This window comes from Actinocatenispora comari, from assembly GCF_017312725.1.
GTDB classification, from domain to species: Bacteria; Actinomycetota; Actinomycetes; order Mycobacteriales; family Micromonosporaceae; genus Actinocatenispora; species Actinocatenispora comari.
In genome coordinates this window covers 1-41,420 of sequence record NZ_BOPO01000013.1, presented here as the reverse complement: position 1 = coordinate 41,420, position 41,420 = coordinate 1, and the positions used below count along the sequence as shown (strand labels likewise).

Sequence of the window (41,420 nt, the reverse complement as noted above, 5' to 3'; positions counted from 1 at the left end):
GGCGGGCACTGGCCGCCCGGCTCGATGCCCCCGCCCGGTGCGGTGCCGCCCGGTGCGGTGCCACCCGGGAACTGGGCGGCGACGCCACCGCCCCGGCCGCCGCGGCGCTGGCGGCGGGGCGCGGCGGCCGGGGTCGCGGCGCTGGTCCTGGTCGTCGGCGGCGGCGTGGGCGGCGCGTACACGGTGCGGGCGCTCACCGGGCCCGGGCACGCGTCGAGCAGCATCGCCGCGAGTACCGCAGCCAGCCGGACCTCGGCGGCCGACCTCGTCTCGAACGTGCAGCGCACCGTGGTGGACATCCAGGTCAGCGGCGCCGACGGCAGCGGCAGCGAGGGCTCCGGTGTGGTGATCCGCTCGGACGGGATGATCCTCACCAACGCGCACGTGCTGGGGCAGAACGCCGGCACGGTGACCGTGACGTTCTCCGACGGCAGCCGGCACCGCGCCACCGTGATCGGCACCGACACCGCGCACGACCTCGCCGTCGTCCAGGTGTCCAGCGACTCGCCGCTGCCCGTCGCCACCTTCGCGAGCTCGTCCACCGTGTGGGTCGGCGACACCGTGTACGCGCTGGGCAGCCCGCTGGGCCTGACCGGCACGGTGACCGAGGGCATCGTGAGCGCGCTGCACCGGTCCATCTCGGCCGGTGAGAGCGACGGCAGCCAGACCACGCGGTACACGGACATGATCCAGACCGACGCCGCCCTCAACTCCGGCAACTCGGGCGGCCCGCTGGTCAACACGGCCGGTCAGGTCGTCGGGATCAACACCGCCAACGAGGGAAGCTCCGGCAGCATCGGGCTGGGTTTCGCCATCCCGTCCAGTACCGCCCATTCGGTCGCCGACCAGCTGATCGCGGCGCACTGAGCCCTTCCGCACGGCACCGGCCCCTCCCGCGACCGGTGCCGTGCGCCACATCGCACCCCGGTCCGGCGCAGGATTGAACCATCGACCGCCACGCATCCGTGCCTGTCGGGCGGGAGGTGGTGACGATGGTCGACCGGACCGGGTGGCAGGACGCGAGGCGCACCGTCGGGGCGGCGGTGCTGCGTGCCGTGACCGCGGCGGCGGTGCTGCTGTCCGCCGACATCCACCTGGAGATGTGGGCCACCGGGTTTCGCAACATCCCGGTGATCGGCCCGCTGTTCCTGCTCAACACGGCGGGCGGCCTGGTGCTGGGCGTCGCGCTGCTCGTCGGCCGGTACCGGCTGGTCGCGCTCGCCGCCGCCGGCTTCGGCGCGCTGACCCTGGCCGCGTTCGCCGTGTCGGCCACGGTCGGGCTGTTCGGCGTCCAGGAGAGCCTGTCCGGCGTGCCGGAGCGGCTGTCGGTGCTCGCCGAGTCGGTCGCGGTCGTCGGCGGCGTCGTCCTGGCGGTACTGCCGGCCCGCACCGGCCAGGGCGGGCCGCCGGCCGGCGCGGGCACCGACACGTCCCACGCGCACCCGGGCGGGCGCCGGGCGGCCGCCGACAGCGGGCCGGCCCCGACGCCGGCCGACGTCGGTACGGCCGAAGGCGACGCCGCGCGGTCCGGCGCGGCGGCGCGGGACGGTGCCCGGTCGACCCATGGGTGGAGGCACGGTGCCCGCCTCGGCCGATGACGAACTGCTGCGCTCGCTCTACGAGGAGCACGCCGGCCCGCTGTACGGGTACGTGCTGAGCCTCACCGGTGACCGGGGCTGGGCCCAGGACATCGTGCAGGAGGTCCTGCTGCGGGCCTGGCAGCACCCGCTCGCCGCGGACGGCCGGCCGGTCCGCGGCTGGCTGCACACCGTCGCCCGGCACCTGGTGATCGACCAGTGGCGGGCCCGCAAGGTACGCCCGGAGGTGTCGTTCGCCGAGCCGCCGGAGCGCGGCGTGGCCGACGGTACCGACGAGGCGATGCAGTCCTGGCTGGTCGCCGAGGCGCTGCAGCGGCTGTCGGCGGCGCACCGGGAGGTGCTGGTGGAGTGCTACTACCAGGGACGATCGGTACCGGAGGCGGCGCAACGCATCGGGGTCCCGGCCGGCACGGTCAAGTCCCGGCTGCACTACGCGCTGCGCGCGCTGCGGCTGGCGTTGCAGGAGATGGGGGTGGTGTGAGATGACAACGCCGTTCGACAGCGGGCCGTTCGGGAACGAGCCGTTCGGCGACGGGCGGTTCGACGCCGGTCCCCGCCACGGCGACGCGGACGCCGACATCCACCGCGACGACGCCGCGTACGTGCTGGGCGCCCTCTCCCCCGCCGACCGCCACCGGTACGAGGAGCATCTCGCCGGCTGCGCCCGGTGCCAGGAGTCGGTGCAGGCGTTCGCCGGGCTGCCGGGCCTGCTGTCCCGGGTACCGGTCGAGCAGGTCACCGCCGAGCCGGTGGCGCCGCCGCCGGAGTTGGCCGGCAACCTGTTCGCCGCGGCCCGCCGGGTGCGCCGGCGGCGCCGGCTCGTCGTGGTCGCCGGCGGCGCGGTGGCCGCGGTGGTCTGCCTGGTCCTCGCGCTGCTGCTGGCGTTCGGCCCCGGCCAGGGACCCACGGGTACCCAGCCGCCGCCGGCCCGGGCGATGACCGCGGTGGTGCCCGCCCCGGTCACCGCGACCGCGGCACTCGCCGCCCGGCCCTGGGGTACCGACGTGACGGTGCGCTGCCGCTACCACGGCTCGGTGAGCTACCCGGTGGGCTACACGCTGGTGGTGGTCGACGCCGGTGGCCACAGCGAGCAGATCTCCAGCTGGTCGGCGGTGCCGGGCAAGACGATGGTGCTGACCGGTACCACCGCGAGCCGGCCGGAGCAGATCCGCTCGATCCAGGTACGCACCAGCGACGGCACCCCGGTGCTGTCGCTCACCCCGTGAACGATCCGGTGCCGGCGGCCGTGTCCGACAACGAGACACCCGACCAACAGGGGGTAGCCACGATGTCCTGGCTTTCGTTGTCCCAGCACCGATCCCGCCGGCTGTGGTGGCTGGCGCCGGCGGCCGCCGCGCCGTTGATCGCGGCCGGCTGCGGCGGCATGTCGTCCAGCTCGACCGGTTCGTCCGGGGGGTCGGCGAACCACTCGACCGGCTCGTCCGCGCCGGTCAGCGCGCGCAGCACCGGGCAGGGCACGGTACTGGTCGACTCGGCCGGCCGCGCGCTGTACAGCCCGGCGGGCGAGACCACGATGCATCTGATGTGCAACTCGGCGGCGTGCACGGCGATCTGGCCGGTGGCCACCGCGTCCGGCTCGGTGCCCAGCTCGGTGCCGGGCGCGAGCGGCAAGCTCGGCACCCTGCACCGGCCCGACGGCAAGACCCAGCTGACCTACGACGGGCATCCGCTGTACCGGTTCTCGTCCGACCCGGGCGCCGGCAAGGTCACCGGGGACGGCACCCAGGACAGCTTCGGTGGCACGAAGCTGACCTGGCACGTGATCCGGCTGTCCGGCAAGCCGGCGAGCAGCCCGTCGTCGCCCAGCAGCGGCGGCAACGGCTACAACTACTGAGCTGACGGCCAGAGGGTGACCGCGTCGGGCGCGATCGCCAGCCGCACCGGAGTGCCCGGCTTCGGGGCCGGGCCGGTACGGGTGGCGGTCAGCCGGTCGCCGGTGGGCAGCTCGACCACCGTCTCGGTGAACGCGGCGAGCCGGACCACGTCGACCACCCGGCCGGCCAGCCCATCACTCTTGTCCACAGTGGACAGTACGATCTGGTCCGGTCGCACGCACCAGGTCACGTCGGTGCCGGCGGGCAGGTCGGTGTCGCACACCGCCGCCGCGCCGCAGCGCAGCACTCCGCCGGCGCCGACCGTACCGGCGGTCAGGTTGCGGATGCCCAGCAGCCGGGCCGCCCGCGGGTCACGCGGGTGCGCGTACACCTGCTCCTGCCGGCCCTGCTGGCGCACCGTACCGGCGGACAGCAGCAGCACCTCGTCGGCCAGCAGCGCCGCCTCGTCCGGGTCGTGCGTGACCAGTACGGTGGCCATCCCGGTGTCGCGCTGCAGCGCCCGCAGCTCGTGTCGCAGCTCGTCGCGTACCGGCGTGTCGAGGCCGGCGAACGGCTCGTCGAGCAGCAGCAGCCGGGGCCGGCGGGCGAGCGCCCGGGCCAGCGCGACCCGGCGACGCTGACCACCGGACAGCTGGTCCGGCCGCCGGTCGGCGAGTTCGGTCAACCCGAGCCGGTCCAGCCAGTACGCCGCCACGGCCGGATCGGCGCCGACCCCGAACAGCACCTGGCGCCACACCGTCAGCTGCGGCAGCAGCGCCGGATCCTGCGGCAGGTACCCGATCCCGCGGTGTTCCGGGGCGAGGCCGGCGAGCCGCTCCCGGCCGCCGTCGCCGGTCAGCGTCACGTCACCGCGCGCCGGCAGCAGCCCGGCCAGCGCCCGCAGCGTCATCGACTTGCCGGCCCCGGACGGGCCGAGGATCGCGATGGTCCGGGCGCCGGGCGGGTGCGCCACCGACAGCACGAACCCGCCGACCCTCGCCGCCAGGTCGAAGCCGACCAGCGGACCGGGCCGACCGTTGGGCCGTACCGGCCCGGGCAGCACGGCCCGGCCGCGGCGCCGGGGCAGCCGCGGGTGATCGGCGGCCCCCAGGATCAGCAGCGCGGCGAGCAGCGCCACCGCGACCGGCAGTACGGTCGCCGGCAACCCGGTCGAGCCGAACTGGACGTAGGTGAACACCGGCAGCGTGTACGGGTGGTAGGCGAGGATCACGGTGGCCCCGAACTCGCCGAACGCGCGCAGCCAGGACAGCAGCAGCCCGGCCCGGATCCCGCCGCCGGCCGCCGGCAGCGCCACCCGGACGAACCGGGAGAGCCGGCCGTGCCCGAGGGTCGCCGCCACGTCGAGCAGCGCCGGGTCCACCGCCGCGAACGCCGAACGCGCCGCCACCACCAGGAACGGCGCGGCGACGAACACCTGCGCGAGCACGATGCCGATCCGGGTGTCGGTGAGTTGGCCCCCGGTCAGCTCGCCCAGCGGCGCGTACGGCCCGACCAGGTAGACCAGCAGCACGCCGGAGATCAGCGGCGGCAACGCCAGCGGCAGCTGCACCAGTACGCCCAGCGCCGCGGCGACGCGACCTCGCCGCCGCGCGAGCAGGTAGCCCAGCGGGATGCCGAGCACCCCGATCACCGCGGTCGAGATGGTGGCGGTGACCAGCGAGGTGGCCAGCGCCGCCCCGACGCCCGGCGCCGCCGGGGCACCGCCGGCGCCGGCCAGCCGTACCGCGAACGCGACGATCGGCACCAGCAGGTAGGCCAGCAGCAGGCCGGCCAGCACCGGCAGCACGGGTACCCGGTTCATCGGTCACCGCCCGCGGCGCTACGAACCGCCCACCGCCGAGCGCAGCGCGGCCGGCACCGCGGACCTGTCCCCGGTCAGCGTCACCGTCGCGGCCGGGTGCAGGCCGTGCTTGCGCATCAGCGCGACGCCCTTCGGACCGAGCAGGTACGTCACGAACGCCGCCGCGGCGGCCGGCTGCGGCGCCCGGTTGAGCACGGTCACGGTGTACGTCGCGCCGAGCTCCACCGGCGCCAGCGAGATCGTCGGTACCTTCGCCTCGGTCGCCTCGGAGGTGTAGAAGAAGCCGGCGTCGAGCTGGCCGGCCTGCAGCCGGCCGAGCAGCGTCTCCTCCGGGAACACGCCCGCGTCGGTGTCGGCGAACTTGCCCAGCCCCACCTTGGTCAGCGCCTGCGCGCTCAGCCGGCCCTTCGGGTCGAGCTTCGGGTCGGTGCGGCCGAGCCGGAACCCGGGCTCGACGACCACCTGCTGCCACGGCTTGCTCTTCAGCTGCGCGGCGAACTTGCTCTTCGGGTTGTAGCCGAGCACCAGCGGCGCGGTGGCGAACGTGGCGTACCAGGACTCCCAGTCGCCGTTGCCGCCGCCCCGCAGCTTGCCGTTGCTGGCGGTACTCGCGGACACGAACACGTCCGCCCTGGTCACCTTGCCCTTGATCTCGTTGACCAGCGCGTCGGATCCCTTGCCCTCGCCCCGGAACGTGTCCCCGCTGGCCGCCTCGAACCCCGGCTTGACGTCGTGTTCCATCAGGTTGACCAGCGATCCCGCGTACAGCACGCTGACCGTGGCGCCGCCGGGGTCCTTCCCCCCGCCCGACGAGCCGCCCGTACCCGAACCGGACGACCCGCAGCCGGCCAGCAACGCGACGATCGCCAGCGCCGAGGCCGCCAGCACCGCCCCGGCCCGTACCCGAGGTGTCATCCCCCGCACTCCCGTCGTCGTCATGCCGTGGTCCGGGCCGGCACCGGCAGCTCCACCACGACCTGCGTCGACTTGACCGAGGCGGTGGCGACCGCGCCCACCACCAGCCCCAGCTCGTCGACCGAGTCGCGGGTCATCAGCGACACCACCCGGTGCGGCCCGGCCTGGATCTCCACCTGCGCCATCACCTCGTCGACCCGGATCGAGGTGACGATGCCGGTGAACCGGTTGCGGGCCGACGACCAGGTGCCGCCGGGCTCGTCGGTGGCCAGCGACCGGGCGAAACGGGCGAGCTCGGCGCCCGCCACCACGCGGTGACCCTGCTGGTCCCGCCCGGCCGGCAGCCGGCCGGCGTCGACCCACCGGCGCAGCGTGTCGGCGCTGACGCCGAGCAGCTGCGCGGCGCGCCCCATCCGATAGTTCGCCACCAGACCCACCATACGGGCCGCACGAGCAAGCGCAACCCACTCATCACACTGGCAAATGCGCCTCGTGATCGTAGGTTGCCGCGCAGCTGCGGTTGCCGGCCCGGTGCCGAGGCGCGCCTCATAGGGTGGAGCCACCTGCGCACACCCTGGAGGTGCTCGATGTCCCAGCCGGCCGGCCGGATCCTCGCCCTGGATCTCGGGTCCAGTTCGGTACGAGCGGTCGTCCTCGACGGCGACGGTGACCGGTTGACCCCGCTGCCCGGCGCGGCGGTGCGCGAGCAGGCCCGCATCAACCAGAGCGCCGACGGGGCGGCCGAACTCGACCTGGCCGCCTACCTCGGCGCCACCGTGTCGTGCCTGGACGAGCTGTCCGCCGACGGGCACCTGCGCGGCGTGCACACCGTCGGCATCTCCACCCAGTGGCACTCGCTGCTCGGACTGGACGAACACGACGAACCGGCCGGACCGTGCCTGTCCTGGATGGACCTGCGACCGAGCCTGCCGGAGCAGCGGGCACCGGCCGACGCCGCCGCGTTCCACGCCCGTACCGGCGCGTGGTGGCACCCGTTCTACTGGCCGGCCCGGATCGGCTGGCTGCGCTCGACGGTCGGGCCGGCGCGACGCTACGTCGGCCTGCCCGAGTACCTGGGCCTGGTGCTGTGGGGCGAGCCGACCGCGTCGGTGTCCTCGGCGTCGGGCACCGGTGCGCTGGACACCCGTACCTGCCGGTGGGACGACGAGGCGCTGTCGCTCGCCGGCGTGACCGCCGAGGCGGTACCGCCGCTCGCCGACGACGACTGGCGCGGCCGGTTCACCGACGAGTACCGCAAGCGGTGGCCGGACCTCGCCGACGCCGAGATCGCGCCGCCGCTGGGCGACGGGGCGGCGAGCGCCCTCGGCTCCGGCTGCTTCGACGCCGGCCACCTGTCCGTCACCGTCGGCACCTCCGCCGCGGTACGGCTGGTCACCCCCGACGCCGCGGACCCGGCGCCGGCGGTCTGGCGGTACCGGGTGGACCACCGCCGCGCCGTCTTCGGCGTCGCGTACTCCGGCGGCGGGGTGCTCGACGAGTGGGTCACCGGGCTGCTCGACATCGACCCGGCGGCGCAGGGCCCGGCGCTCGCCGGCCTCGCCCCCGGCGCGCACCGACTGGTCTGCCTGCCCTACCACGCCGGCCACCGGCCACCGGCCGCCGACCCGGCCGGCGCCGGCGGCACCCTGCACGGGCTGCGGCTGACCACCACCGGTACCCACGTGCTCGCCGCGACGCTGGAGGGTCTCTGCCACGAGATCACCGACGGCGCGCGGGCGGTCGACCCGGCCGGTACCGCGATGCCGATGCTCGGCGGTGGCGCGATCGCCGCCTCGGAATGGCTGACCGGGCGGTTGACCGCGGCGCTCGGCGGCCGGGCGCAGCGGGTCACCGACCCGGAGGTGGGCGCGCTCGGCGCCGCCGCCGGCGCGCTGGGCATCGACGTGGCGCCGGCCACCGAACCGGTCACCGCGAGCGAGTCGGACGTCGCGGCGATGGCCGCCGCCGCCGACCGCCACCGCGCCCTGCGCGACCGGCTGTCCTGACCGGCCGCCGCCGCGCGCCGGCCGCCGCCGGGCGCGCTGCCGGCGTGGGGCGGCGGGTCAGGACAGGTCGTAGAGCGTCACACCGGCCACGGTGCGCGCGGGGTAGTGCTGCTGCACCCAGTGCTGGATGCGTTGCGGCGACTGGCTTCCGCTGCCGGAGCCGGTCAGCGCACCGGCGATGAACCAGTGGATGCGCCCGGCCGCCACCAGCTTCTCGAACGCGGCCAGGCTCGGGTAGGCGTCGGTGCCGTTGAACCCACCCACCGCCATCACCGGGTACCGCGACGCGAGCTGGTAGCTCGCCGCGTTGTTCGAGCCGATCGTCGCCGCCACCCAGGTGTACCGGGAATGGTGGGCGCGCAGCAGCCTCGTCACCGCCGCGTCCGGCGTACCGGCATCGAGCAGGCCGCCCATCGACCCGCCCATCCGGCCGCCACCCGTCGGTGCCTGCCCGCCGCGCCGGACGAAACCCTGACCGCCGGGACCGTTGACGTTGCCGCCGCCGGAGCCCCGGGCGTTGGGGTTGCGGGCGTTCCCGTTGGCGTGGGGATTCTGGGCGTTGGAGTGGGAGCCGGCGGGGTTCTGGCCGGGCCTGCCGCCGGCACCGGCCCCGCCGTTCCCGAAGCCGCCACGCCCGCCACCGGGACCCGTGCCGAGGCCGAAGCCGGCCGGGCCGGCGGACGGCAGCGCGCCGGTGTGCGGGGTCGCGGCGGTGGCCAGCGAGAAGGCGAACGGGCCGGCGAGGCCGCTGGCCAGCGCCACCATGGCGACCAGCTCCACCAGCCGTTTCGACAGCCGGTCCGCTGCGGCGAGCAGCAGTGCGGCGACCAGCCCGACCCCGACGATGCTCCAGCGCAACCAGGGCTGCCAGCCCGACACCCGGTCGAGCAGCACGTACGCCCAGACCGCGGTCACCGCGACGGTGGCGGCGAGGACCACCCGGGCCCGGCGGGCGCAGACCACGGTGCCGATGGCCACCAGCGCCGCGATCGCCGGCGCCAGCGCGACCGTGTAGTACGGGTGGATGATGCCCGACGACAGGCTGAACACCGCGCCGGTGAGCACCAGAGCGCCGCCCCACAGCAGTACCATCGCGCGGGTCCGGTCGGTGCGCGGGGCCCGGCCGGCCAGCCACACCACCGCCACCAGCAGGATCAGCGCGGCCGGCAGCAGCCAGCCGATCTGGCCGCCCATCTCGCTGCCGAACAGCCGCCACGGACCGGCGTCGGCGTTGGTGTTGCCCAGCCCGCCGGTCTCGTCGCCGGTCAGCCGCCCGAACCCGTTGTAGCCGAAGGTCAGCTCCAGGACGGAGTTGTGCTGGGTGCCGCCGACGTACGGCCGGTGCGCCGCCGGCACCAGCTCGACGACCGCCACCCACCAGCCGCCGGCGACCAGCAACGCCAGGCCGCCGAGCAGCAGGTCCCGGATCCGGCGCCACGGCCGGCCGGCGCCGGCGAGTAGGTGGACCGCGACGACGACCGGGACCAGGATCAGCGCCTGCAGCATCTTCGTCAGGAAACCGAACCCGAGCAGCGCGCCGGCCAGCGCGAGCCACCGGCCACCGTTGCCCTCCAGCGCCCGCAGGCTCGCGTAGCCGGCGCCGGTGAGCAGCAGGACCAGCAGCGCGTCCGGGTTGTCGAACCGGAACATCAGCGTCGCGACCGGGGTCAGCGCGAGCACCACGCCGGCGAGCAGCCCGGCCGCTACCCCGAACCAGCGGCGCACCGCCGCGTACAGCACCGCGACCGAGGCCACGCCCGCCAACGCCTGCGGTACCAGCAGGCTCCAGGTGTCGAGCCCGAACAGCCGCACGGACAGGCTCATCACCCACAGGAACGCGGGCGTCTTGTCCACCGTGATCGCGTTCGCGGCGTCCGACGAGCCGTAGAGGAACGCCTCCCAGCTGCTCGCGCCGGCCTGCGCGCTGGCCGCGTAGTACGCGTTCGCCCAGCCGGAGGCGCCCAGCCCGACGAGGTAGAGCGCCGCGGTGCCGGCCAGCAGCGCGGCGAGGCCGACCCGCCCCGGCGTGACCCGCCGGTACCGGCGGTGCGCGGGCAGGGCGGCGGTCTCGGCGGCGATCGCGGTCATCGGTCGATCGTGGCCACGGCCGCTGTGCCGGGCGGAAGGCGCACCTGTGCGTGCGCTGTTCGTCCGCGCGGCACCGCGGTCACCCGGTCGCGCGCTCCCGGTCCGCCGCCGGTTCCAAGCCCGCCGCCGGTTCCAGGTAGTTGGCGAAGACGGTCGCGGTGCGGCGCACCGACATGCCGACCTTGAGGTACACGTCGAGCGCGCCGGTGTCCGAGTGCGTCCACAGGGTGACGCCGCGCCGGCCGAGCCGGTGGAACCGGTCGAACGCGGTCGCGAGCAGCAGCCGGGCGACACCCCGGCCGCGCTGGTCGGCGCGGACCGCGACGCGCTCGACGTACCCCTCGTCCCGGCCCGGCTCGTCGGTGGAGATGACCACCCCGACCAGGTCGTCGCCGGCGAACGCCAGCGGCGAGCAGCCCGGCGCGAACGAGGCGCGCGCCACCGTCGTCCGGGACCACTCGTCGTAGTCGCGCCGGCGTTCCTGCCACTCGTCGAAGGCGTCCTCGCTGACCCGGTGCGCGTCCCGCTCGTCCCCGGCCGCGAAGGTACGCACGGTGATCCCGGCCGGTGGCTCGGCGGGCGGTGCCGCCGGCAGCTCGATCCCGAGCAGCCAGGAACTCACCATCGGCTCGTACCCGCGGGAGCGCAGCAGCGCCACCGCCGCCTCGTCCGACTCCTCGACGGTCTGCACGACCCGGTCGGTACCCACCTCGGCGGCCCGGGCGCCGACCCAGTCCAGCAAGGCCGCGCCCAGGCCGCGGCCGCGGTGCCCGGGATGCACGTCGACCACCGACCGGCGGTCCACCCAGGCCCAGGCGGCGAGGTCACCGGCGGGGTCGTACACCAGAGTGGTGTCGGTCGCCGGGTCCAGCCGGGGCCGGGCCAGGTCCGCGGCGATGGTGTCCCGGTCGGTCTCGACCGCGCCGTACAGCGCGCGTTCGCTCGCCGCCACCAGCCGCTGGATCTGCGCCACGTCGGCCGGCGTCGCCGGCCGCATCCGGTAGCCTTCCGGCAGTTTCGTCCGCATGTCGTTCCTCCACCGTTCGCTCGCGTCGCACCGCCCGACCGGCGGTCGCCCTGGCCGCGACGCGGCCGACCACCCTACCCCCCGCTCGGCCCGGCCGGATCGGTCGGCCCGGTCGGCCCGCTCGACCCGGTCGGCCCGCTCGACCCGGTCGGCCCGCTCGGATCGGTCGGATCGGTGGCGAAGGCGGCGATCTGCGCCAGGCCCGGGTGGTACCCGTCGGTGGTGTCCACGTCCAGCGTCGGCACCGGCATCGACACCGGGACGAACCAGCCGAACGGGTCGGGGCCGGCGAGCCGCTCCAGCGCTCCCGGTACGGTGTGCGCCCGGCGGGTGGCGCTGGTCCGCGCGCGCCGCCGGATCCGTTCCGCGGCAACCTGTCCGTCCAGTACGCAGCGCACGATGCGCAGCCGGGTGTGCGCGGCGAGCGGCGCCAGGTTGGGCCGCCAGCGGCGGTCCTGGAAGGCCGCCTCGGCGACCAGGCTGACCCCGTTGCGGCTCAACAGGTCCAGCGTGGCGAAGAAGACCTCGAAGGTGCGCCGGGTGTACGGGTCGCCCTCGGCGGCGGTGTAGTCCGGCAGGCCGAGGACCATGCCCTCCTTGATCTCGTCCCGGCAGATCGCCGGGCAGCCGAGCCGCGCGGCGAGCCGGTGCGCGAGCGTGGTCTTGCCGCTGCCCGGATGCCCGCTGACCACCAGCAACAGGGGGAATGCCATGCCCCTTCCTACCAACCGGCGCGCCAGCGGCCAGCGCCTCCCACCGCGCGGTGCGGCATCCCCGCACCGGCATACTGGGTGGAGCGAGGCGGACCGGTGCCGGTGCACTCAGCCGGCGGCGAGGATCTCCTCGACCACCTCGACCGTGGTCGGCGCCCGGTCGGCGCCGAGCGCCCGCACCACCGGCCCGGCGATCGCGTCCAGCTCCAACGCCCGGCCGGACCGCCGGTCCTTGAGCATCGACGACTGCATGCTGGCCGGCAGCGTCGCCAGTCGCGAGCCGACCAGCTCCGGGTCGATCCGTACGCCGGCGGCGCCGGCCGCCGCGGCGGTCTCGGCCACCAGCGCCCGCAGCCGCTCCGGGGCCCCGTCGCGGGCCGCGCCGATCGGTGCGTCGGCGGCGGTGGTGGCCAGGGCGAGCGGGGCGAGGAAGCCGAGCTTGCGCCACAGCACGGTGGCCTCGTCGGGCTGGGTGGTGACGGCCAGGCCGGCCGCGCGGAACAGGTCGGCCGCGGCGATGCCGGCCGGGGTGTCGTCGGGGAGCACCAGATCGGCCATCGAGGTCAGCTGCTCGACCACGCCCGGCCGGTGCCGGGTCGCCTCGATCGAGATGCTCGCCGGCACCACCGTCGCCGCCGGGTACGCGGCGCGCAGCAGCGCCGGGTGGTCGATCCCGTTGAGGAACGGGACGATCGTCGCGGCGCCGAGCAGCGCCGCCGGCACCCGGACCAGCGCGGGCAGCAGGTCGGTCGCCTTCACCGCGACGATCAGCAGGTCCACCGGCTCCGTCAGCCAGGGCCGGGCCACCGGTGCGGTGACGGTCTCGCCGTCCGGCGCGGTGAGCCGCAGCCCGCGCACGGTGATGGCGGCGGCGGTGCGCTCGGTGGCGAGCACGCTCACCTGGTGGCCCGCGGCGCCCAGCCGGGCCGCCAGCACGCCACCGACCCCGCCCGGTCCGAGCACGCCGATCCTGGTCATCGCCACTCCTCGTCAGTTGCTTCCACTGTGGAAGTGACAGTAGTCTGGTTGCTTCCATGGTGGAAGCGGCGGAGGGCGAGTCGTGCGACACAAGAGCTTCGAGGGCATGGACTGCCCGATCGCGCTGACCCTGGACGCGGTGGGCGAATGGTGGAGCCTGCTGATCGTGCGGGACGCGCTGCACGGGCTGACCCGGTTCGACGAGTTCCAGCGCAGCCTCGGCATCTCGTCGAACTCGCTGACCCGGCGCCTCGCCGCGCTGTGCGACGCGGGCCTGCTCGCCCGGCACCGCTACCAGCAGCGACCGCCCCGCGACGAGTACCTGCTGACGGCACGCGGGCGTGACCTGCAGCCGGTGATCGAGGCGCTCGGCGGCTGGGGTCGCCGGCACGTCACCCGGGGCCGCGGCGGAGTACGGCTGGTGGACGTCGAGACGGGCGCCGCCGCCGAGCCGGTGCTGGTCGACCGCGAGACCGGGAAACCGGTCAACACCACCGACTTCCGGTACGTGGCACAGCGCAACGCGCCGGCGGTCAAGCGAGCCAGGCTGCCGACGTCCTGACCGGTGCACAGCCGCGTCGGCGGCGCCGGCACTCGCCGGCCGACCGTCGCACTCGACCGTCCACGACGGCCGGGCGGGCGGCGGTCAGGTCGGCAGCAGGTCGCCGGTTTCGTTGTCGTACAGCAGGACCCGGCCGGGGCGGGGCACCGCCCAGCCGGTACTGCCGGCGGCCGGCTCCGCCTCCTCCGGCACGACCACGCCGATCGGTCCGCCGTCCGTCTCCAGCGTGACCAGCGACGAGGTACCGAGATGCTCCACGATGCCGACCGTGCCGGACAGCGCGTCCGGCACCGCGGTGGCGGAGAAGTCCAGGTACTCCGGCCGGATCCCGACGGTGACCTCGCGCCGCGCGCCGAGCCCGGACGGCGCCGGAAGCGAACCGGCGGCGAGCAGCAGCCGGTGGTCGGTCACGGTGGCGGGCAGCAGGTTCATCGGGGTGGACCCGATGAAGTTCGCGACGAACGTGTTGGCCGGGCGGCCGAACACCTCCCGCGGAGTACCGACCTGGCGGATCCGGCCGGCCTCCATCACCGCGATCCGGTCCGCCATCGCGAGCGCCTCGGCCTGGTCGTGCGTGACGAAGATGGTGGTGACGCCGAGTTCGCGCTGCAGCCGCTTGAGGAAGGTACGGGCGGACAGCCGCAGCCGGGCGTCCAGGTTGGACAGCGGCTCGTCGAACAGGAACGCCGACGGGTGCGCGACCACCGCCCGGGCCAGCGCCACCCGCTGCTGCTGGCCGCCGGACAGCTCGGCCGGCCGGCGCGCCATCAGCTCCGCCAGCTCCAGCCCGTCGCCGGTCTGCCGGGCCTTCTCGTGCCGGGCGGCGCGCGCCACCCGCTTGATCCGCAGCGGGTAGGCGATGTTGTCCAGCACCGTCATGTGCGGGAACAGCGCGTAGTCCTGGAACACCATCGCCACGTCGCGCTGCCCCGGGGCGAGCCGGGTGACCTCGCGCTCGCCGATCGACAGCGACCCACCGGTCGCCTCCTCCAGCCCCGCGATCGTACGCAGCAGCGTCGTCTTGCCGCACCCGGACGGGCCGAGCAGGGCGAAGAACTCACCGTCGCCGATGGTCAGCGACAGCCCGTCCACCGCGCGTACCCCGCCCGGGTAGGTCTTCTCCAGCGCAGCCAGCTCGATCGTGGCCATCAGCCCTTGATCCCTCCCTGGAACCGGAACCCGTACCGCCGGTTGACGATCAGGTAGGCCACCACCACCGGCACCGAGTACAGCAACGAGAACGTGGAGATCAGCGCGAAGTTCGGCGTCCCACCCTCGTCGTAGAAGGTGTACATGATCACCGCGGCCGGCTGCTTGTTCTGGTCGTGCAGCAGGATGTACGGCAGCAGGAAGTTGCCCCACACCTGCACGATCGCCCACACCGCGATGGTCGCGAGGCCCGGCCGCACCACCGGCGCGACCACGTGCCGCAGGATCTGCAGCGGGCTCGCGCCGAACACCCGCGCCGACTCCTCGTAGCTCTTGGGTACCGAGTCCATGAAGTCCTTGAGGATGAACATCGCCGAGGGCAGCAGCCCACCGGTGAGCACCAGGACCAGCGCCAGCCGGTTGTCGATCATGTTGAGCTGAAACAGCATCAGGAAGATCGGCACCATCGCCGCGGTGCCGGTCACGATCGAGGACAGCAGCAGGATCGCGTACAGCAGGGCGTCGCGGCCGGGCAGCCGCACCCGGCTCAGCGCGTACGCGGCGGTGCCGGCGAACACGACCGCGAGCACCGCGGTGCCGCCGGCGAGGATCAGCGAGTTGCCGATCGAGCGCAGCGCGAACGGGTTGTCCAGCAGCACCCGGAAGTTGTGCAGGGTGAAGCTCGGCGCGGTGATCTGGTAGGCCGGCGTACGGGAGAACGGCGTCAGCACCAGCCACAGCAACGGCAGCGCGAAGAACACCAGCATCACGCCGGCGAACACGTAGAGCCCGATGCGCGACAGCGCGTGCCGCACCACCGCGTCGCCGAGGATCCGCCGGACGGCGCGATTTCCCGGATCCACTCGCTGAGGCTCGCTCATGTCAGCCTCCCCGGCGGCGCAGCAGGCGCAGGTAGAACAGCGCGATGACCAGGTTGATCACCAGCATGATCAGCGAGATCGCCGAGCCGAAGCCGAGCTGGCCGCCCTCGATGGACATCCGGTACACGTACACCGGCAGCGTCTCGGACCGGTGCTCCGGCCCGCCGCCGGTGAGCATGTACGGGGTGAAGTCGTTGAACGTCCACAGCGTGATCAGCAGCGTGTTGGTGAGGATGTGGCCGCGGATGCGCGGCAGCACCACGTCGCGGAAGGTGCGCAGCGGCCCCGATCCGTACAGCCGGGCGGTCTCCAGGTGCGAGGTCGGCACCGCGTCCAGCGCGGCGGAGTAGAGCAGCATCGAGAACGCGGTGCCGCGCCAGATGTTGAACACCACGATGGTGGCGAGCGGGTGGTCCAGCGTCCAGGCCGCGCCGGGGGTGTCCAGCAGCGCGTTGAGCGTGCCGCCGTTGCGGTCCAGCAGCGCCTGCCACAGGAACACCACCACCGTGCCGGGCAGGATCCAGGACAGCAGCACCAGCCCGTTGACCAGCATCCGTACCCAGCCGACGGCCCGGCGCAGCGTCGCGGCGAGCAGGAAGCCCAGCCCGTTCTGCCCGAGCACCGCGGACAGGCCCACGAACGCCAGCGTCAGCAGGACCGAGTTGGCGAACCGCGGGTCGGTCAGCGCGTCGGTGTAGTTGCCCAGCCCGACGAACTGCGGCGCCGCCGCGTTGCTGCCCGCCAGGTCGTACTTGAGCACGCCGAGATACAGCGTCCACAGCGCCGGGAACACCAGGAACGCGGCGATCAGCGCCAGCGCCGGGACGACGAACAGCACCGCCCGGCCGGTACCGAGCCCGGCCACGTCGCTCGCCGCGGCGCGACCGGCACGGCGCGGCCGGGAGTTGTCGGCCGCGCCGCTGCCGTCAGTCCGAGGCGACGTGGTCTGCGCCGACAAGCTTCACCACACCCTGCTGGTACTCCTTGGCGATCTGGTCGATCGGTTTGCCCGCGGCGGCCTGCCCGCTCGCCTCCTCCAGCAGCGCACCGACCGAGGAGTAGTGCTCCTCCGACGGGCGGAACCGGGTGATCGGCAGCACCTTCTCGGCGATGAACGACAGTGCCGGGTCCTTCTTCAGGATCTCGCTGTTGACCTGCTTGTTCGCCGTGATCTGCACGGTGTCGCCGAGCTGCGCCTTGATCTGGGTCGGCGAGCGCATGAAGGTCAGCAGATCCCACGCCTGCTGCGGGTACTTGGTGTTCGGGTTGATGGTGTAGCCACCGCCGCCGGACATCGACACGAAGTCCTGCCCGTCCACCCCGGCGCCGGGCTTCTCGGCCGGGATCAGCGCGTACCCGACGGTGGAGTTGCGGTCGGCCATCGCGGTGGCGTTGCAGATCGACTTGTCCGGGCACACGATCGAGCGCCACAGGTAGTCGCTCTCGCCGATGATGCCGAGCTTGCCCTTGGAGAACTCGCTGAACGACTCGTCCCGCCCGTTCGGGTCCTGCTGCAGCTTCGGGTCACCGAGCTTGCCGGTGACGTACAGGCTGCGGTAGAAGCTCAGCACGTCCCGGATCGCCTTGGTGTCGCCCTGGTACTTGCCGGTCTTCGGGTCGTAGATCTGTTGACCGGCACCGGCCAGCAGCGGCAGGAAGCCCTGCATCGTGGTCGCCTCGCCCATCGGGGTGCCGGCGTCGAGCTGGATCGGCGTCACCCCGGACAGCGTCTTCAGCTTCCGGCCGGCGGCGAGGATGTCCGCCCAGCTGGTCGGCTGCCAGTTCGCCGGCAGCCCAGCACGGGCGAACAGCTTCTTGTTGTAGAACAGCACCCGGCCGTCCACGCCGTTCGGCACGCCGTAGTACTTGCCGTCCATCGACACGTTCTGCTGCACCGACTTGTCGACCTGCTGCCAGCCCGACCAGCTGTCGACCTTGCTGCCGACGACCTTCTCCAGCGGCTCGACGTACCCGGCCTTGGCGTACCGGCTGATCGAGTCGCCGCCGATGATGTAGATGTCCGGACCGCCACCGGCCTTGAGCGACAGCTCCAGCTTCTCGCCGTACTTGGCGTCGTCGATGCCGTTCTGCTGGTACTTGACGGTGACGTCGCGGCCCTTGGCCTTCTCCGCCTTCTCGAACGCCGGGATCAGCGTCTCGGAGATCCAGGTGGCCTCCTGCGCGTTCTTGCCTCCGACGATGGCGTTGGTGGAGATGGTCAGCGTCGCGTGCTTGGCGTTGGCGTTGCGCTGCGGGTCGCCGCCGCCGCTGTGGTGCTTGGCGCTGACGCAGCCGGTGGCGGTCAGGCCGACGGTGACCAGCACGGCCACCACCGCCGCCGACCGGGCCGCGATTGGTCCAGAACGCATGCTGTGTCGCCCCTTCCACGGACTGACGACGAGTCGTCCCCCACGTCCGACGTGGTGATCACGACAGGCACACGATGCCATGATTGTTGCGAAGGCGACAGATCCACCGGCAGAACTTTTCAACAAGCCCGGGCGATCCGGCCATGCCGCACGAGTGGCGGGCAGCGGGCACGCTCCGGCATCATTGCCGCGTGACCCGATGGGAATACGCGCGGCTCGAGTACTCCTCGACCGGCACGTTCGGCAACGACCGGTTCATGGACTGGTCGGCGAGCTTCTACTACTTCGGTGGGGTGTCCCGGTGGGGCACCGACGAACGCTTCGACGACCTGCGCCACCTCAACCGGGCCGGCAACGCCGGCTGGCAGGCGTACGACCGGGACCCGGTCTACGTGGGCACGCCACGCCGGTTGCACTCGGTGACCTACTCGCTGCGCCGCATCGGGCCCGAGGAGCCACCCGCCCAGTAGGCCGCGCGCCCCGTCCCGGGTCGTAGCCGGCACGACCGGCGTGCCGCGGTCTCGGCAGCGCGCGGGTTGACTTCGATCTCGGTTGAAGTTCGATGATCACGCGGTGACGACGACGGTATCCCGGCGGCGCAGCGCGCTGTTCGCCACCGACCGGCGCGGCCCGACCATCGGGATCGTGGCGCTCGTGACCTTCGCCACCTTCGAGGATCTGGGCGTCAACACCGCCATGCCGCAGATCGCGGCCGACCTGCACGGCGGCGCCGACTACTCGTGGCCGTTCCTCGCGTTTCTCGCCGCCAGCGTGGTGGCGAGCGTCTTCGCCGGCCGGCTGTGCGACAGGTACGGCCCGGCGCCGGCGATGCTCGTCGGCCCGGCCGTGTTCGTGATCGGGCTGATGGTGTCGGGCACGGCGGGTTCGATGTCGGCGCTGCTCGCCGGTCGCACCCTGCAGGGCCTCGGCGCCGGTACCCAGATCGTCGGCGTCACCGTACTCATCGCCGCGGTGTACCCGGCCACCGACCGGCCGGCCGCCTACGCCGCGCTGTCCGCCGCCTGCGTGTTGCCGGCGCTGCTCGGGCCGATGGCGTCCGGGCTGGTGGTGCAGTACGCCGGCTGGCGATACGTGTTTCTCGGCCTGGTTCCGCTGGTGCTGGCCGGCATCGCGGTGCTGGTGCCCGCGTTACGGCGGCTGCCGAAGCACCTGCCGGACGACCCGGTGCCGGTACGGCGCTGGCTTCCGCTCGCCGCGCTCGGCACCGCGGCCGGCCTCGCCGTACTGGAGTTCGCCGCGCAGCATCCGTCGCCACTCACCGTGGCCGCCGGCCTTGCCGCGCTGGCGTTCCTGGCGCCGTCGGTGCGCCGGCTGCTGCCCACCGGTACGCTCACCGCCCGTGCCGGCCTGCCCACCGCGGTGCTGTCCCGCGGCCTGCTGTCCGGCGCCTACTTCGCCGTCAGCGCGTACGTTCCGCTGACCCTCACCGCGGTGCACGGGTACTCACCGGCCGCCGCCGGGCTCCCGCTGACCGTTGGCGCGCTCGGCTGGTGTGCCGCCGCGGCCTGGCAGGGGCGGCGCCGCGAGGCATCCCGGCGGGTGCTGCTGCGCGTCGGCTTCGTGCTGGTCACCGCGGGCCTCGCCGGCACCGCGCTGGCGGCACCCGGTTGGGGACCGCCCTGGCTCGTCTTCGGCACCCTGGCGGTGGCCGGCGCCGGCCTGGGGCTCGGCGCCTCGGCCGCGAGCGTACTGACGCTTGGCTACTCCAGCATCACCGACCGCGGCTTCAACTCCGCCGCGATGCAGATCAGCGACCTGCTCGGGCAGGTCGTGATGATCGGTGTCGGCGGCGCGCTGATCACCGCGCTGGCCTCGGCGGCGCACCCGAGCGCCGCGGTGGCGACGCTGGATCTGATCATGGCCGCGATCGCGCTGCTCGGTGCGCTCGCCACCGGTCGCCGCAACGACCCCGGCTGAGCCCCGGTACCGCACGACCCGCCCCGCCAGCGCGACCGGGGCCGACTCCGCCCGGGCCGACCGGGTCGGGGCGACCGAGCCGGGGAGACCGAGCCGGGGAGACCGAGCCGGGGCGGCCGTAGCGGCGGGTGCCGACGCTGGCCAGGGGTCGCGGGGGGCCGGCGCTCGGCGAGGCGGCGCACGGTCGCCCGAGAGGTCGGCCGTACTGTCACAGCCGGCGCCTACGGTGCCGGTATGGATCTTCGACTGGCCGGGCGACCGGCACTGGTGACCGCGTCCAGCAGTGGCCTGGGCGCGGCGATCGCGTTGCGACTGGCCGCCGAGGGCTGCCCGGTGCTGGTGCATGGCCGGGACCGGGCCAGGGCGGAGGCGGCCGCCGACGAGCTGCGGTCCGCCGGCGGGGTGGCCGAGACGGTCCTCGGTGACGTCACCGACCGCGACGACCTGGATCGGATCGCCGCGGCGGCCTCCGCGTTCGGGGTGTCGATCCTGGTCAACAACGCCGGGCCGGTCGCCCAGCACGACTGGGGCGGCGCCGACGAGCGGGTGTGGCGGGACAGCTGGGCGGGCAACGTGCTGTCCGCGGTGGCGCTGATCCGCGCGCTGACGCCGGCGATGCGCTCGGCCGGCTGGGGTCGGGTGATCAACTTGGGCAGCCGCACCGCCACCAGCCCGGTGCCGAACCTGGTCGACTACGGCGCGGCGAAGGCGGCGGTGGTCAACCTGACCACCGCGCTGGCCAAGGACCTCGCCGGCACCGGCGTGACGGCGAACTCGGTCAGCCCGGGTGTGATCGTCACCGAGGCGATGCGGGCGATGTTCCTCGCCGACGACCCGCAGGGCCGCGACTGGGCCGAGCTCGAACCCGAGCTGGCCCGACGGTACGCGCCGAATCCGGCCGGCCGTCTCGGCACCCCGGACGACGTCGCGGCGACCGTCACGTTCCTGGCCAGCCCGCTCGCCGGCTACCTCAACGGCATCGACGTGCGGGTGGACGGCGGCCTCGTCGGCACCCCGTGACGACCGACCAGCACAGCGGCACCCCGTGCCGGCCGGCGGCGTCGGCGGCCGTCGGTCAGTCGGCGGGGGTCAGGGCGGTGTCGAAGCTGACCGCGACGTCGTCGGCGAGCTTCAGCGCACCGAGGAAGGCGGAGTAGGGCTTCACTCCCCACCTGGTCTGCTTAACCGTGGCAGTGCCGCGGACCCGGTCGTCGGTGCCGACCGCGCCGGCCACGGTGACCGTCTCGGTGCTGCCGGCGATCGTCAGTTCGCCGGTCAGCTCGAACCCCTCGGCGCCGCCGCTGAACTCCGTCGAGGTGAAGGTGATCGTCGGGTGCCGCCCGGCGTCGAGCAACTTGCTGCTGCGCAGCTGGTGCACGATGTCCTCGCGGTCGTGGTCGGTGAGCGGTTTGATCCCGCCGCTGCCCTCCCGTACCACCAGGGAGGCGACCTCGATCTGCACGGTGACCGCGCCCGCGGGCAGCTGGTCCGAGTCTCCGATCGTCGCGGTGCCCGACCAGCGGGTCGCCTCCAACAGCAGGTCGTGCCCGGCGCGGCGGCCCAACCCGGTGCGTTCGGTGCGCAGCCGGAGCCAGCCCTCGTCGTTGCCGAACCGGTACTTTCCGGTCGATACGGCCATGACGGCCTCCCTTCCCGGCGTCCTGCCCTTCCAGGTACCCGGTGGGCGCCGGTTCAAAGCTGGAACGCGGCTCGCCGCTTCGCCGGGACCAGGTCGACGTAGTCGGGATGGCGGGCGATCCAGCCGCGGATGAACGGGCAGTACGGCAGCACCGCGAGCCCCTGCTCGCGGGCGGCGTCGAGCACCCGGCGGGCCAGCACGCTGCCCAGCCCCTTGCCCTCGTACGCGGGGTCGATCTCGGTGTGCAGGAGCGCGATCTCGCCCGGCGCTCGCCGGTAGGTGACGAAGCCGGCGACGCCGTCGCCGTCGACGTGCAGTTCGTACCGGTCGACGTCGGGTCGCTCCACCACGCTGGTGGTCATCGGGTCCTCCCCCGTGGCTTCAGCGGCACCGCGGGCAGCGCCGGTGCGATCAGCCGATCGCCCTGGTAACCGTGTACGACGCCGAACCGGTCGCCGGTGTTCCACTCCTCGCGGTAGGCCACGATCTCGTCACCGCTGCGGCCGACGAAGTTCCACCACATCACGATCTGCTCGTCGAACGGTTCGCCGCCGAGCAGCAACAGCCGGGCGCCGGCGTCGGTGCGCAGCCGCACCTCGCCGCGGTCGGTACCCAGGTACATCAGGGCGCCGGGTGCCAGCGCGGTGGCGTCGATCTCGGCGGACCCGGACGCGGACAGCACCGCGTACTCGAAGTCCGGTTCCAGCGGCAGCCGCACGTCGGCGCCGGCGTCGAGGGTGAGGTCCGCGCCGACCAGCGGCGAGTAGGTGGTGCCCGGCGAGGTGGCCCCGGCCAGCGTGCCGAGCAGTACGGTCGCGGCCAGGCCGCGGTCGGTGACCACCGGCAGGTCCGGGTGATGGTCGAACGCCGGCGCGACCTCCCGGTACCGCTCGGGCAGCGCCACCCACAGCTGCGCGCCGTGCAGCAGCGCCGGGTGCGACACCGGGGACTGCTCGGAGTGGGCGATGCCGTGCCCGGCGGTCATCAGGCCGAGCTCGCCGGGGGCGAGCACCTGCTCGTTGCCCAGGCTGTCCCGGTGCGCGACGGTGCCGGCCAGCAGCCAGCTGACGGTCTGCAGCCCGGTGTGCGGGTGTGGCGCGACCTGCATGCCGGGCCGGTCGGCGATGTCGTCCGGGCCGTAGTGGTCCAGGAAGCACCAGGCGCCGACCAGCCGCCGGCCCAGCGTCGGCAGCAGCCGCCGCACCATCGTGCTCTCGCCCAGCGGCACCATCCTGCCGGGCAGCACCTCGTGCGCCGGCTCGGCCGGCACGTCCCGGCGGCCGCCGCAGACCACCACGTCCGGCCGCGTGTCCAGGTTGCTCACGAACGCTCCTCCCCCACCGCGACGCGCCCGAGGCACCGGCTCGCACGACCTCATGCCGCGCCTGCCCGGTCCTGCGCGGACCGTGCGGCGGGCGTCGGCGCACGGTGCCGGTGACTCGCTCGCTCCTGCACCGATGCTAGGCCGGTGCCGGGCGCGATCGGCCGGTTCGGGTGGTACCGGCGGTCCAGCCTCGCCGGGGCGACGCCGGCCGGGGGAACCCGGCCGCAGGACGTCCCGCTGCCGCCCCGGGTCGGCCGCGGAGCCGCGGCCCGGAAGCGTCCGGGGTGCGCCCGAGGCGGGCGGTGTTCCGGCACGGTCGGGCAGCAAACGGGCCGGTTCGATGCCCGAACGGGCAGCAGTTGCGGGCCAATTACGCCCGAATGATGCGGTCCGCGGCGCCCGATCGGGCCGCTCGATCGGGCACAATCGGGCACAGATCGTGGAGGCCGAGCGGTGTCCGGCAGATGCCGGCGATGTTAGACATACGTCACAACGCCGTTGCCGACACGCAGAGGGAGGCGGGAGCCGATGCAGGCCGACGAACGACAGCACCGGATCCTGTCGCTGGCACGCAACAACGGCGGGGTCGAGGTCACCCGGCTGGCCGAGGAGCTCGCGGTCGCGCCGGAGACGGTCCGCCGGGACCTCAAACTGCTGGAACAGCACGGGCTGATCCGCCGTACCCACGGCGGCGCGTACCCGGTCGAGACGGCGACGTTCGAGACCACTCTCGCGATGCGCACCACCCGGCGGGTACCGGAGAAGCGGCGGATCGCCGCGGCGGCGGTCGAGCAGCTCGGCGACGCGGCCACCGTGTTCGTCGACGAGGGGTTCACCCCGCAACTGGTCGCCGAGGCGCTGCCCACCGACCGGGAGCTGACCGTACTGACCGCCTCGCTGTCCACCGCCGCCGCGGTCGCCGAGGCCGGCGCGGCGAACGTGCTGATGCTCGGCGGGCGGGTCCGCGGCCGGACGCTGGCCACCGTGGACCACTGGGTGACGAACATGCTGTCCGGGTTCGTCATCGACCTGGCGTTCATCGGCGCCAACGGCATCTCCCGGCAGCACGGCCTGACCACGCCGGATCCCGCGGTCGCGGCGGTCAAGTCGTGCGCGGTACGGGCGGCGCGCCGGCGGATCTTCGTCGGCATCCACAGCAAGTTCGGCGTCTCCAGCTTCTGCCGGTTCGCCGACATCGGCCAGTTCGAGGCGCTGATCACCGACACCGGGCTGCCGGCCACCGAGGCGCGGCGGCTGTCCATGCTCGGGCCGCAGGTGATGCGGGTCTGAGCCGCTAACACGGTTCCGTTGTCCGACAGAGCATCCGGGACAACCTCCGGATGCCGACACAGCGTCCGGGGGCGACCCCGGAGGCGCGGGCGAGGCTGCCCGCAGACGAGGTGGAGGAGTCACACCATGTCCAGGTTTCTGCCGCGCCGTACCCGCCTGCTGGGTGCCGCGCTGGCGTTGGGGGTCACCGCGGCCGCACTGACCGCGTGTGGTGGTGCCGGCGGCGGCACCTCCGCCTCCGGCCACAGCATCAACGTGCTGATGGTCAACAACCCGCAGATGGTCGATCTGCAGAAGCTGACCGCGGCGAACTTCACCAAGCAGACCGGGATCAAGGTCAACTTCACCGTGCTGCCGGAGAACGACGCCCGGGACAAGTTCACCCAGGACTTCTCCAGCCAGGCCGGCCGGTACGACGTCGCCACGATCAGCAACTACGAGGTGCCGTTCTACGCGAAGAACAACTGGATCGCCCCGCTGGACTCGTACGCGGCGAAGGACACCGCGTTCGACCAGTCGGACATCCTCAAGCCGATCCAGTCGTCGCTGTCGTCCGGCGGCAAGGTGTACGCCGAGCCGTTCTACGGCGAGTCGTCGTTCCTGATGTACCGCAAGGACGTGTTCGCGGCCAAGCACCTGACGATGCCCGCGCACCCGACCTGGCAGCAGGTCGCCGATCTCGCCGCGAAGGCGGACGGCGCCAAGCCCGGCCTCAAGGGCATCTGCCTGCGCGGCCAGCCCGGCTGGGGCGAGGTGATCGCGCCGCTGACCACCGTGGTCAACACCATGGGCGGTACCTGGTTCACCAAGGACTGGAAGGCGCAGGTCGACACCGGTGGGTTCAAGAAGGCGACGCAGTTCTACGTCGACCTGGTACGCAAGCACGGTGAGGCGGGGGCCGCGCAGGCCGGCTTCACCGAGTGCCTGAACGACTTCGAGCAGGGCAAGGTCGCCATGTGGTACGACGCCACGTCGGCGGCGGGCAGTCTGGAGGGCAGCGACTCCAAGGTCGCCGGCAAGGTCGGCTACGTGCCGGCGCCGGTGGACAAGACCAGCTCGTCCGGCTGGCTGTACTCGTGGGCGTTCGCGATCCAGAAGGCGTCGAAGCACACCGACGACGCGTGGAAGTTCATCTCCTGGGCCTCCGGCAAGGACTACCTGAAGCTCGTCGGCAACAAGCTCGGCTGGGCGCAGGTGCCGCCCGGTACGCGCACCTCCACGTTCGCCAACCCGGAGTACCAGAAGGCGGCGAAGGCGTTCTACCCGGCGATGCAGACCGCGATCGACACCGCGAAGCCGACCGACCCCGGGGTGCAGCCGCGGCCGACGGTGGGCATCCAGTTCGTCGACATCCCGGAGTTCACCGACCTGGGTACCCAGGTGTCGCAACAGGTCTCGTCCGCGATCGCCGGCAAGACGTCGGTGTCGGCGGCGCTGTCCCGCAGCCAGCAGCTGGCGACCGCGGTGGCCAAGAAGTACCAGTAGCCCGCCCGGTGCCGCCCGGCGGGTCCGGGCGGCACCGCACCGAGGAGGATCCCGCATGACGACCGTGTCGCTGCCGGCCCCCGCCGGTGTACGACCGCGCCGAGCGGCAGGTCGGTGGGCCCGTCGCGGGCCGCTGCTGCCGGCGCTGCTGTTCACGATCGTGGTCACCCAGCTGCCCTTCCTGGCCACGCTGGTCATCTCGTTCACCGACTGGAACGCGCTCTACCCGGACCGGCGGGGCTTCGCCGCGTTCGGCAACTACACCGCGGTGCTGGGCGACCCGCAGCTGCGCTCGTCGATCCTGACCACCGTCGTCCTCACCGTCTCGGTGGTACTGGTCAGCCTGGTACTGGGGCTCGCGATCGCGCTGCTGCTGGACCGGAGGTTCCACGGCCGGGCGATCGTGCGCACCATGCTGATCGCACCGTTCCTGGTGGTACCGGTGGCCGCGGCGCTGCTGTGGAAGCACGCCCTCTACAACCCCGAGTACGGGCTGTTCAACGGGATCCTGACCGGCGTCTTCGGCCAGGGCGCCGCGCAGCCGGACTGGATCTCCGACGCGCCGATGTTCTCGGTGGTGTCCAGCCTGGTCTGGCAGTGGACCCCGTTCATGATGCTGATCCTGCTGGCCGGGCTGCAGTCCCGCTCGCCGGAGGTGCTGGAGGCGGCGCGGGTCGACGGCGCCGGCGCGTTCGCGGTGTTCCGGCACATCACGCTGCCGCACCTGCGGCAGTACCTGGAGCTCGGCGCGCTGCTGGGCTGCATCTACATCGTGCAGAACTTCGACGCGGTGTTCACCATCACCGCGGGCGGGCTGGGCACCGCGAACCTGCCGTACACCATCTACCAGACCTTCTACCAGGCACACGACTACGGACGCGCGTCGGCGGCCGGGGTGATCGTGGTGATCGGTTCGATGATCGTCGCCACCTTCGCGCTGCGGGTCGTGTCGTCGCTGTTGAAGCAGGAGGCGGACCGATGACGCAGACGCTTTCGGCCCCGGCCGGCACCACCGCGCCGCCGCCGGCCCGGCCCCGAAAGGTACGACGGGGTCGGGGTGGCGCGATCCTGGGCGTGGTGGCCTGGATCGTCGGGATCGCGTTCTTCTTCCCGGTGGCCTGGATGGTGTTCACCTCGCTGCACTCCGAGCAGGCCGCCGCCACCAACCCGCCGGACCTGACCGCGCCGCTGACCACCGACGGCTACCGCGAGTTCTTCGCCACCAACCCGTGGCCGTACCTGATCAACTCGGCCACCGCGTCCATCGTGTCCACCGCGCTGGTGGTGGTGCTCGCCCTCTTCGCCGGCTACGCCCTCGCGATCCGGCCGGTACGCAAGTGGTCCGACGTGCTGTTCTTCTTCCTGACCACGAAGATGCTGCCGGCCGTCGCCGGGCTGCTGCCGGTGTACCTGATCGCGCAGCACATCGGGCTGCTGGACAACATCTGGCTGATGGTCATCCTGTACACGGCGATGAACCTGCCGATCGCGGTGTGGATGATGCACTCGTTCCTGGCCGAGGTGCCGGTCGCGATCCTGGAGGCCGCCGCGCTGGACGGCGCCCGGCTGCCGACGGTGATGCGGCGGGTGATCCTGCCGATCGCCTCCCCCGGCATCGCCGCGACCGCGCTGATCTGCTTCATCTTCGCCTGGAACGAGATGTTGTTCGCCCGGGTGCTCACCGGGGTGGTGGCCGGTACCGCGCCGGTGTTCCTGACCAGCTTCGTCACCACCCAGGGGCTGTTCCTGGCGAAGGTGTGCGCGGCCGCCACCGCGATCTCGATCCCGGTCCTGGTCGCCGGGTTCGCCGCGCAGAACAAGCTGGTCCAGGGGTTGTCGCTGGGCGCGGTCAAGTGAGCGGACGTTACGGCGGGGCCGGCCGGCGGCTGTCGGCCTCCCGGGTGTCGGGGTGCGGGGCGGCGAGGGGTGCCCCGCACCGGGCCGGCGGCTCGCGCCGGCACACCGGTCAGCGCTGCCAGCGGGGTCGGGCCGCGTCCTGGTTGGCCAGGTAGCGGCGGTAGCCGGCCTCGTAGTACGGCACGGCGGCCGGGTCCGGGTCGATGATCCGGTCCGGCCGGGTCCACGCCGCCTGGTCGACCGGCTCGCCGAGCGCGGCGAGGCCGGCGAGCACCGCGCCGCGGGCGCCGACCTCGGGGCTGCGGGCCAGCTCCAGCGGCCGGCCCAGGACCGAGGCGAAGATCGAAAGCCACGGCAGCGACCTGGTCCCGCCGCCGCACACCACCAGCCGGCCGGACAGCCCGGCCGCCTCCAGGCACTGCCGCGCCGCGTACCCGAGCCCCTCGCACAGCGCGCGCACCAGCTGCGCGCCCGTGGTGGTCAGCTCGATGCCGGTGAACTGGCCGCGGGCGGCCGGATCGACGAACGGCGCCCGCTCCCCCGACGGTGCCAGGTAGGGCAGCACCTCCACCCCGCCGGCGCCGGGTGCGGTCTCCCGCAGCATGTCGTCGAGCTGGTCGTGCCGGCGGCCGAGCAGGGCGAGCAGCCAGTCCAGCGAGGCGGTACCGACCATCGCCGGCATCGCCCGCAGCCACCGCCCCGGGGTCCCGGTGGCCAGGTGCATCCCGGCCCGGGTACCCGATCTGTCCACAGTGGACACCAATACCTGGCAGGCCAGCGTGGTACCGAGGGTGAGCAGCCCGGCGCCGAACTCGGTGACGCCGCCACCGGCTGCGCAGGCGGGCAGGTCGTACGGTCCGCCGGTCACCGGCACGCCCGCCGGCAGCCCGGTCGCCGCCGCGGCACCGCCGGTCACCGTACCGGTCGGCAGCGGCGCCACGACCGGCGCGAGCAACCCGGCCCGGTGCGCCAGCCCGCAGGCGTCGAGCACATCGTCGTCGTACCCGCTGCCGGTCGCGTCGCCGAACGGCATCGAGGCGTCCGAGGCGTCCGTGGCGCGCACCCCGGTCAACCGGCCGAACACCATGTCCTTGCAGTACCCCGCGGTGGCGGCGCGGGCCAGCCGGTCCGGCTGGTGCTTGTCCAGCCAGGCCAGCAGCGGCGCCTGGGCGCCGGGAAACAGCGAGTTGCCGGTGCGCCGGTAGATCGCCTCGGTCACCCCGGCCCGGTCCCAGTCGGCCAGCACGTCCGCGGCCCGCGCGTCCAGCCAGGACAGCGCCGGGCCGACCGGCCGCGCGTCGTCGTCGGTCAACCAGCAGCCGTCGCCCTGCCCGGTCACCGCGACCAGCCGCGGCGCGTCGGCAGGCGTCGGGCAGACCTCCCGAGCCAGCTCGCCGGCCGCCGCGAACACCGCCGCGGCGTCCTGCTCCACCTGGCCGGGCGCCGGATGCCGCAGCGGCACGGTGCGCCCGGCGGTGCGCAGCACCGTGCCGTCCTCGTCGAACAACGCCAGCTTCGCCACCGACGTACCGATGTCGACGCCCAGAAAGCGCGCCGGGCCCGCACCGTCCACTGCTCACCCACTCGGTTTGACACATCACGTGGTACACGATTGTCCGGGACGCACGGCCGGCCACGCAATGCCGTCGCCCCGCCTGCAACCGCCCGCCGACGTGCCGGTACGCCGGTCAGCCGGTGAAGTCCGCGCGGTGTGCTTCCACCCAGTCCCGGTACGAGTGGGCCGGCCGCCCGGTCAGCGCGGCGACGGTGCCGAGCACCGGCTCGGGGTTGTCCAGCTGCGCGCCCTGGCCGGCGAGCACGCTGTCGGCGAAGTGCTCGGGCAGCCCGGCGGCGACCAGGTCGCGCCGCGCCTGTGCCCGGTCGATCTCGACGAACCGCAGCGGCCGGCCGAGCACCTCGCCGATCGTGGCGACCTGCTCGACCTGGCTCAGCGCCGCCGGACCGGTGAGCGGGTGCCGGGCCCCGTCGTGGCCGCCGGTGGTGAGCGCCTCGACCGCGACCGCGGCGATGTCCCGCTCGTCGATCAGCGGCCGGACCAGGCCCGGGTACGGGGCCCGTACTTCGTCGCCGCGGCGGATCTGCGCGGCCCAGCCGAGCGTGTTCACCGCGAAACCGGAGGGCCGCAGCAGCGTCCAGGCCGGCCCGGCCGACTCCACCAGCTGCTCCAGCCGGCCGTGCATGCCGACGATGCCGTCGCCGGTTGCCGCGCCGAGCGTGGACAGGTACACGATCCGCTCGGCCCGTTCGGCGATCGCGGCGACGGCGGCCTCGGCGCCGCCCGGGTGCCCGAACGGCCAGATCAGGAACACCGCGCCCACCCCGTCCAGCGCGGCGGTCAGGCTCGCCGGGTCGGCCAGGTCGCCGGCCACCGTCTCGACCGGCGCCGGCAGCGCCGCGGTCGCGGGGCTGCGGGTCATCGCCCGGACCGGGTGTCCGGCGGCCACCAACTGTTCGACCACCTGCCGACCGACGTGCCCGGTGGCGCCGGTGACCAGGATCTGTTCCATCGTCGTCCCCCTCTTCGTGCGAGTACGCCGACGACGGTAAAAGTTGAAGGGCAGTTGAAGTCAACCCCGTACCCCGGCTTGCACCATCCGCACCGCCCACGGCACGATCGGTACCACCAGGTCGAAGCTAAGGGGCGGTGCGGTGATCTCCACGGCGGGTGCGATCGTCGGGGTGCTGATTCTCGTCGGCGCGATCGGCCTGATCCTGTTCCGCGGCGAGAAGCAGGCGAAGATCCGCCGTCAGCTGTGGAAGCTGATCGGCATCTCGGTGCTGGTGCTGCTGATCATCGGCTACCTGCGGGCCCACGCGCCGAAGTGACCCGATCCGCCGGCGAGGACCCGCGTGCCGCGGAGACCAGCCCGGCGAACCGCACCACGAGCACCGCCTGGCCCAGCAGGTAGGTGAGCATCACCGCGAGATCGTGCGCCGGCAGCCGCAACCCGCCGGTGTTCAGCGCGATCATCGTGTCGGACACCGCGAACAGCAGCCCGCCGACGCCGATCACCGCGTCCAGGCAGGCCGCGCCGGACGCCATCGCGTACAGCACGATGCCGTAGATGCAGAGGGCGACCAGCAGCGGCACCGACACCCGGTCGTGCATCACGACCAGCAGCGCCAGCCAACCCAGCGCGTACAGCACCGGGACCCAGGCGCGGCGGCGCAGCCCGGCGAGCGCGCCGGAGCGCAGGAACGCCACCAGGTAGCACACGTGGGTCACCGCGAACAGCCCCATGCCCAGCGCGAAGAACGCCATGCCGGACACCAGCAGCGCGATGTCGCCGCCGCAGGCGAACGCGAGGCCGACCACCACCGGCAGCACCCGGCCCCGGGCGCCGACCCGGACCAGCAGGTACGCCGCGAGCAGCGGCATCAGCAACGGTTTGCTCGCCCGGTCGACGAGCGTCCACTGCTGCGCCACCGCGGTCAGCTCGACCACGCTTCCCACCACGTACGCCGCGAGCAGCACCCACGCCGCCGCCCCGGACCCACCCGACCGCGTCATGGCTCGCACCCTAACCACGCGACACCACCCGTACCGGTCGATCGGACGGGTCTGCTCAGCCCGGCGCGCCGAACCGGGCGAGCGGCTGCCAGACCCGCGGGTCGTACCTGCCGGTGGCGGCCGCGGCGGCGAGCACCGCGGGATCGAGCGCGCCGTCGACCCGCGAGCGCGGCGCCCGGCTCGACGATCTCGGCACCTCGGTAGTCGGGGTGCCGGCGCGGTTCCTCGACGCCGAGCCGGAAACCGGGATGCCACCCGACCGGGCAGGGCGGCGTCGCGGCCAACCGGACCAGCGCGGTGTCCCGGCAGCAGCGGTCGTCGAACAGCCGGCTCTGCCAGTCCCCGCGCGCACCACCCCGGTACGCGGTCAGCCCGCCGTTGCCGACCCCGGTGACGAACTGCGAGAGATACGGGCCAGCACGGTCGAGCCGCCGACGCGCCGGCCGCGGTGCAAGTGCACCGTCACCGCCACGCCGGCGGCCGGCGGCGGGCCGACCGGCCGCGCCGCCACCTGCCGCAACGCCCTGCGCGCGACGTCGAGCGCCACGTCCGGGATCACCTCAGGCGACGCCTTCGGGGCTCGCTCCGATGAACTGGACGGCCCCCGCGGTGATCTCGTCGATCCGCGCCAGCTCGTCCGCGGACAGGGTCAGCTCGGCGGCGGCCAGGCTGTCGGCGATGTTGCGGGGCCGGCGGGCACCCACGATCGCCACGTCCACCCCGGGCCGGGCGAGCGTCCAGGCGATCGACAGCTGCGCGACCGAGACGCCCTTGTCCGCGGCGAACCGCTTCAGCTCGTCGACGATCGCGAGGTTGCCCCGCAGCGCGTCGCCGTGGAACGCGGTGGCCTTGGACCGCCAGTCGGTGTCGTCGAAGCTCACCTCGGCCGTCCAGGTGCCGGTGAGCAGCCCGGAGGCGAGCGGGCTGTAGACCAGCACACCGATGTCGTGCGCCTGGCAGTACGGCAGGACCTCGGCCTCGATGCCGCGCTGGAACAGGTGGTACGGCGGTTGCAGCGTCTCGGCCGGCCGCACCGCGTCGAACGCCGCCAGCTGCGTCACGTCGTAGTTGGACACGCCGACGTGCCGGATCTTGCCCTCGTCGACCATCTCCTGCAACTCGCCGGCGGTCTCCTCGGCCGGCGTCGCGTCGTCCGGCCAGTGCACCTGGTACAGGTCGATGTACTCGACGCCCAGCGCGCGCAGGCTCGACTCGACGCCGGCGCGCAGGTACTCGCGGCTGGCGTTGCGGGGCCGCGGGCCGCCCGGGTCGATGCCGCCCTTGGTGGCGATGACAACGCTGTCGCGGTCGCCGGTCAGCTCCGGTCGCAGCCCGCGGGCGAGCAGCTCCTCCGAGGCGCCGAAGCCGTAACCCTGCGCGGTGTCGAAGAACGTCACGCCGAGCTCCCGGGCGCGCCGGATCGCCGCGACCGCGTCGTCGGCATCGAACGTGCCCCACTCCCCGCCGAGTTGCCAGGTGCCGAACGCGATCCGGGAAACCTCCAGCCCGGTCCGGCCCAGGGTCGTGTACCGCATGACGCTCCCTCCACGATCATCGATCTTTTCCGGAACTTTATCGGTACTTGTCGGCGACGGCGCGCGACTCGGTGGCGATCCGCTCGCGCAGCGACGCCGGCGCGAGCACCTCGATCCCGGCGCCGAGACCGAGCAGCGCGGTGGCCGCCCAGGCCAGGCCCTCGAACGGCACCTCCAGCCGGACCTGTTCGGTGGCGGCCACGTCGACCAGGTGTTGCCCGGCCACCGCGACCACCCGGCGCAGGCCCGGCAGTACCGCCGGGTCGGCGAGCAGCGTGACGGTGACCAGCTCGTGCCGGGACTCCAGCTGGCTGCGCGCGTCGGCCCAGTCGGTGGCGAGGTCGTACCCGACCGGGCGGTCGACCGGCTCGTCCAGCGGCTGCGCGGACAGCACCCGCGAGATCCGGTACGTGCGACGTGCGCCGTCCCGGCGGGCCACGAGGTACCAGTCGCCGGCGGCGAGCACCAGCCCGAGCGGATCGACGACGCGGTCGGCGACCTTGCCGCCGCGCGCCGCGTACCGCAGCCGCAGCCGGCGGTCCAGCCACACCGTCTCGGCGACCGCGGCCAGCGCGGGCGTCGGCTCGGCGCTGCCGTACCAGCGGACCGGGTCGAGGTGGAAGCGCTGCGCGGAGCGGTCGGCGTGCTCCCGGGCGTCGCCGGACAGCGCCGCCCACAGCTTGTGCTGCGCCGTGTCCAGCTGGTCTGCGAGCCCCAGCGCCTCGGCCGCACCGGACAGCCCGAGGAACGCGAGCGCCTGCGCCTCGGCCGCACCCAGCCCGGTCAGCCGGGTGCGGTAGCCGCCCGGCAGCGAGTAGCCGCCGGCCGGGCCGCGCACCGACCGGATCGGGATCCCGGCCGCGGTGAGGGCCTCCACGTCGCGCTGCACGGTGCGCTCGCTGACCGCGAGCCGCGCGGCCAGCTCCGGACCGGTGACCTGACCCCGGACCTGGAGGTGGAGCAGCAGCGACAGCAGTCGGGAGGCGCGCACGACCAACTTTCTCACGTACCCGACACGAACTGACGGGTACTGCCGGCATCATGGTCGGCATGACAACGAACACCCAGCTCAACGACACTTCGTCGGACGCCGTGGCCAACCTGATCATGGTCAACCTGGACTGCGCCGACCCCGCCCGACTCGCCGAGTTCTACCACGGCGTGCTCGGCTGGGAGATCACGTTCAACGAGGGCGACTACGCGATGATCTCGGACGGGCACAGCTCGATCGGTTTCGGCCGGGTGCCGGACTACCAGCCGCCGGCCTGGCCGGACACCACCGGCACCAAGCGCTTCCACCTGGACCTGTCCGTACCGGACGTGTCCGCCGCCGAGCGCGCCTGCGTGCAGCTCGGCGCGACGGTACCGGAGTTCCAGCCGGGCAGCACCTGGCAGGTGCTGCTGGACCCGGCCGGTCACCCGTTCTGCCTCTGCAAGGCGTCCTGACCGGGCGCACCGTCAGGTCGGGGGGTCAGGCCGCCGCCGGCTCCTCGACCTGTTCGGTGGCGTCGGCGCGAGTGCTCCAGCGTTGCGCGAGCCAGGCACACACCATGAGCTGGATCTGGTGGAACAGCATCAGCGGCAGCACGGCGAGGCCGACCGCGCCGGCCGGGAACAGCACGCCGGCCATCGGCAGGCCGGACGCGAGACTCTTCTTCGAACCGCAGAAGATGATGGTGATCCGGTCCGGCCAGCTGAACCCGAGCCGCTTCGAGCCGACCGCGGTGATCGCGAGCGCGAGCGCGAGCAGGACGCAGTCGACGACCAGCAGCACCCCCAGCCGGGGCAGCGACAGCCGGTGCCAGATCCCGGCGACGACGCCCTCGGAGAACGCGGTGTAGACCACCAGCAGGATCGAGCCGCGGTCGACCAGCTTGAGCACGGTGGCGTGGCGTTCCACGAAGCCACCGATCCAGCGGCGCAGCAGCTGCCCCGCGGCGAAGGGCACCAGCAGCTCCAGCACGATCTCGCTGATCGAGTGCAGCGACAGACCGGTACCGTGCCCGGACAGCAGCACCGCCACCAGCAGCGGCGTGATCACGATGCCGACCAGGTTGGAGAACGAGGCGGAGCAGATCGCTGCGGCCACGTTCCCCTTGGCGATCGAGGTGAACGCGATCGACGACTGCACCGTCGAGGGCAGGCAGCACAGGAACAGCACCCCGACGTACAGGTCGGGCGAGAGCACGGTGGGCACGAGCAGCCGGGCGGCGATGCCGAGCAACGGGAACAGCACGTACGTGGCGCAGAAGACGACCAGGTGCAGCCGCCAGTGCCGGGCGCCGGCGAGCGCGGTCTGCGGCGACAGGCGCGCCCCGTACAGGAAGAACAGCAGGCCGATGGCGATGTCGGTGGCGTAGCCGAACCCGGTGGCGCCGACCCCGCGGGCCGGCAGCAGCGCGGCCAGCCCGACCATCGCCAGGATGGCCAGGATGTACGGGTCGATGCGCAGTCGAGACAGCACGGGGATGCGGGCCATGGCCGCCTTTCGTCGTTGATCCGTCCTGATTCTCCGTCCCCGACGGGTCATTGTGAACTACGTTCACCGCTATTACTGTGATCGGCTAACGTGATGGCCATGTTCGACCCGACGCTGCTGCGCACGTTCCTCGCCGTGGTGCAGACCCGCAACTTCACCCAGGCGGCGCGGCGGCTCGGGCTGCGCCAGTCCACCGTCAGCCAGCAGATCCGGCGGCTGGAGGCGACCACCGGCCGGCAGCTGTTCAGCCGCGACACGCACACCGTGGCGCTCACCGGCGACGGCGAGGCGCTGGTGCCGCTGGCCGACTCGATCCTCGCCGCGCACGCCCGGGCGGACAGCTACTTCGCCGGCGCCCAGGTGCGCGGCCGGGTCCGGTTCGGCGCCTCGGAGGACTTCGTGCTGTCCCGGCTGCCGGAGATCCTGCGCAACTTCCGCGCCAGCCACCCGCTCGTCGACCTGGAGCTCACCGTCGGCCTGTCGGCGATCCTGTACGACGCGTTCGACCGGCGCGAGCTGGACCTGGTGTTCGCCAAGCGGCGCACCGGCCAGCACCGCGGCCAGACCGTGTGGCGCGAACGGCTCGCCTGGATCGGCGGCGAGACGAGCCGGCCGGAGCCGAGCACCCCGGTACCGCTGATCGTCTACCCGCCGCCGTCGATCACCCGGGACCGGGCCATCGAGGCACTGGAGCGGCACGACCGCTCCTGGCGCATCGTGTGTACCAGCGGGAGCCTGTCCGGGCTGCGCGCGGCGGCGATGGCCGGCCTCGGCGTCACCGCGCACGCGCACAGCCTGATCCCGCCCGGCCTGTCGGAGATCCGCGGCCGGCACCGGCTGCCGGACCTGGGCGAGGTGGAGTTCGTGCTGCTCGGCGCCGAGGACGAGGCGGCCGACAGCCCGGTCGCCGCGCTGTCCGCGGCGATCCTCGCCGCCGGTGACCGGCTGCACCGCCCGCTCTGAGCCCGGCCCGCGGCACGGGCGCCGCCGCGACCCGGCCCGCGGCATGGCGTTCGCGGGCCGGTCCGGTCCGTACGCCGCTCCGCCGGATCGGGCGAGTCGCCTGGTCCGCGGCCTTTCCGGCCGACTGCGCGATACGTTCCGCGCCGACGCCCCGGGCGCCGTGAATCGTTGCCGAGTGTGACGGTCATTGCTTCCTGCGCTGCCGGCCTGTTCACCCGATCGGCCCGGGCGGATCATGAACGGGTGACGATCGGAGTCATTCCGCGCGTCGGTCAGACCGTCTACCTCGGTGCCGAGGCCTCGCCCCAGTTCCGAGCCAGACCAATCCAGCTGCTGATCACCTCACCACCGCAGCCGTCGACGATCGACGCCGCCGAGCACCGCGCCGCAGCCGAGGCGCGGTGGTTGCTGCTGACCGGGTGGGAGCTGGACCCGCGCGGCCAGCGGGTGCTGCACCGCACCGTCTCCGCCCGTGCCGCAGGCATCAGCATCCTTCCCGACCGCACCTAGGCTTTCGCCCCTGCGACCGGTCGTCGTTACACGGCCGACGAGACGTCACACCGCACCGCTCGTGCTACTCGCGCCCCAGCTCGTCGGCGTCCTCGGCGAGCAGCCGGGACGCCCGCGCCCCCGAGTCCGGCGGTGCCGCGCCGTCGGTCCGGGCCAGCTCGTGTGCCAGCTCCTCCAGCTCGGCGCCGCCGGCCATCAGCCGGGTCAGCTCCGCCTGGTCGATCTCGTCCTTGCCGAAGTCGCCCATGCTGCGGCCCCGGTTGAGCAGCAGGAACCGGTCGCCGATCGGGTACGCGTGGTGCGGGTTGTGGGTGATGAACACGACCGCGAGGCCGCGGTCGCGGGCCGCGGCGATGTAGCGCAGCACCACACCGGCCTGTTTGACGCCGAGCGCCGAGGTCGGCTCGTCCAGGATCAGCACCCGGGCACCGAAGTACACCGCGCGGGCGATCGCCACCGCCTGCCGCTCACCCCCGGACAGGGTGCCGACCGGCTGGTCGGTGTCACGCACGTCGATGCCCATCGCGGCCAGCTGCTCGCGGGTGATCCGCCGCGCCGCCGCCACGTCGAACAGGCTGACCGGGCCGAACCGCCGGCGCGGCTCGGCGCCGAGGAAGAAGTTGCGCCACACCGACATCAGCGGGACCACGGCGAGGTCCTGGTACACCGTGGCGATGCCGGCGTCCAGCGCCTCCCGCGGGCTGCCGAACTCGACCCGCGTGCCATCCAGCCAGATCCCGCCGCGGTCCGGCCGGTGCACCCCGGCGAGCATCTTGATGAAGGTCGACTTGCCGGCACCGTTGTCACCCAGCACGCAGGTGACCTCGCCGGCGCGGGCGCTCGTCGACACCTCCGACAGCGCGATCACGCTGCCGAAGTACTTGCTCACCGACTCCACCGCGAGCAGCGGCGCACCGCCGCCGGACACCCCTGGCGTCGCCTGCACGGGCACCTCCGGTACGTCGCTTCGCTCCGGGCCACCGTCGTGATCGGACATGTCAGCCTCGCCGCCGTTCCGCGTACCGCCGGACCAGCCGGTTGGCGAACACCGCGAGCAGCAGCATCGCGCCGAGGAACAGCTTGTACCAGTCGGCGTCCCAGCCGGCGTAGACGATGCCGACCGAGGTCATCCCGAAGATCAGCGCGCCGAAGGTGGCGCCGATGGCCGAGCCGAACCCGCCGGTCAGCAGGCAGCCGCCGATCACCGCCGCGACGATGAACGTCAGCTCGTCGCCGACGCCGGCGTCCGCCTGGGCCGAGGTGTTGCGCAGCGCGGTGATGGTGCCGACCAGCCAGGCCGCGGTCGCGGTGGTCAGGAACAGCAGCACCTTGGTCCGGGCCGCCGGTACGCCGACGTTGCGGGCGGCGACCTGGTCGCCGCCGACCGCGAAGACCCAGTTGCCGAACCGGGTGCGCAGCAGCACCACGGTGGCCAGCGCGGTGAGCACCAGCCACCACACGATCGACACCTTGAAGTACGTGCCGCCCAGCACCACCGAGGACGAGAACACCAGGTGCGCCGAGGAGAACCCGTGCCGGCCGACCAGCCCGCCGACCAGCACGTTGCCGGTCAGCACCTTCGTCACGCCGAGGTTCAACCCCTGCAGCACCAGGTAGCTGCCGAGGGTCACGATGAAGCTCGGCAGCCCGGTGCGCACCACCAGCAGGCCGTTGAACAGCCCCACGACCAGCGCGAGTACCAGCGAGATCGCCACCGCGAGCCACACGTTCAGGCCGAACCGGGTGGCGATGATCGTCACCGCGAGACCGGTGGTACCGGTCAGCACGCCGGCGGACAGGTCGAACTCGCCGCCGATCATCAGCAGCGCCACCGCGACCGCCATGATGCCCAGCGTCGACGCCGGATCCAGCCAGTTCGCGATGCCGGCGGGCGACCGGAAGGTCGGCGACAGTACGGCGAAGAACACGAAGACCACGACCGCGCCGATCAGCGCACCCAGCTCGGGCCGGACCAGCAACCGGCGCAGCACCGAGCTGCTCGCCAACCGCTCGTCCGCGACCCCCTCGGCGGTACTCATGCCGCCCCCGCTGCGGCGACCACCCCGGCGGTACCCGTACCGCCTGCCTCGACGGAGTTCATCGCGTGCCCTCCTTGGCCAGCTGTGCGACCTTCGCGGCGTTGTCCTTGGTGACGAAGCCCGGCCCGGTCAGGACCGGCTTGCCGCCGCCGAGCGTGTTGTCGTTGTCGTGGTACAGCTTGATCAACTGCACCGGCAGGTAGCCCTGCAGGTACGGCTGCTGGTCGACGGCGAACAGCACCCGGCCCTGCTCGATCGCCGAGGTCACGTCGCCGGACAGGTCGAACGTCGCGATCTTCGCCTTCGACCCGGTGCCCGACTCGGCCGCCACCGCCGCCATCGCCACCGCCGGGTTCAACGCGAGCACCCCGTCGACGGAGTGGTCGGCGGTCAGCTTCGCCTTGATCGTCGCCTGGACCTGGGCCAGGTTGTTGATGTTGACCTGCAGGGTGTCGAGCTTGCCGTGCAAGCCCTTCGCCGCGCCCTGGCAGCGCTGGGTCAGGCCGATGTTGCCGGCCTCGTGGACCACGCACAGCACGTGGTGCGCGCCGGAGGACGCCAGCCGCGCCCCGGCCGCCTCCCCCGCGACCGACTCGTCCTGCCCGACGTGCGTGATGGCGCCGAACGCGGCGGACTGCGCCTCGCCGGAGTTGATCGTGATGACCGGGATGCCCTGGCCGACCGCCCGCTGGATCGACGCCTTCAGCGCGTCCGGGTTGGCCATCGAGACCACCAGCCCGTCGACGTGCTGGTTGACCGCCGCGTCGATGTACTGCGCCTGCGTCTGCGGCACCCCCGAACCCTGGTAGCCGACCCGCACGTGCAGGTCCTTGCCGGCCTGCACGGCGCCGTTCTTCACCACCGCCCAGAACGGATCGCCCGGCGCGCCGTGGGTGACCACCGCCACCCGCAGGGTGTGGTTGCCGCCCCGCGCGGCCGGCGCGGCGGTCGGGGCCGCGGTCGTCCCGGCGTCCACCCGGTTGGAGCAGCCCGCCACCGCGGTCAGCGCCAGGGCGAGCAGCACCACGCCGGCGAACCGGCGCCTCGCGTGCAGCATCCGACCTCCCTCACCAGGGCTCGTCGCCGGCCGCCGGTGCGGCGGCCGACCGTGTCGCCGTCAGCATGCCCGGTTGACGGCCATTGGTCCAGAACATCGCTCCTGCGCGCGGCCGTCCGATCCGACCCGCCGCCACCGTGTCCGGCGCCACCCGGCCGGGCCGGTCCCCGCCGCAACCGAGCCCGGATTCCGGTACCGGCCAACGGATTCCGCCGGCGCCTCGGGCAGACGTACGACCCTGTCGGGGCGAGGCGATCCAGATCACGGCGGCTGGAATATCCGCGCCCGCGGATGCGTCCCTAGACTTGACCATGCACGCTCCGACGAGCCGTGCCGCACACCCTCATCCCGCCTTTCCGCACGGTCCTTCCGCGACCGGCGCAAGGTGCTGCCCACCACCCCTGCCACCCCGCAAAGGTTCGCCATGCCACAGACCCTTGAGCGCTTCGACGTCCGGCAGCTGCGTCGTGCCCGCACCGTGTGGGAGCGGATGCGCGAGCGCGCCATCGCCGGTACCCCGGCCACGCCGGAGGAGCCGGACGAGGCGGCGAACGCGGAGACCTACCGCGCGATGGATCTGGCGCTGCGGGTGGGCGAGCTGCTGCTCGCCTCCGGTGAGGCGACCGAGAACGTCAGCGAGGCGATGCGCAGCCTGTCCGTCGCGTACGGGCTGCCCCGCAGCGAGGCCGCGGTCACGTTCACCGCGATCTCGCTGTCCTGCGTGCCGACCGACGGCGCGCCGCCGGTCACCGGCGAGCGCACCGTGCGCCGCCGGCTGCCCGACTACGACCGGCTCGCCGCCACCCACCGGCTGGTGCAGGACGCGGCGATCGGCCTGGTCGACCTGGACGCCGCGTTCGACCGGCTGCGTGAGATCAAGCGGGCCCGCCCGCCGTACCCGGCGCTGCTGATCACGCTGTCGCTGCCGCTGATCTCCGCCTCCGCGTCGGTACTGGCCGGCGGTGGCGTGCTGGTCGCCGTGGTGGCGTTCCTCGCCACCCTGCTCGCCGACCGCACCGGGGCCTACCTGGCCCGCCGCGGCATCGCCGAGTTCTTCCAGCTGGCCGTCGGCGCGGCCATCGGGTCGCTGCTCGCGGTGCTGGTGATCGCGGCCGGGCTGCCGGTGGTGGCCAGTGCCGTGGTGACCGGTTCGATCATGGCGTTGCTGCCCGGGCGACCGCTGGTGGCCGCCGTCCAGGACGGCATCTCCGGTGCGTACGTGTCGTCCGCGGCGCGGCTGCTGGAGGTGTTCTTCATCGTCGCGGCGCTGGTCAGCGGCGTCGGTCTCACCGTGTACGGCGCGGTCCACCTGGGCCTGCCGCTGCGGGTGGAGGACCTGCCGACCTCGCTCGCCTCGTTCGGCCCGGTGCAGGTGCTCGCCGCGGTGGCGATCTCGGTCGCGTTCGCGATCTCGCTCGCCGCGCCGCTCAAGGCGCTGCCGACGGCGGCGATCGGCGGCGGCGCGATCTGGATCGTCTACTCCGCCCTGCGCGAGATCGACGTGATGCCGATCCTCGCCGCCGGCGTCGCGGCCGCCCTGGTCGGCTTCGCCGCGCACCTGATGGCGGGTCGGCACCGCGCCCCGGCCATGGCGTACACGGTGCCGCTGATCGCGCCGCTGCTGCCCGGCACCCCGCTGTACCGGGGGCTGCTGCAGATCAGCCACAACGCCCTGAACACCGGCCTGGTCAGCCTGTTCACCGCGCTGGCGACCGCGTTCGCGCTGGCCGCCGGGATCGCGCTGGGCGGCGAGGTGGTGCGGGCCCGCAGCCGCGGCGGCATGGTGGGCACCAGCCCGCGCCGCCGCCCGGCGGCGCGCCGCACCCGCG

At 73.4% G+C, this 41,420-nt stretch carries 44 protein-coding genes; 19 read left to right on the top strand and 25 right to left on the bottom strand.

Going from position 1 to position 41,420, the window contains the following annotated elements; genetic code table 11:
- The 5 genes from NUM_RS05800 to NUM_RS05780 form a co-directional block, all read left to right on the top strand.
- Positions 1 to 867: S1C family serine protease (locus NUM_RS05800; RefSeq protein ID WP_207123522.1), on the top strand; the 867-nt coding region annotated here is incomplete at its 5' end.
- A 125-nt stretch (positions 868 to 992) separates the two neighbouring features.
- Positions 993 to 1,598 (top strand): hypothetical protein, encoded by a 606-nt coding sequence (locus tag NUM_RS05795; protein WP_207123521.1) that lies wholly within the window; start codon positions 993 to 995, stop codon positions 1,596 to 1,598.
- A gap of 4 nt (positions 1,599 to 1,602) precedes the next feature.
- Positions 1,603 to 2,079 (top strand): sigma-70 family RNA polymerase sigma factor, encoded by a 477-nt coding sequence (locus NUM_RS05790; RefSeq protein ID WP_308440545.1) that lies wholly within the window; start codon positions 1,603 to 1,605, stop codon positions 2,077 to 2,079.
- A 1-nt stretch (position 2,080) separates the two neighbouring features.
- Positions 2,081 to 2,824 (top strand): anti-sigma factor family protein, encoded by a 744-nt coding sequence (locus NUM_RS05785; RefSeq protein WP_207123519.1) that lies wholly within the window; start codon positions 2,081 to 2,083, stop codon positions 2,822 to 2,824.
- Positions 2,825 to 2,886: 62 nt separating this feature from the next.
- Entirely contained in the window at positions 2,887 to 3,453 is a 567-nt protein-coding gene (locus NUM_RS05780; RefSeq protein WP_207123518.1) for a COG4315 family predicted lipoprotein, read from the top strand.
- Here NUM_RS05780 and NUM_RS05775 read toward each other — a convergent pair.
- The 3 genes from NUM_RS05775 to NUM_RS05765 are packed head-to-tail and all read right to left on the bottom strand — an operon-like array spanning position 3,447 to position 6,598.
- Entirely contained in the window at positions 3,447 to 5,255 is a 1,809-nt protein-coding gene (locus NUM_RS05775) for an ABC transporter ATP-binding protein/permease (protein ID WP_207123517.1), read from the bottom strand. The two genes, NUM_RS05780 and NUM_RS05775, sit on opposite strands and share 7 nt — an antisense overlap.
- An 18-nt stretch (positions 5,256 to 5,273) precedes the next feature.
- On the bottom strand, positions 5,274 to 6,194 hold the full coding sequence (locus NUM_RS05770) for a substrate-binding domain-containing protein (protein ID WP_207123516.1): 921 nt from the start codon (positions 6,192 to 6,194) through the stop codon (positions 5,274 to 5,276).
- Complete coding sequence (locus NUM_RS05765) at positions 6,191 to 6,598, bottom strand: TOBE domain-containing protein (RefSeq protein ID WP_207123515.1); 408 nt, start codon at positions 6,596 to 6,598, stop codon at positions 6,191 to 6,193. The genes NUM_RS05770 and NUM_RS05765 overlap by 4 nt, the downstream gene beginning before the upstream one ends.
- Positions 6,599 to 6,757: 159 nt before the next feature.
- Between NUM_RS05765 and NUM_RS05760 the strand changes: the two genes are divergently transcribed.
- Positions 6,758 to 8,176, top strand: coding sequence for an FGGY family carbohydrate kinase (locus NUM_RS05760; protein ID WP_207123514.1), 1,419 nt, complete (start codon positions 6,758 to 6,760; stop codon positions 8,174 to 8,176).
- A gap of 57 nt (positions 8,177 to 8,233) precedes the next feature.
- Here NUM_RS05760 and NUM_RS05755 read toward each other — a convergent pair whose 3' ends face one another.
- The 4 genes from NUM_RS05755 to NUM_RS05740 form a co-directional block, all read right to left on the bottom strand.
- The gene (locus NUM_RS05755; RefSeq protein ID WP_207123513.1) at positions 8,234 to 10,264 is read right to left on the bottom strand and encodes a glycosyltransferase family 39 protein; all 2,031 of its coding nucleotides are present in this window, start codon (positions 10,262 to 10,264) and stop codon (positions 8,234 to 8,236) included.
- Between the two features lie 79 nt (positions 10,265 to 10,343).
- Positions 10,344 to 11,291: a GNAT family N-acetyltransferase gene (locus NUM_RS05750; protein WP_207123512.1), complete on the bottom strand. Its 948-nt coding sequence runs from the start codon at positions 11,289 to 11,291 to the stop codon at positions 10,344 to 10,346.
- Between the two features lie 74 nt (positions 11,292 to 11,365).
- On the bottom strand, positions 11,366 to 12,004 hold the full coding sequence (locus tag NUM_RS37625; protein WP_207123511.1) for an AAA family ATPase: 639 nt from the start codon (positions 12,002 to 12,004) through the stop codon (positions 11,366 to 11,368).
- A 108-nt stretch (positions 12,005 to 12,112) separates the two neighbouring features.
- Positions 12,113 to 12,982 carry a ketopantoate reductase family protein gene (locus tag NUM_RS05740; protein ID WP_207123510.1) on the bottom strand — a complete coding sequence of 290 codons (870 nt, stop codon included), beginning with the start codon at positions 12,980 to 12,982 and terminating at the stop codon, positions 12,113 to 12,115.
- An 82-nt stretch (positions 12,983 to 13,064) separates the two neighbouring features.
- Here NUM_RS05740 and NUM_RS05735 point away from each other — a divergent pair, with 82 nt between their 5' ends.
- The gene (locus tag NUM_RS05735; RefSeq protein ID WP_207123509.1) at positions 13,065 to 13,544 is read left to right on the top strand and encodes a winged helix-turn-helix transcriptional regulator; all 480 of its coding nucleotides are present in this window, start codon (positions 13,065 to 13,067) and stop codon (positions 13,542 to 13,544) included.
- A gap of 84 nt (positions 13,545 to 13,628) precedes the next feature.
- Here the strand turns inward: NUM_RS05735 and NUM_RS05730 are convergent, their stop codons facing one another.
- The 4 genes from NUM_RS05730 to NUM_RS05715 are packed head-to-tail and all read right to left on the bottom strand — an operon-like array spanning position 13,629 to position 17,943.
- Positions 13,629 to 14,693 carry an ABC transporter ATP-binding protein gene (locus NUM_RS05730; protein WP_207123508.1) on the bottom strand — a complete coding sequence of 355 codons (1,065 nt, stop codon included), beginning with the start codon at positions 14,691 to 14,693 and terminating at the stop codon, positions 13,629 to 13,631.
- Entirely contained in the window at positions 14,693 to 15,574 is an 882-nt protein-coding gene (locus NUM_RS05725) for a carbohydrate ABC transporter permease (protein WP_207123507.1), read from the bottom strand. The genes NUM_RS05730 and NUM_RS05725 overlap by 1 nt, the downstream gene beginning before the upstream one ends.
- A gap of 1 nt (position 15,575) precedes the next feature.
- Positions 15,576 to 16,532: a carbohydrate ABC transporter permease gene (locus tag NUM_RS05720; protein WP_207123506.1), complete on the bottom strand. Its 957-nt coding sequence runs from the start codon at positions 16,530 to 16,532 to the stop codon at positions 15,576 to 15,578.
- Positions 16,501 to 17,943 (bottom strand): sugar ABC transporter substrate-binding protein, encoded by a 1,443-nt coding sequence (locus tag NUM_RS05715; RefSeq protein ID WP_207123505.1) that lies wholly within the window; start codon positions 17,941 to 17,943, stop codon positions 16,501 to 16,503. Before NUM_RS05715 ends, NUM_RS05720 begins: the two co-directional genes overlap by 32 nt.
- A 191-nt stretch (positions 17,944 to 18,134) precedes the next feature.
- On the opposite strand from NUM_RS05715, the gene NUM_RS05710 reads away from it, so the two are divergent.
- The 3 genes from NUM_RS05710 (at position 18,135) to NUM_RS05700 (ending at position 20,901) form a co-directional block, all read left to right on the top strand.
- Positions 18,135 to 18,413 (top strand): hypothetical protein, encoded by a 279-nt coding sequence (locus NUM_RS05710; protein ID WP_207123504.1) that lies wholly within the window; start codon positions 18,135 to 18,137, stop codon positions 18,411 to 18,413.
- A 103-nt stretch (positions 18,414 to 18,516) separates the two neighbouring features.
- Entirely contained in the window at positions 18,517 to 19,881 is a 1,365-nt protein-coding gene (locus tag NUM_RS05705; RefSeq protein ID WP_207123503.1) for an MFS transporter, read from the top strand.
- A 234-nt stretch (positions 19,882 to 20,115) separates the two neighbouring features.
- Complete coding sequence (locus NUM_RS05700) at positions 20,116 to 20,901, top strand: SDR family NAD(P)-dependent oxidoreductase (protein ID WP_207123502.1); 786 nt, start codon at positions 20,116 to 20,118, stop codon at positions 20,899 to 20,901.
- A 55-nt stretch (positions 20,902 to 20,956) separates the two neighbouring features.
- On the opposite strand, the gene NUM_RS05695 is transcribed toward NUM_RS05700, so the two are convergent.
- From NUM_RS05695 to NUM_RS05685, 3 genes are read right to left on the bottom strand one after another with little or no spacing between them, the layout of a single operon-like run.
- Positions 20,957 to 21,520, bottom strand: a complete 564-nt coding sequence (locus NUM_RS05695; protein WP_207123501.1) for a YceI family protein — start codon at positions 21,518 to 21,520, stop codon at positions 20,957 to 20,959.
- A gap of 53 nt (positions 21,521 to 21,573) precedes the next feature.
- Positions 21,574 to 21,882 (bottom strand): GNAT family N-acetyltransferase, encoded by a 309-nt coding sequence (locus NUM_RS05690; protein ID WP_207123500.1) that lies wholly within the window; start codon positions 21,880 to 21,882, stop codon positions 21,574 to 21,576.
- A complete protein-coding gene (locus tag NUM_RS05685) occupies positions 21,879 to 22,844 on the bottom strand; it encodes a pirin family protein (RefSeq protein WP_370466933.1) in 966 nt (321 codons plus the stop codon). Before NUM_RS05685 ends, NUM_RS05690 begins: the two co-directional genes overlap by 4 nt.
- 528 nt (positions 22,845 to 23,372) lie before the next feature.
- On the opposite strand from NUM_RS05685, the gene NUM_RS05680 reads away from it, so the two are divergent.
- The 4 genes from NUM_RS05680 to NUM_RS05665 all read left to right on the top strand — a co-directional run bounded on the left by NUM_RS05680 (position 23,373) and on the right by NUM_RS05665 (position 27,476).
- A complete protein-coding gene (locus NUM_RS05680) occupies positions 23,373 to 24,134 on the top strand; it encodes a DeoR/GlpR family DNA-binding transcription regulator (protein WP_207123498.1) in 762 nt (253 codons plus the stop codon).
- A 126-nt stretch (positions 24,135 to 24,260) separates the two neighbouring features.
- Positions 24,261 to 25,619: an ABC transporter substrate-binding protein gene (locus tag NUM_RS05675; RefSeq protein ID WP_207123497.1), complete on the top strand. Its 1,359-nt coding sequence runs from the start codon at positions 24,261 to 24,263 to the stop codon at positions 25,617 to 25,619.
- 55 nt (positions 25,620 to 25,674) lie between these two features.
- Positions 25,675 to 26,601, top strand: a complete 927-nt coding sequence (locus NUM_RS05670) for a carbohydrate ABC transporter permease (protein WP_207123496.1) — start codon at positions 25,675 to 25,677, stop codon at positions 26,599 to 26,601.
- Positions 26,598 to 27,476, top strand: coding sequence for a carbohydrate ABC transporter permease (locus NUM_RS05665; protein ID WP_207123495.1), 879 nt, complete (start codon positions 26,598 to 26,600; stop codon positions 27,474 to 27,476). Before NUM_RS05670 ends, NUM_RS05665 begins: the two co-directional genes overlap by 4 nt.
- 109 nt (positions 27,477 to 27,585) lie before the next feature.
- Here NUM_RS05665 and NUM_RS05660 read toward each other — a convergent pair whose 3' ends face one another.
- The gene (locus NUM_RS05660; RefSeq protein WP_225918354.1) at positions 27,586 to 29,049 is read right to left on the bottom strand and encodes an FGGY-family carbohydrate kinase; all 1,464 of its coding nucleotides are present in this window, start codon (positions 29,047 to 29,049) and stop codon (positions 27,586 to 27,588) included.
- 115 nt (positions 29,050 to 29,164) lie between these two features.
- Positions 29,165 to 30,004 (bottom strand): NAD(P)H-binding protein, encoded by an 840-nt coding sequence (locus NUM_RS05655; RefSeq protein WP_207123494.1) that lies wholly within the window; start codon positions 30,002 to 30,004, stop codon positions 29,165 to 29,167.
- A gap of 142 nt (positions 30,005 to 30,146) precedes the next feature.
- Between NUM_RS05655 and NUM_RS05650 the strand changes: the two genes are divergently transcribed.
- Positions 30,147 to 30,323 (top strand): hypothetical protein, encoded by a 177-nt coding sequence (locus NUM_RS05650; protein WP_207123493.1) that lies wholly within the window; start codon positions 30,147 to 30,149, stop codon positions 30,321 to 30,323.
- On the opposite strand, the gene NUM_RS05645 is transcribed toward NUM_RS05650, so the two are convergent.
- The 5 genes from NUM_RS05645 to NUM_RS05625 are packed head-to-tail and all read right to left on the bottom strand — an operon-like array spanning position 30,289 to position 33,549.
- Positions 30,289 to 31,008: a lysoplasmalogenase gene (locus NUM_RS05645; RefSeq protein WP_207123492.1), complete on the bottom strand. Its 720-nt coding sequence runs from the start codon at positions 31,006 to 31,008 to the stop codon at positions 30,289 to 30,291. The genes NUM_RS05650 and NUM_RS05645 overlap by 35 nt on opposite strands.
- On the bottom strand, positions 31,005 to 31,379 hold the full coding sequence (locus tag NUM_RS05640) for a hypothetical protein (protein ID WP_225918356.1): 375 nt from the start codon (positions 31,377 to 31,379) through the stop codon (positions 31,005 to 31,007). The genes NUM_RS05645 and NUM_RS05640 overlap by 4 nt, the downstream gene beginning before the upstream one ends.
- On the bottom strand, positions 31,376 to 31,555 hold the full coding sequence (locus tag NUM_RS05635) for a hypothetical protein (protein ID WP_207123491.1): 180 nt from the start codon (positions 31,553 to 31,555) through the stop codon (positions 31,376 to 31,378). The genes NUM_RS05640 and NUM_RS05635 overlap by 4 nt, the downstream gene beginning before the upstream one ends.
- 13 nt (positions 31,556 to 31,568) lie before the next feature.
- Complete coding sequence (locus NUM_RS05630) at positions 31,569 to 32,543, bottom strand: aldo/keto reductase (RefSeq protein ID WP_207123490.1); 975 nt, start codon at positions 32,541 to 32,543, stop codon at positions 31,569 to 31,571.
- 37 nt (positions 32,544 to 32,580) lie between these two features.
- The gene (locus NUM_RS05625; RefSeq protein ID WP_207123489.1) at positions 32,581 to 33,549 is read right to left on the bottom strand and encodes a helix-turn-helix transcriptional regulator; all 969 of its coding nucleotides are present in this window, start codon (positions 33,547 to 33,549) and stop codon (positions 32,581 to 32,583) included.
- 44 nt (positions 33,550 to 33,593) lie between these two features.
- Here NUM_RS05625 and NUM_RS05620 point away from each other — a divergent pair, with 44 nt between their 5' ends.
- Positions 33,594 to 33,989, top strand: coding sequence for a VOC family protein (locus tag NUM_RS05620; protein ID WP_225918353.1), 396 nt, complete (start codon positions 33,594 to 33,596; stop codon positions 33,987 to 33,989).
- Between the two features lie 25 nt (positions 33,990 to 34,014).
- On the opposite strand, the gene NUM_RS05615 is transcribed toward NUM_RS05620, so the two are convergent.
- Complete coding sequence (locus NUM_RS05615; RefSeq protein ID WP_207123488.1) at positions 34,015 to 35,022, bottom strand: bile acid:sodium symporter family protein; 1,008 nt, start codon at positions 35,020 to 35,022, stop codon at positions 34,015 to 34,017.
- Between the two features lie 99 nt (positions 35,023 to 35,121).
- On the opposite strand from NUM_RS05615, the gene NUM_RS05610 reads away from it, so the two are divergent.
- Positions 35,122 to 35,985, top strand: a complete 864-nt coding sequence (locus tag NUM_RS05610) for a LysR substrate-binding domain-containing protein (RefSeq protein ID WP_207123487.1) — start codon at positions 35,122 to 35,124, stop codon at positions 35,983 to 35,985.
- A 243-nt stretch (positions 35,986 to 36,228) separates the two neighbouring features.
- Complete coding sequence (locus NUM_RS05605; protein WP_207123486.1) at positions 36,229 to 36,495, top strand: hypothetical protein; 267 nt, start codon at positions 36,229 to 36,231, stop codon at positions 36,493 to 36,495.
- 64 nt (positions 36,496 to 36,559) lie between these two features.
- On the opposite strand, the gene NUM_RS05600 is transcribed toward NUM_RS05605, so the two are convergent.
- Genes NUM_RS05600 through NUM_RS05590 form a run of 3 tightly spaced genes read right to left on the bottom strand, consistent with a single transcriptional unit; the run spans position 36,560 to position 39,591 of the window.
- Entirely contained in the window at positions 36,560 to 37,492 is a 933-nt protein-coding gene (locus NUM_RS05600) for an ATP-binding cassette domain-containing protein (protein WP_207123485.1), read from the bottom strand.
- 1 nt (position 37,493) lies between these two features.
- Entirely contained in the window at positions 37,494 to 38,534 is a 1,041-nt protein-coding gene (locus NUM_RS05595; protein ID WP_207123484.1) for an ABC transporter permease, read from the bottom strand.
- A 58-nt stretch (positions 38,535 to 38,592) separates the two neighbouring features.
- Positions 38,593 to 39,591: a sugar ABC transporter substrate-binding protein gene (locus tag NUM_RS05590; RefSeq protein ID WP_207123483.1), complete on the bottom strand. Its 999-nt coding sequence runs from the start codon at positions 39,589 to 39,591 to the stop codon at positions 38,593 to 38,595.
- 424 nt (positions 39,592 to 40,015) lie between these two features.
- Here NUM_RS05590 and NUM_RS05585 point away from each other — a divergent pair.
- Positions 40,016 to 41,420: threonine/serine exporter family protein (locus NUM_RS05585; protein ID WP_207123482.1), on the top strand; the 1,405-nt coding region annotated here is incomplete at its 3' end.

Coding starts and splice junctions, on each gene's coding strand:
- NUM_RS05795 (WP_207123521.1), top strand. CDS start 993: ATGGTCGACCGGACCGGGTGGCAGGACGCGAGGCGCACCGTCGGGGCG.
- NUM_RS05785 (WP_207123519.1), top strand. CDS start 2,081: ATGACAACGCCGTTCGACAGCGGGCCGTTCGGGAACGAGCCGTTCGGC.
- NUM_RS05780 (WP_207123518.1), top strand. CDS start 2,887: ATGTCCTGGCTTTCGTTGTCCCAGCACCGATCCCGCCGGCTGTGGTGG.
- NUM_RS05775 (WP_207123517.1), bottom strand. CDS start 5,255: ATGAACCGGGTACCCGTGCTGCCGGTGCTGGCCGGCCTGCTGCTGGCC.
- NUM_RS05770 (WP_207123516.1), bottom strand. CDS start 6,194: ATGACGACGACGGGAGTGCGGGGGATGACACCTCGGGTACGGGCCGGG.
- NUM_RS05760 (WP_207123514.1), top strand. CDS start 6,758: ATGTCCCAGCCGGCCGGCCGGATCCTCGCCCTGGATCTCGGGTCCAGT.
- NUM_RS05755 (WP_207123513.1), bottom strand. CDS start 10,264: ATGACCGCGATCGCCGCCGAGACCGCCGCCCTGCCCGCGCACCGCCGG.
- NUM_RS05750 (WP_207123512.1), bottom strand. CDS start 11,291: ATGCGGACGAAACTGCCGGAAGGCTACCGGATGCGGCCGGCGACGCCG.
- NUM_RS37625 (WP_207123511.1), bottom strand. CDS start 12,004: ATGGCATTCCCCCTGTTGCTGGTGGTCAGCGGGCATCCGGGCAGCGGC.
- NUM_RS05740 (WP_207123510.1), bottom strand. CDS start 12,982: ATGACCAGGATCGGCGTGCTCGGACCGGGCGGGGTCGGTGGCGTGCTG.
- NUM_RS05730 (WP_207123508.1), bottom strand. CDS start 14,693: ATGGCCACGATCGAGCTGGCTGCGCTGGAGAAGACCTACCCGGGCGGG.
- NUM_RS05725 (WP_207123507.1), bottom strand. CDS start 15,574: ATGAGCGAGCCTCAGCGAGTGGATCCGGGAAATCGCGCCGTCCGGCGG.
- NUM_RS05715 (WP_207123505.1), bottom strand. CDS start 17,943: ATGCGTTCTGGACCAATCGCGGCCCGGTCGGCGGCGGTGGTGGCCGTG.
- NUM_RS05700 (WP_207123502.1), top strand. CDS start 20,116: ATGGATCTTCGACTGGCCGGGCGACCGGCACTGGTGACCGCGTCCAGC.
- NUM_RS05695 (WP_207123501.1), bottom strand. CDS start 21,520: ATGGCCGTATCGACCGGAAAGTACCGGTTCGGCAACGACGAGGGCTGG.
- NUM_RS05690 (WP_207123500.1), bottom strand. CDS start 21,882: ATGACCACCAGCGTGGTGGAGCGACCCGACGTCGACCGGTACGAACTG.
- NUM_RS05680 (WP_207123498.1), top strand. CDS start 23,373: ATGCAGGCCGACGAACGACAGCACCGGATCCTGTCGCTGGCACGCAAC.
- NUM_RS05675 (WP_207123497.1), top strand. CDS start 24,261: ATGTCCAGGTTTCTGCCGCGCCGTACCCGCCTGCTGGGTGCCGCGCTG.
- NUM_RS05670 (WP_207123496.1), top strand. CDS start 25,675: ATGACGACCGTGTCGCTGCCGGCCCCCGCCGGTGTACGACCGCGCCGA.
- NUM_RS05665 (WP_207123495.1), top strand. CDS start 26,598: ATGACGCAGACGCTTTCGGCCCCGGCCGGCACCACCGCGCCGCCGCCG.
- NUM_RS05655 (WP_207123494.1), bottom strand. CDS start 30,004: ATGGAACAGATCCTGGTCACCGGCGCCACCGGGCACGTCGGTCGGCAG.
- NUM_RS05645 (WP_207123492.1), bottom strand. CDS start 31,008: ATGACGCGGTCGGGTGGGTCCGGGGCGGCGGCGTGGGTGCTGCTCGCG.
- NUM_RS05630 (WP_207123490.1), bottom strand. CDS start 32,543: ATGCGGTACACGACCCTGGGCCGGACCGGGCTGGAGGTTTCCCGGATC.
- NUM_RS05620 (WP_225918353.1), top strand. CDS start 33,594: ATGACAACGAACACCCAGCTCAACGACACTTCGTCGGACGCCGTGGCC.
- NUM_RS05615 (WP_207123488.1), bottom strand. CDS start 35,022: ATGGCCCGCATCCCCGTGCTGTCTCGACTGCGCATCGACCCGTACATC.
- NUM_RS05610 (WP_207123487.1), top strand. CDS start 35,122: ATGTTCGACCCGACGCTGCTGCGCACGTTCCTCGCCGTGGTGCAGACC.
- NUM_RS05600 (WP_207123485.1), bottom strand. CDS start 37,492: ATGTCCGATCACGACGGTGGCCCGGAGCGAAGCGACGTACCGGAGGTG.
- NUM_RS05595 (WP_207123484.1), bottom strand. CDS start 38,534: ATGAGTACCGCCGAGGGGGTCGCGGACGAGCGGTTGGCGAGCAGCTCG.
- NUM_RS05590 (WP_207123483.1), bottom strand. CDS start 39,591: ATGCTGCACGCGAGGCGCCGGTTCGCCGGCGTGGTGCTGCTCGCCCTG.